Origin of the sequence: Streptomyces sp. NPDC007863 (genome assembly GCF_040633895.1) — a bacterium.
Classification (GTDB): domain Bacteria; phylum Actinomycetota; class Actinomycetes; order Streptomycetales; family Streptomycetaceae; genus Streptomyces.
In genome coordinates this window covers 169,921-226,958 of record NZ_JBEYEI010000004.1, presented here as the reverse complement: position 1 = coordinate 226,958, position 57,038 = coordinate 169,921, and the positions used below count along the sequence as shown (strand labels likewise).

Genomic DNA, 57,038 nt, shown 5'->3' with positions numbered 1-57,038 from the left:
GCCCCCTCTCCGTCCCCGGCGCCCTGCTCGCCGCGGCCGCCGCCACCGGCCTCCTGCTGCTCCTCGCCGCCGTCAGCGGCCTCAGCCTCCCCGTCGTCTACGGGCTCCGCGAGGGCAGGCTGCTGCTCGTCACCGCCAACGCCTGTCTCCTCGCCGCCGTCTGCGCCGCCTCCCGGCGCCCCGGCCTCGCCGCCCTCCCGCTCGCCGCCGCGATCGTCGCCGAGGCGCTGCGCGCCCACCCCGAGACCGCCGGCTTCGGCGTCGGCACCGGACTCACCGTCGTCCACCTCACCGCCGCCTCGCTCTGGACCGGGACCCTGCTGTACGTCCTGCGGGTCCTGCGGCCGCGCGGCGAGGGCGGCCGCGCGGTGCTCCTGCGGTACGCCCGGATGGCGGCGTGCGTCTACGCGGCCCTGGCCGTCACCGGCACCGTCTCCACCCTCCGCCGCCTCCCCCTGGAGGCCGCGCTCACCACCGCGTACGGCAGGGTCCTGCTGGTGAAGCTCGCCCTCTTCGGCGGTGCCAGCCTGCTGGCCCTGGCGGCCCGCTCCCGGCTGCGCTCCGGCGCCGACGCGAGCCCCCCGGCCCGCGTGGAACTCGCCGTCCTCGCCGTGATCGTGGCCCTCTCGGCGCTCCTCACGGTGGTCCCGGACCCGCACTGGCAGCGGTTCTGAGGGCCGGGCCCCGGCGGCGGAATCCGGCCGTTCCCGGGGTTTCCGGACATCCGCGCCGGGATTGGCCTAGACCTATTGCCCTGTAGGGGGTGCGCCGATACGTTTCGTCCCGGCTGCGCAGCCGTCAGGAACCGCACGAGACCCACACGCACCACATCGCATCGTTCATTTCAGGAGGACATGCCATGTACCGTCGCGTCGCAGCCGCGCTCGCCACCGCGGCCACCGCGGGAGCCCTCGCCCTCGGCACGGCCGGCTCGGCCGAGGCTGCCGGCCCGGGCTTCTACCCGCGCAGCCACCACTCCTCGTACGCCGAGTGCCAGGCCGCCGGCCAGGCCGGCTACACGATCTGGGGGCCGATCTTCCTCTGCGAGCCCTTCACCTCCACCCGCCCGGACGTCATCGTCCTCTGGGTCCGCTACTGACCGAACGCGAGACGGCCGGTCCCGTGGGGGCGGGACCGGCCGTCTCGGCGTGGAAGCGGTGCGGGGCCGCTCAGGAGGCCTCCCGCCCCTCCCCGAGGGGCGCCGCCGCGGGGCGTGGCCCGGAGGAGCCGAGGAACCCCGCGTACAGCAGGATCTGGACGGCCAGGCCGAGGACCGTCGCGGCCTCGGCCCAGGACAGCGCCAGCAGCGCTCCGCCGTTCCCCTCCTTGCTCCAGAAGAACGCCAGTCCGCCGAGCGGCACGAGACAGAAGGTGGCGACGTCCACCAGGCACTGGAGCTTCTTCCGTGACGTCCGGCGGGCGTCCGAGCGGTGCGCCGTCTCCCAGCCGAAGAGTTCCGGAGCGCCGGACCCCCCGTCCACGCGGGCGGCCAGAGCGGGGCGCAGGGTGGAGCGGACGTAGCCGCCTATGGCCGAGATCTTCTCGTCGTTGACCACGTAGGTCCACCCGAGCACCACGCACACCGGGGGCAGGGCCAGCAGCAGGGTCGCCGACCGCGTCTGTGCGGCGGCGGCGATGACGGCGGTGACGGCGGCCAGGGTCACGTAGAGCAGGTTGTCGCGGAAACCGATCCGGGCCCGCTGCTCCTCCTTGATCGCCTGGTACTCCGCCAGCATGAGGTCCACCACGGTCCGGGTCTCTCCCGAGCCGGACGGACGGTCGGTGCTCATTCTCATCCCACCCCTTCAACACGGTTATTCTGGCCCAGAGTTGGACTTACACTACGTCCATGGTGGACGCACTGCCGCTTGCCGTGGTTCTGACCGCGCTGCCTGTCGAGTATCAAGCCGTCAGAGCTCTGGTCACCGATACCGAGGACCTCTCCCATCCGAGCGGCACCCGTGTGGAACGCGGGCTCCTGTCCGGCACCCGATGGCGCGTCGCACTGGTCGAGACCGGGGTGGGCGCCGGGGTGACGGCCGTGCTCACCGAACGGCTTGTCCAGTGGCTGAGTCCCCGGGCCGTCTTCTTCGTGGGTGTGGCCGGCGGGCTCAAGGACGACATCGCCCTCGGCGACGTCGTCGTGGCGACCAAGGTGTACGCCATCCACGGGGGCAAGTACGCGCAGGGGGGCTTCCAGGTCCGGCCGCAGGCGTGGTCGGCCTCCCACCGCCTGGAGCAGGCCGCCCGGGCCGCTCTGCGCGGCAGCCCGGGCGTGCACTTCAAACCGATCGCCTCGGGAGACGTCGTGATGGCCGACGAGCTCTCCGAAGTCGCGGCCCTGCTCCGGTCCCACTACAACGACGCGGCCGCCCTGGAGATGGAGGGCGCCGGCCTGGTGGAGGCCGCGCACCTCACGGGCGGGCTGGACGCCCTGGTCGTCCGGGGCATCAGCGACAAGGCCGACCGGAACAAGTCCCTCGTGGACGCGGAGGGATCGCACGAGCGGGCGGCCGGCCGGGCCGCCGGCGCCCTGGCCCGGATCGTCGCCCTGCTCGAACCGGCCCCCGGCTCCCCGGCGCCGCCGGAGCCGCCGCCCTCCCCACCGTCGCAGCTCTTCCCCGGCCTCGAAGGGTGGAGCCTCTCCGACGACCACTACGAGGCCCTGGAAGCGGTGGCCAAGCAGGCCGGGCACGCGCCCGACGGCCGACTGGAGCCGGCCGCCGTCGTCCGGGCCGTCACCCAGGCCCTTCCCCGTCTGCAGGAGGAACGGAGGCAGGAGGTTCTGCGGTCGCTCGTCGAACGTCGATTACTGAGCGTGAGTCCGAGCGGCCGCGTCGAAGTCTCACCGCACGGCATGCAGGCCCTCGTCAGGAAGAGGAAGACGCAATGACGCAGTCGGACCGCACGTTCAGCATCTCCCGCGTCTCGCAGGAGGCGGGTGAAGGGGTCCTCGACATCCCCAGCCTGTCCGTGCTCCGCTACAAGTCCCCGACCGCGCTCATCGCCGAGTTCCAGGCGACCTGGGGCGTGGAGCCCAAGGCGGTGGCGCTTCCCGTGGCGGAGGCCGACGGCTTCCTGTACGAGGTCGAGGGGCTGCGCGGTGTCCCGATGTCCAGCTACGCCCAGCCCACCCAGAACCTCCGGGCCTTCGAGGACGTCGTCAAGGTCTTCCTCGGGCTGGGGAAGAACATCATCCTGACCCTCTGCCCCACCATGGGCTACATCCCCGGCGAGGGGCTGCAGCTCCGGGACATCAGCGGCGCGAGCTCCCCCCAGCTGTGCCTCGCCAACCCCCGTTCCTCCGAGGTCCTCGGGGCGATCCTCGGCACCGGGATCGACATCGTGCGGCGCGTGTCCTCCAAGACGGCCGGCCTCGGCCTCCAGGGAGTCGCCATCGACGTCACGGACCTGTGGGGCATGAGCGGCGAGCTCGGCAGGGTCGAGGCGACCTGCTTCTGCACCACCTGCACCCAGCACTTCACGGACACCGCCCCGGACCTGCTGAAGCACTTCAGGACCTTCCCCAACCCGTGGAGCCTGCTGCTGAGGCCCACGGACACCGGGATCGACTACGTGAGCGAGGTGCCCCCGGGGACCTCGCCCGAGGAGGTCGTCGGGATCGCCCGCCAGCGGAGGTACGTGGAGCAGTTCCCGAACGCGGACCAGAGCGAACTGCTCGAACACGCCAACCTCCTCCTCCGCTACATGCGGAGCCGGCACGCCCTGACCATCGGCGCGATCGGCGCCCTCCTCGACTACGCCACCGAGGGCCTCGACGAGACGTACACCCGCATCCTGATCATGGAGGGGGAGACCTACGGCTGGACGTCCGGCCTGTGGATCGAGGAACTCGACACCGAGTTCGACGACGAGGGGAACCGGAGCTACGACGAGATCTGGTTCAACGTGACGCCCGGCTACCTCCCGCAGACCGTTCCCTACCGCGCCTACATGTGGCGCCGGAGCCGCTACACGATCAACAACTTCTTCGATCTGGCGGGAAGCCTCTCCAACGCCTCGATGCGGGTGAACACCATGCTCAGCCAGAGGAGCATCGAGGAGTGCAGGCGCATGGTGGCGGACCACTGGCAGCGGGTGCACGGCAGCGCGCTGAGCTCCCAGGCGGCCCTGGTGATGCTGCCGAAGGACTCCGAGAGGGCGCTGGAGAAGAAGATCCGGCGGGGTTTCGTGGGAGTCGGCCTCGACCGTGAGTTCGGCGACCGCTTCAGCGATCAGCTGGCGATCCTGCCCGGCCGGGCGGACACCGCGGCCCGCGCGGTGCCGGACATCGACCTCGCCTCGATCCTCTACCGGCTCCGGGAGGGCCAGGCGTGATCCGCCCGGAGAGCGGACGGGGCGGCCGGTGGTCCCGGCCGCCCCGTCCCGCCGCCTCCGGCGTCAGCACTCGATGATGTTCACCGCGAGACCGCCGCGCGCGGTCTCCTTGTACTTGACGCTCATGTCGGCGCCGGTCTCCTTCATGGTCTTGATGACCTTGTCGAGGGAGACCAGGTGGCTGCCGTCGCCGCGCATCGACATCTTCGCCGCCGTGACGGCCTTGACCGCCGCCATGCCGTTGCGCTCGATGCAGGGGATCTGGACCAGGCCGCCGACCGGGTCGCAGGTGAGGCCCAGGTTGTGCTCCATGCCGATCTCGGCCGCGTTCTCCACCTGCTCCGGGGAGCCGCCGAGGACCTCGGCGAGGGCGCCGGCCGCCATCGAGCAGGCCGAGCCGACCTCGCCCTGGCAGCCGACCTCGGCGCCGGAGATCGAGGCGTTCTCCTTGAAGAGCATGCCGACCGCGCCGGCCGCGAGGAGGAAGCGGACGATGCCGTCCTCGTCGGCACCCGGGACGAAGTTCATGTAGTAGTGCAGGACCGCCGGGATGATGCCGGCCGCGCCGTTCGTCGGGGCGGTGACCACCCGGCCGCCCGCCGCGTTCTCCTCGTTCACCGCCATCGCGTAGAGGGTGATCCACTCCATCGCGTGCATGGCCGGGTCGCCCTCGGAGCGCAGCTTGCGGGCCAGGGTCGAGGCGCGGCGGCGGACCTTCAGGCCGCCGGGGAGGATGCCCTCGCGGGCCATGCCGCGCGAGACGCAGGCCTGCATGACCCGCCAGATCTCCAGGAGGCCGGCCCGGATCTCGTCCTCGGTGCGCCAGGCCTTCTCGTTCTCCAGCATCAGGGAGGAGATCGACAGGCCGGTCTCCTTGGTGAGGCGGAGCAGCTCGTCACCGGTGCGGAAGGGGTACTTCAGGACGGTGTCGTCGGGGATGATCGGGTTCTCGCCCGCCACCGCGTCCTCGTCGACGACGAAGCCGCCGCCGACCGAGTAGTACGTCTTCTCCAGGACGAGCCCGCCCTCGGCGTCGTACGCGAAGACCGTCATGCCGTTGGCGTGGTACGGCAGCGCCTTGCGGCGGTGCAGGATCAGGTCGTCGTCGAAGGAGAACGGGATCTCGTGGGCGCCGAGCAGGTTGATCCGCCCGCTCGCCTTGATCCGCTCGAACTCCTCGTCGGCGTGCTCCACGTCGACCGTGCGGGGCGAGTTGCCCTCCAGGCCCAGGAGGACCGCCTTCGGGGTGCCGTGGCCGTGGCCGGTGGCGCCCAGCGAGCCGTACAGCTCGGCCCGGACCTGCGCCGTGTGGGCGAGCAGGCCCTCGTTCTTCAGGCGGCGGGCGAACATCCGGGCCGCGCGCATCGGGCCCACCGTGTGGGAGCTGGACGGGCCGATGCCGATCGAGAACAGGTCGAAGACCGAGATGGCCACGGGAGGACTCCTTGTGGGGGCTAGACGCCGTTGTCTGCCGGGGTGGAGCAGAAAAGCGCGGAAGGCGGGGTGGAGACATGGGGCGGGGCACCACGCTCACTGTCCAGTGTGCGCGGTGCCCCGGAGCTTTCGTACCAATAAAAGCGTACGAAATTACTTCAGGCCGGGGTACAGCGGGTGCTTGTCGGCCAGCGCGGTCACGCGGGCCTTCAGCGCCTCGGCCTTCTCGCCGTCGAAGCCGGGCTTCAGCGTCTCGGCGATGACGTCGGCGACCTCGCGGAAGTCCTCGGCCTGGAAGCCGCGGGTGGCGAGGGCCGGCGTGCCGATGCGCAGACCGGAGGTGACCATCGGCGGGCGCGGGTCGTTCGGAACGGCGTTCCGGTTGACCGTGATGCCGACCTCGTGGAGCCGGTCCTCGGCCTGCTGGCCGTCGAGCTCGGAGTCGCGCAGGTCCACCAGGACCAGGTGCACGTCCGTGCCGCCGGAGAGGACCGAGACGCCGTGCGCCGTGACGTCGTCCTGGACCAGGCGCTCGGCCAGGATCCGGGCGCCGTCCAGGGTGCGCTGCTGGCGCTCCTTGAACTCCTCCGAGGCCGCGACCTTGAAGGAGACGGCCTTGGCCGCGATCACGTGCTCCAGGGGACCGCCCTGGAAGCCCGGGAAGACGGAGGAGTTCAGCTTCTTCGCGAACTCCTTCTTCGCCAGGATGATGCCGCCGCGCGGGCCGCCGAGCGTCTTGTGCGTGGTGGAGGTCACCACGTCCGCGTACTCGACCGGGTTCGGGTGCAGACCGGCCGCGACCAGGCCCGCGAAGTGGGCCATGTCGACCCACAGGTACGCCTCGACCTCGTCGGCGATCCGGCGGAACTCCGCGAAGTCCAGCTGACGCGGGTACGCCGACCAGCCGGCGATGATCACCTTCGGGCGGTGCTCCTTGGCGAGGCGCTCGACCTCGGCCATGTCGACCAGGCCGGCCTCGTCCACGTGGTACGCGACCACGTTGAACTGCTTGCCCGAGAAGTTCAGGCGCATGCCGTGGGTGAGGTGGCCGCCGTGCGCCAGGTCGAGACCCAGGATCGTGTCGCCCGGCTGGGCGATCGCGAAGAGCGCGGCCTGGTTGGCGGAGGCGCCGGAGTGCGGCTGCACGTTGGCGTACTCGGCGCCGAACAGGTCCTTGATCCGGTCGATCGCGATCTGCTCGGCCACGTCGACGTGCTCGCAACCGCCGTAGTAGCGGCGGCCCGGGTAGCCCTCGGCGTACTTGTTGGTGAGGACGGAGCCCTGGGCCTCCATGACCGCGACCGGAGCGAAGTTCTCCGAGGCGATCATCTCGAGGGTGGACTGCTGGCGGCGGAGCTCGGCGTCGACGGCGGCGGCGACGTCCGGGTCCAGCTCGTGGAGGGGAGTGTTCAGAAGCGACATGAAGCGATCCCTAGGGGGTCTCGGTCAGCCTGCGGTGAAGGCGGTGTACTCGTCGGCGGAGAGCAGGTCGTCCTGCTCGGCCGTGAGGCGCACCTTGAACAGCCAGCCGCCCTCGAACGGAGCGGAGTTCACCAGCGACGGGTCGTCCACGACGTCCTGGTTCGCCTCGACGACCTCACCGGTCACCGGGGAGTACAGCTCGCTCACGGACTTGGTCGACTCCAGCTCGCCGCACTCCTCGGTCGCGGTCACGGTGGAGCCGACCTCGGGGAGCTGGACGAACACGATGTCACCGAGGGCGTTGGCCGCGTGCTCCGTGATGCCGATCGTGGCGACGCCGTCCTCGACGGCCGACAGCCACTCGTGCTCCTTGCTGTAGCGAAGCTGCTGGGGGTTGCTCATGTCCTGATTCTCCTGTACCGGGGGAGTGCGGATGTACGGGGGTCTTGCGGGGTGAGACGGGATCCGGGACGACCGCGTCACTTCTGGCGCTTGTAGAACGGCAGCGCCACGACCTTGTACGGCTCGTGCGTGCCGCGGATGTCCACCCCTACACCCTCGGTGCCGGGGGCCGCGTGCGCCGCGTCGACGTACGCCATCGCGATCGGCTCGCCGAGCGTGGGGGAGGGGGCGCCCGAGGTGATCTCGCCGACGACCTCGCCGCCGAGGACCACCCGCATGCCGGCGCGCGGGACGCGGCGGCCCTCGGCGACCAGGCCGACGAGCTTGCGCGGCGGGGCGGTCTCGGCGCGCTCGGCGGCGGCCTCCAGCGCCTTGCGGCCGACGAAGTCGCCCGGCTTCTCGAACTTCACGACCCGGCCCAGACCGGCGTCGAAGGGGGTGAGCGAGGTGGTCAGCTCGTGCCCGTACAGCGGCATGCCCGCCTCCAGGCGCAGCGTGTCGCGGCAGGACAGGCCGCACGGGATGAGGCCGACGCCCGCGCCCGCCTCGGTCAGCGCCTTCCACACGCCCTCGGCGTGCTCCGGCTTCAGGAAGAGCTCGAAGCCGTCCTCGCCGGTGTAGCCGGTGCGGGCGATCAGCGCCGGGACGCCGGCGACGGTGCCGGGGAGGCCGGCGTAGTACTTCAGGCCGTCCAGGTCGGCGTCGGTGAGCTGCCCCAGGATGCCGGGGGACTCGGGGCCCTGCACGGCGAGCAGCGCGTAGGCGTCGCGGTCGTCGCGGACCTCGGCGTCGAAGCCGCCGGAGCGGGCGACCAGGGCGTCCAGGACGATCTGGGCGTTGGAGGCGTTGGCGACGACCATGTATTCGGTCTCGCCGAGGCGGTAGACGATCAGGTCGTCGAGGATGCCGCCGTCCTCCTGGCAGATCATCGTGTAGCGCGCGCGGCCGGGGCCGATGGTGGACATGTTCCCCACCAGGGCGTAGTCGAGCAGGTCGACGGCCTGCGGGCCGGTGACGGTGATCTCGCCCATGTGGGAGAGGTCGAAGAGGCCGGCCCTGGTGCGGACGGCGTTGTGCTCGTCGCGCTCGCTGGCGTACCGCAGCGGCATGTCCCAGCCGGCGAAGTCGGTCATGGTCGCGCCCAGCGAACGATGCAGGGCATCGAGGGCGGTCAGACGGGGGGTGGTGCTCATGGTGGACGTGGCTCCCGGTTCCCGAAGGCGGAAAACATGACAGGCAAGGACGTTCCTCCCCATCTGTCATGGAACCTGAGAGGTTCACCGGGGGCATCCCCGGCTTGCACCTTGGGTGGGGACACGACGCGTGTCCCGCTTTTCAGATCTGCCTCATCCACGCGGTACGGGGCCTGAGAGATTCAAGGGAGGGTCTTGCTCCTTCGGCGCCCGGGCGGCCCAGGGGCCGGTCCGGAACTCTCCCGCGCGGATTCGAGCGGCCGGTATGCGGTTGTAGGGCGCTGCGCGCGCCTGGCGCGCACATCCTCGCATACGGTGTCGGCGCCGCAAATCGCTTGTCTCGGATTACCGTTTCTTTACACTTCGTGGGCAAGGGTCTCCGTAGGTCTCCCGACACGTCCCCCGGGGGCCCGACAGGGGGAGCAGCGATGAGGATCCAGCACACCGGCGTCTTCGCGAGCGACGCCGCCATACCGGCCCAGCGGGCCCGCGCCAGGACCCGGCGGCGCGGGCGCGTGGTGCGGGACCTGCGCGACCGGGGCGGCCGCGGCCCGCGCGTCCTCGCCTTCGCCGCCGGTGACGTCGTGGTCGTCTCCGGGCTGCCCGGCAGCGGCAAGTCCACCCTGCTGCGGCGGGCCGCCGCGGGCCTCCGCATCGACTCCCAGGACGCCCGCGAGCGCTGGGAGGCCCGGATGCCCGCCTTCCTGCCGTACGCGCTCTACCGTCCGCTGGTCCGGATCGCGCACTACGCCGGGCTCCACCGGGCCCTGCGCTCCGGCGCCGGGGTCGTCGTCCACGACTGCGGCACCCAGTCCTGGGTCCGCGGCTGGCTCGCCCGCTCGGCCGCCCGCCGCGGCCGCGCCCTCCACCTGGTCCTCCTCGACGTCGACCCGGCCACCGCCAGGGACGGCCAGCGGGAGCGGGGCCGGGGGGTGTCCGCGTACGCCTTCGCCCGGCACCGCAGGGCGGTGGGCCGGCTCGTCGCCGCCGTCGAGGCGGGCCGCCCGCCGCGCGGCTGCGCCTCCGCCACCCTCCTCGACCGGGACGCGGCGGCCGCGCTGCGCCGGATCGGCTTCCGCGCCCCGGTGTGAGGCCCGCGCGCCGGGTTCTGGTCACAGCCGGGGCGGGGCGGCGTTAGGGTGCTGCGGGACGGCCGGGACCAGGGCCGTACGAGAAGGGGACGGAACCACCGTGGACGTGACGTGGCCGGGCAACGAGCTGGAGGAGGCGCTCGTCGCCGCGCTCGGGGAGCCCGCGGCCGGAGGCCGGCTCATCGAGGTGCTCGGCCGCAGTCAGGTGTGGGTCCCGCTGCCCAACGGCGGCGGTCCGGACAGCCCCGACCTGGACCTCGCCACGATGGAGATCGGCGGCGGCGCCTTCGTCCCCGTCTTCAGCTCCCAGGAGCAGTTCCTCGCCTGCGTCGGCGACCACATGTCCTTCACCGTCGCGCCCGCCCGTGACTTCGCCCGCGGCCTGCCCCCGCAGCTCGGGATCGCGGTGAACCCCGGCGGCACCGTCGGCGTCCCGCTGCCCCCGCCCGCCGTCGCCGAGCTCTGCCGGGTCGGCCGCACCGCCCTCGACGGGCCCGCGTCCGGCGGCCGGGTCCGGCTCTTCGAGCCCGACTGGCAGGACGACCCGGTCGACTTCCTCGCCGCCGCCTCCGCCGAGTTCGAGGCCACCGGAGTCGTCGCCTCGGCCCGCCGCACCCTCGCCAGCGTCGAGGGCACCGAACCGGCCCTCTTCATCGGCGTCCAGCTCCTGGGCTGGGACGGCGTCGACCGCAACGCCCCGCTGGACGCGCTGGGCCGCGCCCTCGGCCGCGTGGAGGTCGCCTGGCCGGTGAACCTGATCCTCCTCGACATGGCGGCCGACCCCGTCGGAGACTGGATGCTGGAGCGGGTGCGCCCCTTCTACCAGCGCGCGGTCCACTGATCCACCGATCCACCGAACACGAGCCGTACGAGACAGACAGAGGGGCGGGACCCAGGGTGAGCGCGTCAGGCAGCGCCGCGACCGGAGAGGTCGAGCAGATGCTGCGCCAGGTGGCGCCCGGACGCTACGACGCGTACGAGGGCCTGCTGCACGCCCTGGCCGACGGCGAGTTGTACATGCTGCTCTGGCAGGGCTCCCCGGGCTCGGCCGAGGCCCAGTACGGCAACATGGAGGTCGACGGGCACGGTTACGCGCCCTGCGTCACCTCGCCCGGCGAGCTCGCCGCCTCCGGCTGGCACCGCGCCCACGAGCGGGTCACCGGCCGAGAGATCGCCCGCTCGCTCTACCCGGAGCGCTGGGGCGTCTGGCTCAACCCGCACGCCCCCGGCGGCGGCGTCGGCATCCCCTGGGCGGACCTCCGCCGGATCGCCACCGGCCTCGACCGGATGCCCGCCGGGCCGCTGCGGGTCTCCGAACCCGCGCTGGAGATCCCGCAGTTCTACGCCCAGCTCACCCAGAACGCGCACCGGACCCCGGCCGTCCGCTCGCTGCGGCGCGGCTGGGTGCAGCCCGCGCTCGGGACTCCGTACCTGGTCATCGGCCTCGACCTGTACGACGGTTCGGCCGCGGCCGTCGACGAGGTGCGGGCGATGATGCGCCAGTCGATCGGCGCCGTGCCCGAGGGGCTGCCCGTCTCGACGGTCGCGCTCTCCGACGCGTACGACCCGGTGGCGCTCTGGCTGAAGGCGCACGCCCGGCCCTTCTACGACCGCGACGCGCACGGAGCCCCGTCTCAGCATGCGGGATCCCATGGTCCGGGATACGGCTACCCGCCCGCGCGGCATCGCTGACGCGTTCTGCTCCACTCCTGCCCCGTTCTGGCCGAAATTGCTTGCCAGGGCGGGGTTTTGCGTCCACTTTGAGACCGCTCAGACCGGCGATGTCCGGCATCGGACCGTTTTGGTGAGTGTCCGGGTCTCAGGTTGGTATCACCGCTATGCGGACTGTTCTCTGCCGCGTCACTCGCCAGTAGCGTTCGGCCGGTCAAGACCACAACAGGGCGAGCCAGGGGTGGACCCATGCGCATACTCAATTCCCGGTCGACCCGGGCTCTGACGGCGGCCATCGCGGTCGGCCTCATCGCCACGGGCTGTGCGAGCGAGCGGAAGGAGGGGGACAAGGGCGGAGCCAAGGACACCTTCGTGTTCGGCGCTCCGGGCGACCCGGCCTCCCTCGACCCGGCCCTCGCGAGCGACGGCGAGACCTTCCGCGTCACCCGCCAGGCCTTCGAGGCGCTCCTGGAGCACGAGCCCGGAGGCAGCAAGCTCGTCGGCGGGCTCGCCGAGAAGTGGTCGAGCAACCCCGAGGGCACCGTCTGGACCTTCAACCTCCGCAAGGGCGTGAAGTTCCACGACGGCGAGGCCTTCGACGCGAAGGCGGTCTGCGCCAACTACGACTACTGGTTCAACTGGAAGGGCACCTACCAGTCGAGCGCGGTCTCGTACTACTGGCAGACCATCATGGGCGGCTTCAAGGCCAACGCGGACAAGGAGACGCCCAAGGCGAACTACAAGTCCTGCACGGTCAAGGACGACGCCACCGCCGTCATCGAGGTCTTCGAGCCCTCCGCCAACCTGCCCGGCGGCTTCTCCCTGAACGCCCTCGCGATCCACTCGCCGAAGGCCCTCCAGGAGTACGGGAAGCAGCAGATCAGCGAGGCCGGCGACGCCATCACGTACCCCAAGTACAGCCAGGAGGCCGGCGCGGTCGCCGGCACCGGCCCGTACAAGATCACGAAGTGGAACAAGGGCAACAAGGAAGTCTCCTTGGAGCGCTTCGACGACTACTGGGGCGAGAAGGCCAAGGTGAAGAACCTGGTCTTCCGTACGATCGACACCGAGGAGGGCCGCCGCCAGGCGCTCCAGGCCGGTGACATCGACGGCTACGACCTCGTCGCGCCCGCCGACATCAAGACCCTCGAGGGCGAGGGCTTCCAGGTCCCGACCCGTGACGTCTTCAACCTGCTCTACCTCGGCATGACGCAGGGGGCCAACCCGGCGCTGAAGAAGCCCGAGGTCCGCCAGGCCATCGCGCACGCCGTCGACCGCGAGAACATCGTCAAGACCCAGCTGCCCGAGGGCGGCAAGGTCGCGACCCAGTTCATGCCGCACACCATCGCCGGCTACTCGGACAAGGTGAAGCAGTACCCGTTCGACACGGCCAAGGCCAAGTCGCTCCTCGCCGGCGCCGGCGCGAGCGGCCTGTCGATCGACTTCTGCTACCCGACCGAGGTCACCCGCCCGTACATGCCCGCTCCGCAGGACATCTTCGAGCTGATCAAGGCCGACCTGGAGAAGGCCGGCATCAAGGTCAACCCGAAGCCGAAGAAGTGGAACCCGGACTACGTCGACGCGGTGGAGAGCGGCGACTGCGCCCTCCACATCTTCGGCTGGACCGGTGACTTCAACGACGGCTACAACTTCATCGGCACCTGGTTCGCCGGCCCCGGCAAGCAGTGGGGCTTCGACGACAAGAAGGTCTTCGACGCGGTGAAGGCCGGCTCGCTCCAGGGCGACCCGACCAAGCGCACGGACCTCTACAAGGCCGCCAACGAGACGATCATGGAGTACCTCCCGGGCGTCCCGCTGACCTCCTCCCCGCCGGCCATCGCGTTCGGCAAGAACGTGGTCCCGCCGAAGGTCTCCCCGCTGACGCAGGAGAACTTCGCCGAGGTCTCCTTCAAGTAACACACCCGTAAGCGCTCCGCCCGGTCACGCGCTCCTGCCGTGACCGGGCGTCCGCGCATCCACCCTCCACACGCAAGAAAGGGGCACGCGGGGTGTTGCGACTCGTCGTACGACGACTTCTCCAGCTCATACCCACCCTGCTCGGCCTGTCGGTTCTGCTCTTCATCTGGCTGAACCGGCTGCCCGGCGGACCCGCCTCAGCGATCCTGGGCGAGCGGGCGACCGAGGCCGACGTGGCGCGCATCAACCGCGCGCTGGGACTCGACCAGCCGATCTACGTCCAGTACGGACGCTTCCTCAAGCGCCTCCTCGACCTCGACCTCGGCACCTCGGTGCAGACCGGACAGCCCGTCTGGGACGAGTTCGTGCTGCGCTTCCCCGCCACCGTCGAACTCAGCCTCGCGGCCATGCTCATCGCCACCGTCGTGGGCATCCCGCTCGGCTACCTCGCCGCCCGCAAGCGCGGCGGCTGGCTCGACGTGGCCTCCGTCTCCGGCTCCCTCGTCGGCATCTGCATCCCGGTCTTCTTCCTGGCGCAGCTCCTCAAGGGCGCCTTCGGCGACGTCTTCGGCACCTTCGGCCGTCAGTCCACCGGTATCGACGCCACCAGCGTCACCGGCTTCGCCGTCCTCGACGGCGTGCTCACCGGCGAGTTCGACGCCGCCTGGGACGCCCTGATGCACCTGGTGCTGCCCGGCATCGCCCTCGCCACCATCCCGCTCGCGGTCATCGTCCGCATGACCCGCGCCAGCGTCCTGGAGGTCCTCGGCGAGGACTACATCCGCACCGCCGAGTCCAAGGGTCTGGAGCGCCGGGTCGTCCGCGGCCGGCACGTCCTGCGCAACGCGATGCTCCCCGTCGTCACCGCCGTCGGCCTGCTCACCGGCAGCCTGCTCTCCGGCGCGGTGCTCACCGAGTCCGTCTTCACCTTCGGCGGCATCGGCTCCTTCATCCGGACCGCCATCGACGCCCGCGACTACCCGGTGCTGGTCGGCTTCATCCTGTTCATCGCGATGATCTACGTGGTGATCAACATGCTCGTCGACCTCGCCTACAGCGTCATCGACCCGAGGGTGCGGGTGCACTGATGAGTCTCACCACCACTGCTTCCAAGATCGACCGGCTCGCCCAGCTCACGGCGAAGACCGAGACCGCCAGCGGCGCCAGCCTCTGGCGCGAGGCCATGCGCCGCATGCGGGGCAGCAAGATGGCGATCATCGGCGCCGTGATCATCGCCGGCTTCGTCCTGCTCGCGATCGTCGGCCCCTGGGTCGCCCCGTACGGCCCCGCAGAACAGACCTGGCGCGGCGAGGTCTTCTCCAACCGGGGCCAGTTCGTCGGCGCCCGCGCCGAGAACTGGTTCGGCCTCGACCACCTCGGCCGCGACCTCTTCTCCCGGATGCTGGTGGGCGCCCGCCAGACCCTGCTCGTCGGCGTCGTCTCCATGCTCATCGGCCTGCTGATCGGCGCCTTCGTCGGCATCCTGTCCGGCGCGGCGGCCACCCTCGGCGGGAAGGCCGGACGGCGGATCGACGACGCCGTCATGCGCGTCACCGACATCCTCCTCGCGCTGCCCTCGCTGCTCCTCGCCGTCTCCGTCGCCGCCGTGATGGGCCAGTCGCTCACCACCGTGATGATCGCCGTCGGCGTCGTGCAGATCCCGGTCTTCGCCCGGCTGCTCCGCGGCTCGATGCTCGCCCAGGGCGGCAGCGACTACGTGCTCGCCGCCCGCTCGCTCGGCATCCGCAAGCGGCGGATCGTCTTCACCCAGATCCTGCCGAACTCGCTGAGCCCGGTGATCGTCCAGGCGACGCTCAGCCTCGCCACCGCCATCATCGAGGCCGCCGCCCTCTCCTACCTCGGACTCGGCAACCCCGACCCCGCGGTGCCGGAGTGGGGCGTCATGCTCTCCGCGGCCCAGCGCTTCTTCGACAACGAGCCGATGATGTCCATGTACCCGGCGGTCGGCATCATCATCACCGCCCTCGGCTTCACCCTGCTCGGCGAGGCCATGCGCGAAGCCCTCGACCCGAAGCTGCGAGGCTGACATGGCACTGCTCACCGTGGACGAACTGACCGTCACCTTCGGCGGCCGCGGCCGCAAGGACGTCCGGGCGGTCAACGGCGTCTCGTTCAGCGTCGACCAGGGCCAGGTCGTCGGCCTCGTCGGCGAGTCCGGCTGCGGCAAGTCCGTGACCTCGCTCGCCCTCATGGGCCTGCTGCCCGCCAAGGGCGTCACCCTCGGCGGCCGCGCCGACCTCGACGGCACCGACCTGCTGAAGCTCGCCCCCTCGAAACTGCGCGACCTGCGCGGCCGCGAGATGGCGATGATCTTCCAGGACCCGCTGTCCTCGCTGAACCCGGTCGTCCCCATCGGCGTCCAGGTCACCGAGATCCTCCAGCGCCACCGCGGCCTGAAGGGCGAGGCCGCCCGCAAGGAGGCCGCCCACCTGCTCGACCGGGTCGGCATCCCCGACCCGGACCGGCGCCTCAAGGAGTACCCGCACCAGCTCTCCGGCGGCATGCGGCAGCGCGCGCTCATCGCCATGGCGGTCGCCTGCGCCCCCCGCCTGCTCATCGCCGACGAGCCGACCACGGCGCTCGACGTCACCATCCAGGCCCAGATCCTCGAACTCCTCAAGGAACTGGTCGACCAGGAGGGCACCGCGCTGCTGATGATCACCCACGACCTGGGTGTCGTCGCCGGCCTCTGCGACCAGGTGAACGTCCTCTACGCCGGCAAGGTCGTCGAGTCGGCCGCCCGGCGCGAGCTCTTCGCCCACCCGACGCACCCGTACACCCACGGCCTGCTCGGCTCCATCCCCCGGCTCGACGCCCCGCGCGGCGAACCGCTCCACCCGATCCGCGGGTCCATCAACGACCAGATCGCCTGGGCCGACGGCTGCGCCTTCGCCCCGCGCTGCGACCGGTACGAGATGGAGTGCCTCACCGGCACGCCCGAACTGACCGAACCGCGCGCGGCCGGCCACCGCGCCCGCTGCGCGAACCCGGTCCTCGCCACGACGGAGGTACCGGCATGAGCCTGCTCGAACTCGACGGCGTGAAGGTCCACTTCCCCGTCAAGAAGGGCATCCTCTTCGACCGCACCGTCGGCCACGTCTACGCCGTGGACGGCATCTCCCTCAAGGTCGAGGCGGGCCAGACGTACGGCCTCGTCGGCGAGTCCGGCTGCGGCAAGACCACCCTCGGGCGGGCCGTGCTGCGGCTCGTGGACGTCACCGACGGCTCCGTCGTCCTCGACGGCACCGACGTGGCGAAGCTGCCGGAGAAGGAGCTGCGCTCCTTCCGCCGCCGGCTCCAGATGGTCTTCCAGGACCCGCTGGGCAGCCTCAACCCGCGCCAGAACATCGAGTCGATCCTCAGCGAGGGCATGGCCGCGCACGGGATCGGCGCGAACCAGGACGAGCGGCGGGAGAGGATCCGGGAGATCCTCGCCAAGGTGGGCCTGCCCGCCAACAGCCTCTCCCGCTACCCGCACGAGTTCTCCGGCGGCCAGCGCCAGCGCATCGGCATCGCCCGCGCGCTGGTCCTGGAGCCCGACCTCATCATCTGCGACGAGCCGGTCTCCGCCCTCGACGTCTCCATCCAGGCGCAGGTCATCAACCTGCTCGAAGAGCTCCAGGAGTCGCTGGGCCTGACCTACCTGGTCATCGCCCACGACCTCGCCGTCGTCCGGCACATCTCGGACGTCATCGGCGTGATGTACCTCGGCTCCCTGGTCGAGGAGGCGCCGAGCGACGCGCTGTACGAGGAGCCGCTGCACCCGTACACGCGGGCGCTCATGTCGGCCGTGCCCGTCCCCGACCCGGAGGTCGAGGAGCGGCGCGAGCGGATCCTCCTCACCGGCGACCTGCCCTCCCCGGCGAACCCGCCGGCCGGCTGCCGCTTCCACACCCGCTGCCCGTGGGCCCAGCCGAAGTGCTCCCAGGAGCGCCCGGAGCTCACCGACGCGGGCGACGGCCACAAGGTGGCCTGCCACTTCACGCAGGAGATCCGGTCGGGCGAGCTCCCCATGGCGGGCGCCACCGCCACCGCCACGCCCGCGATCCCGGCCCAGTCCACGAAGGAGCCCGAGCCGGCTCCGGAGGAGCCCGCGCAGGCCTCCGAGGAGGCCGCGGCGGCCTCGGAGGAGCCCGAGGCGGCTTCCGGGCAGAAGTAGCCCGACCCGGAGAGGGCCCGGTCGCCGTGGTGCGGCCGGGCCCTTTCCGTACGCACGGCACAATTGCTCGGTGCTCCACGATCTGTTCAGCCCGTCGGTCCAACACACGCTCGACCTCATCGGCATCTTCGTCTTCGCCATCTCCGGCGCCCTCCTCGGCGTCCGGAAGAACTTCGACGTCTTCGGCATGGCCGTGCTCGCCGAGGTCACCGCGCTCGGCGGCGGCCTCCTGCGCGACCTCATCATCGGAGCCGTACCCCCGGCCGCCTTCACCGACCTCGGCTACTTCCTCATGCCGCTGGTCGCCACCGCGCTCGTCTTCTTCCTCCACCCCGAGGTGGAGCGCACGCAGACCGCCGTGAACGTCTTCGACGCGGCCGGCCTCGGCCTCTTCTGCGTGACCGGGACGACGAAGGCGTACGACTACGGGCTCGGCCTCACCTCCTCCGCGGCGCTCGGCCTCGCCACGGCCGTCGGCGGCGGCGTGCTGCGCGACGTCCTCGCCAACGAGGTGCCGTCCCTGCTCCGCTGGGACCGCGACCTCTACGCCGTGCCCGCGATCGTCGGCGCGGCCATGGTCGTCCTCTGCATCCGCTTCGAGGTCCTGAACGCCTACACCAGCGGTGCCGCCGTGCTCACCGCCTTCCTCCTGCGGCTGCTCGCGATGCGCTACCACTGGCGCGCGCCGCGCGCCTGGAACCGCCGCTCGTCCGCCCGCGAGGAGCCCGAAAAAGCTACCGCTCAGTAGTTTCCTGCTGTACCGTCGGCCGCATGAGCACGAGCACCGAGACGAGCCCCGCCGCCGAGACCGCGGCGCCCAGCGAGTTCGACCGGGACACCGCCGTCGCCCTGCGCGAGCCCGGTGTCTACGACGCCGAGCTCTCGGCCGGCTGGACGATCATCCAGGCCGTCAACGGCGGCTACCTCCTCGCCCTGCTCGGCCGCGCCCTCGGCGACCACCTGCCGCACCCCGACCCGTTCACCATCTCGGCGCACTACCTCACGCCGTCGGTGCCGGGCCCCGCGGTCATCCGCACCGAGACCGTCCGCACCGGCCGCACCCTCTCGACCGGCACCGCCTCCCTCTACCAGTACGCCGAGGACGGCACCGAGGTCGAGCGGATCCGCGTCCTCGCCTCCTACGGCGACCTCGACGCCCTCACCGACGAGGTCCGCACCAGCGCGGTCCCGCCCGCCCTCGCCCCGATCGACCGGTGCTTCAGCGCCGCCGACGGCCCGGCCCCGCCGATCCCCGGCTCCTCCGCCATCACCGACCGGCTCGACCTGCGCCTCGACCCCTCCTGCGTCGGCTGGGCCGTCGGCGCCCCCTCCGGCAAGGGCGAGATGCGCGCCTGGTTCGGCCTCGCCGACGGCCGCGAGCCCGACGCGCTCTCCCTGCTCCTCGCCGTCGACGCCCTGCCGCCGACCTCCTTCGAGCTGGGCCTCAAGGGCTGGACGCCCACCGTGGAGCTCACCACCCACGTCCGCTGCCGCCCCGCCCCCGGCCCGCTGCGGGTCTCCATCACCACCCGCAACCTCGCCGGCGGCTTCCTGGAGGAGGACGCCGAGGTCTGGGACAGCGCCGGCCGCCTCGTCGCCCAGTCCCGACAGCTGGCCCGCGCCCCGCGCGGCTGAGCCCGTACGGCGCCCCACGAGCCCGGTGCGGCGGGGAGCCCCGCACCCGGGCTCGTAGAATCGACCCACCATGGCTTACCTCGACCACGCCGCGACCACGCCCATGCTCCCCGAGGCGATCGAGGCGATGACCGCCCAGCTCGCCGTCACGGGCAACGCCTCCTCCCTGCACGCCGCCGGGCGGCGCGCCCGGCGGACCGTCGAGGAGGGCCGCGAGACGCTCGCCGCCGCGCTCGGCGCCCGCCCCAGCGAGGTGGTGTTCACCTCCGGCGGCACCGAGGCCGACAACCTCGCCGTGAAGGGCCTCTACTGGTCCCGCCGCGCCGCCGACCCGCGCCGCACCCGCGTCCTCGCCAGCCCCGTCGAGCACCACGCCGTCCTCGACGCCGTCGACTGGCTCGCCGGCCACGAGGGCGCCGACGTCGAGTACCTGCCGGTCGACGCCCACGGCAGGGTCCACCCCGAGGCGCTGCGCGAGGCGATCGCCCGCGACCCGGAGTCCGTCGCCCTCGCCACCGTGATGTGGGCCAACAACGAGATCGGCACCGTCATGCCGGTCCGCGCCCTCGCCGACACCGCCGCCGAGTTCGGCGTCCCGCTGCACGCCGACGCCGTCCAGGCCGTCGGCCAGCTCCCGGTCGACTTCGCCGCCTCCGGGCTCGCCGCCATGACCGTCTCCGGCCACAAGATCGGCGGCCCCTACGGCATCGGCGCCCTGCTCCTCGGCCGCGAGCACACCCCCGTCCCCGTGCTGCACGGCGGCGGACAGGAGCGGCACGTCCGCTCCGGCACCCTCGACGTCCCCGCCGTCGCCGCCTTCGCCACCGCCGCCCGCCTCGCCACCGAGGGGCAGGAGGCCTTCGCCCGCGAGATCGGCGCCCTGCGCGACGCGCTCGTCACCGCCGTCCGTACGGCCGTCCCCGACGCGCTCCTCGGCGGCGACCCGGCCGACCGGCTCCCCGCCAACGCCCACTTCACCTTCCCCGGCTGCGAGGGCGACTCCCTGCTCCTCCTCCTCGACGCCGCCGGCATCGCCTGCTCCACCGGCTCCGCCTGCACCGCCGGCATCGCCCAGCCCAGCCACGTCCTGCTCGCCACCGGCACCGACCCCGACCTGGCCCGCGGCACCCTCCGCTTCTCCCTCGGCCACACCTCCACCGAGGAGGACGTGAAGGCCGTCGCCGACGCCATCGGCCCCGCCGTGGAACGCGCCAGGACCGCCGGCCTCAGCTAGGGACCCGGGCCCCGGCCCGGGGCTCCGTCGCGGAGGACTTCGTGAGCTCCCGCCGCACCAGCTCCAGATACCGGTCCCAGTCCCAGTGCGGGCCGGGATCGGTGTGGTCGGTGCCCTCGACCTCGACGTGCCCGATGATGTGCTCCCGGTCCGCCGGGATGGCGTACCGCCGGCAGATGTCCGCCGTCAGCCGCGCCGAGCCCGCGTACATCTCCGGCGTGAAGTCCCGCGGCCGGTCCACGAAGCCCTCGTGCTCGATGCCGATGCTCCGCTCGTTCATGTCCCGGTTCCCGGCGTGGAAGGCCACGTCGAGCTCCCGGATCATCTGCGCCACGTGCCCGTCCTTGCGGACCACGTAGTGCGTGGCCGCCCCGTGCAGCGGATTGCGGAAGACCTTCAGCGCCGTCGCGTACGAGCCCTGCACCACGTGGATCACCACCCGGTCGATCACGTAGTCGTCCGGCCGGTCCGCCCGCCGCCAGTTCGCCTGGTGCGCGGCCGTCCACTCCGCCGCCTTGTGGTCGAGCGCCCCGTCCGTGCGCGGCTTCTCCATCCCCGGCAGCCGCCACCAGGCCCGCGCCAGCTCCTCGCGCGCCAGGACCGCCGTGCCCGCCACCGCGACGCCGCCGCCGAGCAGCACGGTGCGGCGCCGGACCCCCCGCCTCTTTCCGGCCTTCTTCGCGCCGTTCTCGCTCCCCATGCCTACCGGAACGCTCGGTCACGGCCGGACGGTTCCCGCCGCCCCGTACCCTGGTAGGGCTATGACTGAGACTCCGCGCCCCCTTCGCGTCCTCGCCGCCATGTCCGGCGGAGTGGACTCCGCCGTCGCCGCCGCCCGAGCCGTCGAGGCCGGCCACGACGTCACCGGCGTGCACCTCGCGCTCTCCGCGAACCCGCAGTCCTTCCGCACCGGAGCCCGCGGCTGCTGCACCATCGAGGACTCGCGCGACGCGCGCCGGGCCGCCGACGTCATCGGCATCCCCTTCTACGTGTGGGACCTCGCCGAACGCTTCCGCGAGGACGTCGTGGCGGACTTCGTCGCCGAGTACGAGGCGGGCCGCACGCCCAATCCGTGCCTGCGCTGCAACGAGAAGATCAAGTTCGCCGCGCTCCTCGACAAGGCGCTCGCGCTCGGCTTCGACGCCGTCTGCACCGGCCACTACGCCACCGTCGTCCTGAACGAGGACGGCACCCGCGAGCTGCACCGCGCCTCCGACATGGCCAAGGACCAGTCGTACGTGCTCGGTGTCCTCGACGAGAAGCAGCTCGCGCACGCCCTGTTCCCGCTCGGCGACACCCTCACCACCAAGGACGAGATCCGCGCGGAGGCGGAGCGGCGCGGCCTCGCGGTGGCCAAGAAGCCCGACAGCCACGACATCTGCTTCATCGCCGACGGCGACACCCAGGGCTTCCTCGCCTCCCACCTGGGCACGGCGGAGGGCGACATCGTCGACGAGTCCGGCGCGAAGCTCGGCACCCACGAGGGCGCGTACGGCTTCACCATCGGCCAGCGCAAGGGCCTGCGCATCGGCCACCCGGCCGCCGACGGCAAGCCCCGCTACGTCCTCGACATCTCGCCCGTGAACAACACGGTCACCGTCGGCCCCGCCGAGGCCCTCGACGTCACCGCCCTCACCGCGATCAAGCCCCGCTGGTGCGGCACCGCCCCCGACGGCCCCGGCCGCTACACCGCCCAGCTCCGCGCCCACGGCGGCGAGACCGAGGTGAGCGCGGCCCTGGAGGACGGCGAGCTGAGGGTCACCTTCGACGAGCCCGTCCGGGGCGTCGCCCCGGGCCAGGCCATCGTCCTCTACGCCGGCACGCGCGTCGTGGGCTCGGCGACGATCGCGACGACGGTACGGCGCACGGCCGCCGCCCCCGCGTAGCGGCGGGGACGGTCCGGCTCAGGCGACGTCGGCCGACTGCGCGACGTCCGCCACGAAGTCCATGAGGACCGGCGCCAGCACATGGGGCGCCACCTCGTGCGTCTGCCCGGTCAGCGTCCGGTGCCGGGCGCGCGGCAGCCGCGCCGACAGCTCCCGGGCCGCCCGCCGGACCGGCGCGGGGCTCGCGCCCCCGTCGACCACCAGCACGCGCGCGTGGACCTCGGGCACGGGCCGCCGCCCGTCGTACGGCGGCTCGAAGACCGAGACGGCCCCCACCGGCACGCCCGCCGCCGCGGCCGCGAGCGCGAGCACGCCGCCCGTCCCGGTGCCGTGCACCGCCGCGCCGGGGCCCGCCGCCGCCAGGACCGCCGCCAGGTCCTCGAACTCCCGCTCCAGCGCGTAGCCGCTCCCGCCGGGCCCCCGGCGGTCGTACACGTACACCGGGTGGCTCCGGGCCAGCAGCCGGGCGAGCGGCACCCCGTCCGCACCCGTCCCCGGCTCCCCGCTCACCAGCACCACCGCGGGCCGGTCCACGGCCCCCGCCCCGTACCGCGCGTACGCGATCGGCGTCCCGTCCCGTGACACGACCCTCTTCACCTCGTCCATGGCAGGGCAGACCGAAGGACGCGCCGGAACTCATCGCCGCCGCCCGGGAATTCCCGAAGAATCTTGGAACCCGCAGGTCAGGACCGTGAGGAAAACACGACCGTGGAGAACGGAGGCGTGTCCTACGGTGGCGGCATGAACATCTGCGTCTTCCTCTCCGCCGCCGACCTCGACGAGCGCTACACCGGACCCGCCCGCGACTTCGCCCGCCTCCTCGGCAAGGCCGGCCACACCCTCGTCTGGGGCGGCTCCGACACCGGACTCATGAAGGTCGTCGCGGACGGCGTCCAGGAGGCCGGCGGCCGCCTCGTCGGCGTCTCCGTCGACTTCCTCGCCGCCAAGGCCCGCCCCGGAGCCGACGAGATGACCATCACCAAGGACCTCGCCGAGCGGAAGGCGCTCCTCCTCGCCAAGTCCGACGCGATCGTCGTCATGGCCGGCGGCACCGGCACCCTCGACGAGGCCACCGAGATCCTGGAACTGAAGAAGCACGGCAAGCACGCCAAGCCCGTCGTCTTCCTCAACACCGCCGGCTTCTACGACGGCCTCAAGATCCAGTTCCGGCGCATGGAGGACGAGGGCTTCCTCCCGCGCCCCCTCGCCGACCTCGCCTTCTTCGCCGAGGACGGCCCGGCGGCACTGGCGCACCTGGAGCGACAGCTGAGCTGACCAACAGTCCGCTTCGCGATTGCGTACTCGTGGGCGAGCTCCGCTAGTGTCGTCGGGCGCATACGGCAGGCATCGGGGATCGGGGGATCGTGAGCCCTTCACAGCGTTGGCAGGACATGTTCGGGACGGTCGAGGACGGCACCCGGATGAACCTCGCCTCCACGGATCCAGGCGCCGGCCCGGGCGCGTCCGGATCAGGCAACCTCAAGCACAGCGACGGCCCCTGGACCAGCGCCTCCGGCACGGCGGGCGCCGTGCGGACCAGCACCGAGACGAGCCGCTCCGCTCTCGGCCCCGGCCACGAGGGCGTGTCGTCCGGCGCCGCCGGCCTCTCGGCGCTCGCCGCGCTCACCGCCGTACGCCGGTCGTGGGAGGACCGCCTCGCGTCCGTACGTGACGAATGCGAGGCGCTCCAGGGGACGCTGCTCGCGGTCGCGAAGGAGATGGGCGAGACCGACGCCTCGGTCAAGAGCTCCCTCGCCTCGATCGACGCCAAGCCCGGGGAGGAGAAGCGATGACCGCTCTCACCTGGCAGCAGCTGCGCGACCTCAAGACCTCCGAGCTCACCGAGGCGGGCGACTCCTGGCACCAGGTGTCGAACCGCTCGGACGCCGACCGGACCCGGGTCGATCGGGCCATGTCAGCAAAGCTCCGCGAGACGCAGGAGAGCCAGTCGGCAGAGGCGGCCCTCGGCCGGCTCAAGCGTCTCAGCCGCAACTTCCACTACTTGCACAGCGAGTGCGGCCTCGTCCGGACGACGCTCAACGGCCTCGCCGCCGACCTCGCCGAGCCGCAGACGCAGTTGAAGAACGCCCTCGCCGACGCCTCCGCCCAGGGACTCACCGTCCACGAGGACGGCTCCGTGAGCTACCCGGCCGCCGAGGTCACCGACCTGGCCGGCACCGCGAAGCAGGCCCCCGGCGGCACCGTCCGGGGCAGCGCCCGTCTCCTGCTGGAGGCACCGCCGCTCGGAAGCCCCCAAGGCGGCGGCTTCCCGGGGTTCCTGCCGCTCAACCCGAACCAGGCGAAGGCCCAGTCCGTCGCCGACCGCATCGCCCGCGCCCTGCGATCAGCCGGCGAGGTCGACGCCCGGTACGCCAAGACCCTTTCCGGCCTGAAGGCGGAGAAGGGCCTCGACGTCACCGAGGCCACCCTGAAGGACGTCCGCCAGGACACCGCGGACGTGCGCGGCACGGCCGGCATGTACCTCGGCGAGGACGTGCCGACCGACAAGAGCCCCGCCGAGCGGAAGAAGTGGTGGGACGGCCTGACGGACGAGCAGCGCGAGGAGTACCTGGAGGTCGCCCCGGACCTGGTCGGCGGCCTCGACGGCATCCCGGCCACCGCCCGCGACGAGGCCAACCGCACGTACCTGCCGATCCTCATGGACGAGCTGGCCCGGGAGGGCGGCGACGACGCGAAGACGAAGCTGGACGCCCTGCGCGGCATCCAGGAGAAGCTGAACGCGCCGAGCGACCCGCCGATGTTCCTCCTCGGCATCGGCGACGAGGGCAACGGCCGCGCGATCGTCGCGTACGGCAACCCGGACACGTCGAGGAACGTCTCGGCGTACGTGCCCGGTCTGGGGACGAAGCTGAACCAGGAGTTCGTCGACGACACGATGAAGCGGGCCCAGGACACGGCCGTCGGGGCCCGCGACGTGGACCCCTCCAGCGCCGCGATCATCTGGCTCGGCTACGACGCCCCGCAGCACGTGGACGTCATGACGAGGGGCGACGCTCAGCGGGGCGCCCCGGCGTACAACGAGTTCATGGCGGGGCTCTCGGCGACCAATCAGAACGCGGATCCCCATGTGACGGCGATCGGCCATTCCTACGGTTCGCTCACTGTGGGAACGGCCGCGCAGCAGTCCGGCGGCATCCCGGGCGCGGACGACATCATCCTCCTCGGCAGCCCCGGAGTGGACGCGCAGAAGGCCGAGGAACTCGGGGTCGGCAAGGACCACGTCTTCGTCGGCGCCGCCGACAACGACCCGGTCACCCACCTCCCGACCAAGGGCGAGGCGGCCATGGGCTGGTTGACGTCGGGGCCGCTGGGCGTGCTGGTCTCCCGTGACCTCTTCGACATCGGCGATGACGACGTGTACTTCGGCAAGGACCCGGCGAGCGAGGCGTTCGACGCCCGCCGCTTCAAGGTCGACGACGGGCCCGCGATGTTCCGGGAGCTCGGCGGCTTCGATGCCCACTCCCAGTACTTCACGCCGGATCTCGACCGGCAGTCCGCGGAGAACATCGCCCTGATCGTCGGCGGGCGATCCGAGGCGATCACGACAGAGGAGCACCGATGAACGTACTGGGGAGGATCACGCGCGTGGCCGCCGCCGTGATCATGACGGGCGCGGTGCTCGCGGGGTGTGCGGGTCAGGATGGCAACGGACGGGCGAGGAGCAATATGAACATGCAGGAAGCGGCGGACCGCGCGGACGCCATCCTGGACGGGACGCTGAAGGCCGTCGAACCCGAGGTCCAGTGGACGCACCACACCTGGACCAGCGGAAGCTGTACGGTCACGCGGCGGCGGAAGGTGATGACGATCATCTCCGAGGAACGGCGGGGCAACTTCCTGGGCGTCATCGAGCGTCACTGGAAGCAGAGCGGCTACGAGATCTCCGGTGTGAATGCCAGCAGGGAGATGCCGGCGATCTTCGCCAAGACCTCCGACGGCTTCCAGGTTTCCTTGAGCGTCAAGTACAAGGGGCAGGCGGTCTTCACGGTCGACACCCCGTGCGTCGAGAAGTCCGACGTCGCCGAGCCGACCACCGAACCAAACGGCCCCGCCTACCCCTACGGCAAGATCCCCACCCCCAACGTCCGCTCCGACTTCTGGTCCGGCACCACGCCCGCCCCCGCCCCCTCCTCCTGAGCGCAGGTGGGACCATGGCCCCATGGCTACTCATGTGATCACCGGGGCCGGTTCCGGCATCGGCGCGGCCGTCGCGCGGCGGCTGCACGCGCGCGGGGACGAGCTCGTGCTGCACGCGCGCGACGCGGGGCGGGCGAAGGAGCTGGCGGCGGAGTTCCCCGGCGCCCGGACGCTCGTCGGGGACCTGGCGGACCCGGACCGGCTCTCCTGGGCGTTCTCGCACCAGAGCCTGCCCGACCGGGTCGACTCGCTGCTGCACATCGCCGGCGTCGTCGACCTCGGCGGGGTCGGGGAGCTGACGCCCAAGGCCTGGCACCACCAGCTGAACGTCAACCTGGTCGCCCCCGCCGAGCTGACCCGGCACTTCCTGCCGCAGCTCCGCCTCTCCCAGGGGCACGTCCTCTTCGTGAACTCCGGCGCCGGGCTCAACGCGCACGCCGAGTGGGGCGCGTACGCCGCCTCCAAGCACGGCCTGAAGGCGCTCGCCGACTCGCTGCGCCACGAGGAGCACGGCAACGGCGTCCGCGTCACCTCCGTCTACCCCGGCCGCACCGCCAGCCCCATGCAGGCCAAGGTGCACCAGCAGGAGGGCAAGGAGTACGACCCCGCGCGGTGGATCGACCCCGAGTCCGTGGCGACCACCATCGTGATGGCCCTCGACCTCCCGCGCGACGCCGAGGTCAACGACCTGACGGTCCGTCCGGGACGGTAGCGGCGCCATGAACGACATCGCACAGTGGGGCCCCGCCACCGGCGTCGGGTCCCTGCCCGGCGGCGACGCCCGCGAGGCCGCCAAGACCGTCACCGGCTCCTTCGAGGACTTCCCCTTCCTCGCCGAACTGCCCGCCCGGGGCCCCGGCGCCGACATGATCGGCCGCACCCTCGGCATGCTCGTCGACCTGTACGCGCACGTGGAGCCCAGCGGCTGGCGGATCAGCGACCGGCCCGGCCGCGACACCCGCCGCGCCCGCTCCTGGCTCGGCGAGGACCTCGACGCCCTGGAGGAGTTCACCCAGGGGTACGAGGGCCCGCTCAAGGTCCAGGCCGTCGGCCCGTGGACGCTCGCCGCCGCCCTGGAACTCCGCGGCGGAGAGGCCGCCCTGGGCGACGCCGGTGCCTGCCGCGACCTCGCCGCCTCCCTCGCCGAGGGCCTGCGCGAGCACCTCGCCGACGTCGCCAAGCGCGTCCCCGGGGCCAGGATCGTGCTCCAGCTCGACGAGCCCTCGCTGACCGCCGTGCTCCTCGGCCAGGTCCGTACGGCCTCCGGCTACCGCACCCACCGGGCCGTCGACCGGCAGGTCGTCGAATCCGCCCTGCGGGACGTGATCGCCGCCCACGACGGGCCCGTCACCGTCCACTCCTGCGCCCCCGGCGTGCCCTTCGGGCTGCTGCGCCGGGCCGGGGCCGCCGGCGTCTCGTTCGACTTCGGCCTGCTCACCGAACGTGACGAGGAGCCGATCGGCGAGGCCGTCGAGGCCGGCACGAAGCTCTTCGCCGGTGTGGTGCCGTCCACCGACACGGCATTGTCCGACCCGGGAGGTAGCGTCATGGGTGTCAGGACGCTGTGGCGCAGGCTGGGGCTGAATCCGGGGACTCTCGCCGAGTCCGTGGTCGTCACCCCCACGTGCGGGCTCGCGGGCGCCTCGCCCGCGTACGCCCGGGCGGCGCTCGCCCACTGCGCCCGGGCGGCGAGATCGCTCGCGGACAACCCAGAGTGACCGGGTTCTGAAGGCACGGGAGGACGGACGAAGGTGGCAGTCGAACAGGGGGCCCTGCCCGGCGGAGAGGCGGTCGTGCCCGCGGAGGCACGCGAGAAGCACGCCGAGCTCGCCGAGCAGGTCGAGGAGCACCGCTTCCGGTACTACGTGAAGGACCAGCCGGTCGTCAGCGACGCGGAGTTCGACACGCTCCTGCGCGCCCTGGAGGCGCTGGAGGAGGAGTACCCGGAGCTGCGCACGCCCGACTCGCCGACCCAGAAGGTGGCGGGGCAGTACGAGACCGACTTCGCCTCCGTCGAGCACCGCGAGCGCATGCTCTCGCTGGACAACGCCTTCGACGACGAGGAGCTGGCGACCTGGGCGGAGCGCGTCGCCCGGGACGTCGGCACCCCCGACTTCCACTTCCTGTGCGAACTCAAGGTCGACGGCCTCGCCGTCAACCTCACCTACGAGCACGGCCGGCTCACCCGCGCCGCCACCCGCGGCGACGGCCGTGCCGGCGAGGACATCACGCCCAACGTGCGGACGATCGCCGACATCCCCGAGCGCCTCCAGGGCGACCGGATCCCAGAGCTCGTAGAGGTCCGCGGCGAGGTCTACTTCCCGATGGAGGCCTTCGAGGCGCTCAACGCCCGCCTGGTGGAGGCCGGCGACAAGCCCTTCGCCAACCCGCGCAACGCGGCCGCCGGCTCGCTGCGCCAGAAGGACCCCAAGGTCACCGCCACCCGCCCGCTCCACATGGTCGTGCACGGCATCGGCGCCCGCGACGGCTTCGAGATCACCCGGCTCTCGGAGGCGTACGGGCTCCTGCACGAGTGGGGCCTGCCCACCTCCACGCACAACAAGGTCGTCGCCGGTCTCCCCGAGGTGCGCGAGTTCATCGCGTACTACGGGGAGAACCGCCACTCCGTCGCCCACGAGATCGACGGCGTCGTCGTCAAGCTCGACGAGATCCCGCTCCAGGGCCGGCTCGGCTCCACCGCGCGCGCCCCGCGCTGGGCCATCGCCTGGAAGTACGCCCCGGAGGAGGTCAACACCAGGCTCGTCGACATCAAGGTCGGCGTCGGCCGCACCGGCCGCGTCACCCCGTACGCCCAGGTCGAGCCGGTCACCGTGGCCGGCTCCGAGGTCGAGTTCGCCACCCTCCACAACCAGGAGGTGGTGAAGGCCAAGGGCGTCCTCATCGGCGACACCGTGGTGCTCCGCAAGGCCGGCGACGTCATCCCGGAGATCCTCGGCCCGGTCGTCGACCTGCGGGACGGCACCGAGCGGGAGTTCGTGATGCCGGCCGACTGCCCCGAGTGCGGCACCGCGCTGAAGCCGATGAAGGAGGGCGACATCGACCTCCGCTGTCCGAACGCCCGGACCTGCCCGGCCCAGCTGCGCGAGCGGGTCGAGTTCCTCGCCGGCCGCCAGTGCCTGGACATCGAGAACTTCGGCGCGGTGGCCGCCGCCGCCCTCACCCGGCCCCTGGAGCCCGCCGAGCCGCCGCTGACCGACGAGGGCGACCTCTTCGACCTCACCATCGAGCAGCTGCTGCCGGTCAAGGCGTACGTCCTCGACGCCGACTCGGGGCTGCCCAAGCGGGACCCGAAGACCGGCGAGGAGAAGATCGTCACCGTCTTCGCCAACCAGAAGGGCGAGCCGAAGAAGAACGCCCTCGCGATGCTGGCGCACATCGAGGCCGCCAAGACCCGCCCGCTCGCCCGCTTCATCAACGGCCTCTCCATCCGCCACGTCGGCCCCGTCGCCGCCGAGGCGCTCGCCCGCGAGTTCCGCTCCCTGGAGCGGATCGAGCAGGCCACCGAGGAGGAGCTGGCCGCGGTCGACGGGGTCGGCGGCATCATCGCCGCCGCCGTGAAGCAGTGGTTCGCCGAGGAGTGGCACCGCGAGATCGTGCGGAAGTGGCGCGCCGCCGGCGTCACCCTGGAGGACGAGGGCGCCGGGGAGGACGAGGGGCCGCGTCCGCTGGAGGGTCTGACGGTCGTCGTGACCGGCACCCTGGAGCAGTTCACCCGGGATGGCGCAAAAGAATCGCTCCAGAGCCGCGGAGCCAAGGTCACCGGTTCCGTTTCCAAGAAGACGAGCTTCGTCGTGGTGGGGGAGAACCCGGGCTCCAAGTACGACAAGGCGATGCAGCTGAAGGTTCCGGTTCTGGACGAGGAAGGCTTCAAGATCCTGCTCGAACAGGGTCCCGAGGCCGCTCGCGAGGTCGCACAGCCGGTCGAGGAGTAGCCCTCGGAAGCCCCTTCCCGCCCCAAGAAGCTCACCCGTTCGGCGCATACCAGATCGTTACGGGTGGCCAGGTCGCATTCGGGCAAGAGAGGGAGAGCGCTGCCCCTCGGCGCCCTCGGCGGCCTAGTGTGGTGACCGTGCGTCTCGTCCCGCACCGCCGCGCGAGGGCTCGCGCGGCCGTGCGACAGGACGAACGGCCCCGCTCGTACGCCCCGCCCCGAAGCCGGCGGGGCGTACGAGCGGCGGCCGGACGCCACCACGGCCGCCTCGCCGCGGCCCATCGGACAGCGACGGCACCGCCGCCTGTGAGAGGGACGGGAATGGAACCGACCGAGAGTGCCGCACCGGTGTCACGGCCGCGTGGCCGGGTGCTCCCCGCAGGCTTCACCGGCCTGCCGGCCGCCGTGCTGGGCACGGCCGCCGCCGTGCTCGTCACCGGCCTCCAGCGGGCCCTGACCTCCGGCCACCCGCTCTTCCCCGGCGGCGTCGCCGGCTGGTCCCTCGCCCTCCTCACCGGGCTCATCGTCGGCCACCTCGTCGCCCTCGGCCGCGAGCGCTGGTGGGGCGGCACCGGCTCCGGCGCCGCCCTCACCCTCGCCGTCCTGCTCCTGTACGGCTGGGTCCCCGCCGGACTCGTCTCGCTCACCGTCGTCGTCCTCGTCAGCGCCGCCCGCCGGCACCGCTGGCGACAGGGCCTGCTGCACGGCGCCGCCGACATCCTCGGCGTCGGCGCCGCCGCCCTCGTCCTCGCCCTCTTCGACGACGTCCCCAGCGTCGACAGCCCCTGGCAGCCGCTCGACTGGGGGATCGCCGACGCCCCGGAGATCGTCCTCGCGGCCGGCGCCTACCTCCTCGCGACCCGGCTGCTGCTGTGGTACACCCTCGCCCCGCCCGGCCGCGGCCTGCCCACCGTCGCCCGCACCGCGCTCCTGCGCCAGGGGCTCGTCGCCGTCGCCCTGCTCGGCATCGCCCCGCTGATCTGCGTCGTCGCCGCCGCCCGCCCGGTCCTCCTGCCGCTCTTCGCGATCCCGCTGATCGCCCTCGACTCCACCCTCTGGATCGCCCGCGCCCGCGCCGAGGAACAGCTCAAGGACCCGCTCACCGGCCTCCCCAACCGCCAGTGGCTCCTGGAGCGCACCTGGACGGCCCTGGAGGACGCCGAGGAGGAGGCCCGCGCCGCCCTCGTCCTCATCGACCTGGACCGCTTCCGCTCCGTCAACGACACCCTCGGCCACCTCGCCGGCGACCGGCTCCTCCTCCAGATCGCCGACCGGCTCCGCCTCGCCCTGCCGCGCGGCGCCGAGGCCGCCCGGCTCGGCGGCGACGAGTTCGCCGTCCTGCTGCCCGTCGCCGACTCCACCACCAGCGCCCAGCGGGTCGCCCGCCACCTCGTCGCCGAGCTCTCCTCCCCGCTCGACCTCGACGGCCTCGTCCTCGTCCTGGAGGCCAGCGCCGGCGTCGCCGTCTACCCCGACCACGCCCGCGACGCCGAGGGCCTGCTGCGCCGCGCCGACGTCGCCATGTACCAGGCCAAGCGCGACCGCACCGGCGTCGAGGTGTACGAGTCCAAGCGCGACTCCAACACCCCCGACCGCCTCGGCCTCCTCGGCGACCTGCGCCGCGCCCTGGACGCCGGCGAGGTCGAGCTCCACTACCAGCCGAAGGTCCGCTTCGACGGCCAGGTCGCCGGCCTGGAGGCCCTCGTCCGCTGGGTCCACCCGGAGCGAGGAAAGGTTCCACCGGACGAGTTCATCGCCATCGCCGAGTCCTCCGGCCTGATGCCGCACCTCACCGAGTACGTCCTGGAGACCGCCCTCGCCCAGGTCGCCCGCTGGCGCGCCCAGGGCCTGGAGGTGCCCGTCGCCGTCAACGTCTCGCCGCGCGACGTCCACACCCCCGGCTTCGCCGGCGCCGTCGCCGCCCGCCTCGCCCGCCACGGCGTCCCGGCCGGCTCCCTGCAGCTGGAGATAACGGAACACGTCCTCCTCGAGGACCCGCAGCGCGCTGCCGACACCCTCAACGGCCTCACCGGCCACGGCGTCAAGATGTCCCTGGACGACTTCGGCACCGGCTACTCCTCCCTCGTCCACCTGCGCCGGCTCCCGGTCAGCGAGCTGAAGATCGACCGCTCCTTCGTCGCCCGGCTGGCCGTCGACACCGAGGACGCCGAGATCGTCCGCTGCACCGTCGACCTCGCCCACTCCCTCGGCCTGCTCGTCGTCGCCGAGGGCGTCGAGGACGACGAGACCTGGGAGCGGCTGCGCGACCTGGGCTGCGACGCCGTCCAGGGCTGGCTGGTCTCGGCCGCCATGCCGCCCGCCGAGACCACCGCCTGGCTGCTCGCCCGCGGCGAGCACGGCTGGCGCCGGGCGGTCGACATCGCCCCCGTGACCGAGCAGGCCCCGGCCCCCGGACACGTCGTGCAGTGATCAGGAGGCCCCCTGGGGCCCCCTCGCCGCCCGGGCGAGGGGGCCGTCCGGGCGGACCGTTTCACGGGGAGGGGCGCGGGCCCCATAGGATTGGGCCCCACACCATCAGACTCACCCCAGAGGATCGCTGCATGCCTGGCATCACGCGCGAGGAGGTCGCACACCTCGCTCGGCTGGCGCGTCTGGAACTCGCCGAAGAGGAACTCGACCACTTCGCCGGTCAGCTCGACGACATCATCGGCGCGGTCGCCCGCGTCTCCGAGGTCGCCGAGCAGGACGTCCCGCCGACCTCCCACCCGCTGCCGCTGACGAACGTCATGCGCGCGGACGAGGTCCGCCCTTCGCTCACCCCCGCGCAGGCGCTCTCCGGCGCCCCCGCCCAGGAACAGCAGCGTTTCAAGGTGCCGCAGATCCTGGGGGAGGACTGATCATGACGGACATCATCAAGCTCACCGCCGCCGAGACCGCCGCGAAGATCGCTTCCGGCGAGCTGACCGCGGTCGAGGTCACCGAGGCCCACCTGGCCCGCATCGACGCCGTCGACGAGAAGGTCCACGCCTTCCTGTACGTCGACCGCGAGGGCGCCCTCGCGCAGGCCCGCGCCGTCGACGAGAAGCGCGCCCGCGGCGAGAAGCTCGGCCCGCTGGCCGGCGTCCCGCTGGCCCTCAAGGACATCTTCACGACCCAGGGCGTGCCCACCACGGTCGGCTCGAAGATGCTGGAGGGCTGGATCCCGCCGTACGACGCCACGCTGGTCAAGCGCCTCAAGGCCGCCGACGTCGTCATCCTCGGCAAGACCAACATGGACGAGTTCGCCATGGGCTCCTCCACCGAGAACAGCGCCTACGGCCCGACCGGCAACCCCTGGGACCTCACCCGGATCCCCGGCGGCTCCGGCGGCGGCTCCTCGGCCGCGCTCGCGGCCTTCCAGGCCCCGCTGGCCATCGGCACGGACACCGGCGGCTCGATCCGCCAGCCCGCCGCCGTCACCGGCACCGTCGGCGTCAAGCCGACCTACGGCTCGGTCTCCCGCTACGGCATGGTGGCCTTCTCCTCCTCCCTCGACCAGGGCGGCCCCTGCGCCCGCACGGTCCTGGACGCGGCCCTGCTGCACGAGGCGATCGCCGGCCACGACCCGCTGGACTCCACCTCCATCGACCTGCCGGTCCCGCCGGTGGTCGAGGCCGCCCGCAACGGCTCGGTGGCCGGGATGCGCGTCGGCGTCGTCAAGCAGTTCCGCGGCGAGGGCTACCAGGCCGGCGTCATGCAGCGCTTCGACGAGTCCGTCGAGCTGCTGAAGGAGCTGGGCGCCGAGGTCGTCGAGCTGGACTGCCCGACCTTCGACCTGGCGCTCTCGGCGTACTACCTGATCGCGCCGTCCGAGTGCTCGTCCAACCTGGCCCGCTTCGACGGCCTGCGCTACGGCCTGCGGGCCGGCGACGACGGCACCCGCTCCGCCGAGGACGTCACCGCCCTGACCCGCGAGGCCGGCTTCGGCCCCGAGGTGAAGCGCCGCATCATCCTCGGCACGTACGCGCTCAGCTCCGGCTACTACGACGCGTGGTTCGGCTCGGCCCAGAAGGTCCGCACCCTCATCACCCGCGAGTTCGAGAAGGCCTTCGAGCAGGTCGACGTGATCGTCTCCCCGACGACCCCGACCACCGCCTTCCCGATCGGCGAGCGCGCCGACGACCCGATGGCGATGTACCTCGCGGACCTGTGCACCATCCCGACCAACCTCGCCGGCAACGCCGCCATGTCGCTGCCCTGCGGCCTGGCGCCGGAGGACGGTCTCCCGGTCGGGCTGCAGATCATCGCCCCCGCCATGCAGGACGACCGGCTCTACAAGGTCGGTGCCGCCGTCGAGGCCGCTTTCGTGGAAAAGTGGGGTCACCCGCTGATCGAGGAGGCTCCGTCGCTGTGAGTACCAGTGCACTGCAGAAGGCCAAGGGCTTCAAGAAGTCCAAGACCGGTACGTACCTGTCCATGGGCACCACCGCTTTCGGCGCCGTCGCCGTGACGAAGCAGATCAAGAAGGCCCGCGCCGAGCACGACACGCTGAAGCTCGTCGACGCCGTCGTGTCCGCCGCCGCCATCGTCACCGGCCTCGCGATCCTGTACCGCGAGCTGAAGCGCCTCGGCGACGACGACGTCCTGCTGGGCTGAGAGGGAAAGTTCCACCGTGACTGTCACTGAACTGCTGTCGTACGAGGCGGCACTGGCCTCGTTCGACCCCGTCATGGGCCTGGAGGTCCATGTCGAGCTCGGCACGAAGACCAAGATGTTCTGCGGCTGCTCGACCGAGCTGGGCGCCGAGCCCAACGCGCAGACCTGCCCGACCTGCCTCGGCCTGCCCGGCGCGCTGCCGGTCGTGAACGAGATCGGCGTCGAGTCCGCCATCAAGATCGGCCTCGCGCTGCACTGCGAGATCGCCGAGTGGTGCCGCTTCGCCCGGAAGAACTACTTCTATCCGGACATGCCGAAGAACTTCCAGACCTCCCAGTACGACGAGCCCATCGCCTTCGACGGCTACCTGGACGTCCAGCTGGAGGACGGCGAGGTCTTCCGCGTGGAGATCGAGCGCGCCCACATGGAGGAGGACACCGGCAAGTCCACCCACATCGGTGGCGCGACCGGCCGCATCCACGGCGCCTCGCACTCGCTGCTCGACTACAACCGGGCCGGCATCCCGCTGATCGAGATCGTCACCAAGCCGATCGTCGGCGCCGGCGAGCGGGCCCCCGAGGTCGCCAAGGCGTACGTGGCCGAGCTGCGCGAGCTGATCCGCGCCCTGGGCGTCTCCGAGGCGCGCATGGACCAGGGCCAGATGCGCTGCGACGTCAACCTGTCGCTGATGCCGAAGGGTTCCGAGACCTTCGGCACCCGCTCGGAGACGAAGAACGTCAACTCGCTCCGTTCGGTGGAGCGGGCGGCGCGCTTCGAGATCCAGCGCCACGCGGCGGTCCTGGAGTCCGGCGGCACGATCGTGCAGGAGACCCGTCACTTCCACGAGGACGACGGCTCCACCACCTCCGGCCGCATCAAGGACAACGCCGAGGACTACCGCTACTTCCCCGAGCCGGACCTGGTCCCGGTCGCCCCGGCCCGCGAGTGGGTCGAGGAGCTGCGCAAGGGCCTCCCGGAGCTGCCGCGGGTGCGCCGCAACCGGCTGCGCGAGGAGTGGGGCGTCTCCGAGCAGGAGATGCAGTCCATCCTCAACGCGGGCGCGGTCGACCCGATCGTCGCCACGATCGAGGCGGGCGCGGACGCGGCCTCGGCCCGCAAGTGGTGGATGGGCGAGCTGGCCCGCAACGCCAACGAGAAGGGCGTCTCCCTGGAGGAGCTGCCCATCACGCCGGCGGACGTGGCCCGGGTCTCGGCCCTGGTCACCGGCGGCGACCTCAACGACAAGCTGGCCCGCCAGGTCATCGAGGGCGTCCTCGCCGGCGAGGGCACCCCGGACGAGGTCGTCGAGAAGCGCGGTCTGAAGGTCGTCTCCGACGACGGCGCGCTCGGCGCGGCCGTCGACGAGGCCATCGCGGGCAACGCGGCCATCGCCGACAAGATCCGGGGCGGCAAGGTCGCGGCGGTCGGCGCGCTGGTCGGCGCGGTCATGAAGGCCACCCGTGGCCAGGCCGACGCGGCGAAGGTCAAGGACCTGATCCTGGAGAAGCTGGGCGTCAGCGAGGGCTGACCCTCTGCCCGTCCGCGCATGAGAGCGGCCCCGCACCGGAGTTGTCCGGTGCGGGGCCGCTCTTCCGTGCGCGGACGGGCTACCGCTTCAGCATCGGGGCGGCGATGACGCCGTTGCCCGAGTCGGTGCAGGTCGCCTCGACCTTGAGCCGCAGCCGCAGGGCGCCCTCGACCTTCAGGGAGGCGTCGATGGGCTTGCCGAGGTCCACGGTCTCGTTGAAGAGGGCGGGCTTGTCGTCGATGGAGACGATGATCCGCGCGGTCTCGATGCTGGAGCCGTCGTCGACGCCGGCCGTGAAGGTGAAGGTCTTCCACTCCCGGTTGAGGTCGTACTCGACGTAGGCACCGCTGTAGCAGTCGCCGATCAGGGCGGCCCCGTACTCCTTCGTGTTGATCTTGGCGCTGCCGATCTCGAAGTCGTCGGGGTCGCTGACGGAGGCGAGGGTGGTGAGGTCGGCCTCGGTCGCGTCCGGCACCTGGCCGGGGTCGACGGTCGGGCTGCCGCTCTCGGTCGGCGCCTCGGTGCTCGGTTCCGCGGTCGGGGACTCGGTCGTCGGCTCCGCGGTGGGCGCCTCGGTGGTCGGCTCCTCCGTGGGGGCCTCGGTGGTCGCCGAGGTCGAGGTGGTGGTGCTCGGGCCGGCCTGGTCGTTCTTGGCGTCCTTAGCGTCGCGGTCGCCGAGCAGCCGGATGCCGACCACGGCGAGGACGGCGACCAGGAGGACGCCGGCGACGGCACCGATCAGCGGTCCCTTGCGACGCCTGCGCGGCTCCGGAGACCGCTGCGGCAGGGATCCGGTCGGTCCGCCGGGCCCGCCGACGGTGGGCATACCGGCCGTCGGAGGCCCGAACCCCTGGCCGCCGTAGCCGGGCCCGCCGTACGCGGGGACGCCGGCGGTCGGCGGACCGTACGCGCCCTGCCCGGCGTCGTACCCGACGGGCGCGGCCGGAGCGGGCGCGGGAGCGGGCGCCGACGCGGAGACCTGCGGCCGGACCGGCTGGGCGGGCGGGGGAGTGGGTGCCGTTTCCTGGACCGGCGGGGCCGCCGCGGCCGGCTGGGCGGGGGGCTCGGCCGGCGGGGGGCCCACGGGCGGGGCGACCGGGAGCGGAGGCACGGCCGGCGCGTCGGCCGGACGCGGCGGGACGGCGTCCTGAGGGGCCGCGTCCTGAGGGGCCGCGTCCTGCGGCGTGGCGTCCTTCGGCGGTGCGTCCTGCGGGGTCGCCGGGCGGGAGGTCGTCGTCGTGGAGACGACCCCGTGCCGGACCTCCTTGACCCACGCCGACAGCGACAGCGGCCGCCTGTCCGCGTCGGCCGCCGCGATGGCCAGCACCTTCCGGCGCTGCTCCTCGGAGAGCCCGGCGATCTGCGGCACCGTGCCGAAGGCGGCCGCCAGCTGCTCGGGCGTGGCCGGCGGGGACTGGCCGCTCAGCAGGAAGTAGGCGATGGCCCCGAAGGCGTACCGGTCGGTGGCCGGCGTCCGCTTGCCCTCGAAGATCTCCGGCGCCGCGTAGCCCGGCGTGAACCACACCTCGGCGGTCTGGTGGTCGGCGGTCAGCTTGCTGAGGCCGAAGTCGACGAGGGTGGCCTGGCCGTGCTCGTCGACCATCACGTTGCCCGGCGAGAGGTCGCCGTGGACGACGGTCCGGCCGGACGGCGTGGCCTTCCCGGAGTGCAGCCAGTCGAGGACGTCCGCGAGCTGTTCGAGCGTCCGCATGACCTCGCGCCGCTCGGCGTGGGTGGTCAGGGTCCGCTCGGCGCGCCAGTCGCGCAGGTCGAGGCCGTCGACGTGGTTCATGACGAGGACGAGGGCCCGGCCGGTGAGGGTGCCGGACTCGCCGGCCGCGTGGATGGGCGGTCCCTGGAAGTGCTCGCGCACGCCGACGACCCCGGGCCGGCTGACGAACCGCAGCAGCTCGGCCTGCTCGTTCCACTTGCGGCTGACCCGCTCGAAGATCTCGGGCGTGATCGTCGTCTTCGAGTCGAGGACCTTGACGACGACGGGCTCGGTGCCACCCGCGAGCTCGATCTCCGCGAGATAGAGCACGGCCTCGCCGCCGCGTCCGATGGAGCGGAGCAACCGGTAGCGGTCCGGCGCGGAATCGGGTCCGATGTGGTGTGCCGACTTGCTCAACATTCCCCCAGGGCACAGTGAATGACAGGAGATCAGCTTGCCGTTCGGGGGAGTCGGGGGTCAACCGAGGTGCGTGACGGCGCCCCGCGCCGGCGGAGACGGCGCCGACCGGGCGCGACCATGCTCCCTTCGCATGCGCGTACGCACCGGTGCCCTCCTCCGGGCCGCTGTGACATGGCCATGTTGCTAGTGTGAAGCGAGGGGCTCGCGCGCGTGAGGTCCGCGGGCCGGTCACAGGGGCCGACGAGGGGGAGCAGGATGTCCTGGGACGAGTGGGAACAGCTCAAGACCGACCACGCGCAGAACCCGCCGGGCGGGACGCGGCTGAACGGACTTGACGGAAACGCGGGCGCGACGGCCGGGTCCGGGGACCTCGTGGTGAACCGCGACGACCTCGGGGCGATCGGCCACGAGGCGTACCTGCTGTACGGCCGGCTCTCCCGGGACGGCGACCACGCCAGGCCCTCGACCTTCGACGCGTCGATCGCCCTCACGAACGGCAACTTCACCAGCGGATCGGAGCTGCTGAAGGTGCACGACCGGTGGAACAGCCAGCTGCGGACGCTCCTGGACGCCTGCGCCCGGATCTCCAACCACCTCGACTACACGAAGTCCACGCACGCCAAGGACGACGTGGACATCGCGGGCGACCTGCTCTCCACGTCCAAGATCGACGAGTACTTCAAGTAGAGGACCCGGGGGAACCGCCGTGCTGACTTTCGAAGACGTCGTCAACGCGCCCGTCGCCAAGCTGAAGCAGGCGGCGGACGACTGGTCGGAGATGACGACCAGGCTGAAGACGCTCGCCACCGACGCCCGCGAGGGCATGAAGGCCAAGACCGACAAGGCCCAGTGGCAGGGCGTCAACTCCGACGTCACCCGGCCGTTCATCGACAAGACGGCCAAGGAGTTCGGGGACGCCGAGGCACAGGCGAAGGGCATACAGCTGCTGCTCGCCGACGCCCACACCTCGTTCCTCACGGCCAGGGACGCCCTCGTCCGGATCAGGGACGAGGAGGGCCCGGCGGCCGGCGTCCACGTCGACGCGAAGGGCAAGGTCACGCCGCGGCACGACCTGGAGAAGGACGTGACGGCGCGCCACGACCCGGACCAGGCGGGCTACGCCGAGGCCGTGCGGAAGCAGAAGGCGGCCGTGGTCTCCTGGCAGGCGAGGATCGACCGCATCGTCGAGGACTGCGCCGACGCCGACGACTCGCTGCGGCGCGCGCTCGCGGCGAACGTGAAGGACGACCACAACTTCACCGCGCCCACGTACCAGAGCCTCGACGAGGAGCAGATCGCCCGGGCCGCGGACCTGCTGAAGAAGGTCACCGGCGAGGGCGGCACGGCACGGAACGTCGCCGAGCTGAAGGAACTCGAAGACCTCCTGGACGACAACCGGAACGACCCCGAGTTCGCGACCGGCTTCTACCGGTGGGTGGGCGCCGAGGGCACGCTCGACGCCTACGCGAAGATGTCGCTGAACGCGACCTCCCTCGGCCCGGCCGGCCAGGACCGCGTCGACATGGTCCGCAACATCCAGTCCGACATGGGCGCCATGCTCGGCCTCGCCACCCAGCGGACGACCCCGAACCACCTCGACGTCGCCTGGACCGAGGGACTCCTGAAGGCCGGCCGCAAGGAGCTCGACGTCCCCGGCGTCGGCTTCTCGAAGATCTACGGCTACCAGGCCCTGAGCGGCCTCCTCCGGGACGGCACGTACGACAAGGACTTCCTGGTGTCCGTCGGCCGCGACATGGTCGCCATGGACCGCGAGGACCCGGGCCGCTGGGGCCACTCCCTGCCCACGAACATGGACGTGCGCATCAACCTCGACGAGAAGGGCGGCAAGGGCTTCAACCCCCTCACCGGCCTCATGGAGGCCATGGCCAACAACCCGGCGGCCTCCGCGGCCTTCTTCGACGAACAGCTCCGCGGCGACACGAACAAGGACGGCATCGTCACCCTCGCGGACGAGGAGCTCACGGGCAAGGACGCGAAGAGCGTCGTGGACCACATGCTCGACAGGAAGCCCACGGACGACTACTACGACACGGTCTCCGGCGGCGGCGAGCAGAACCCCGGCCAGACGGCCACGGGCAACGCCCTGGAGGCGGCGGTCACCGGCCGCGTCCCCGGCGACGAGAACGCCAAGCCCGTGGAACACACCAAGACCATGGCGAGCGTCATGGAGAAGGTCGTCGAGAAGATCGGCAACGCGCCGGAGCTCGTGACGGACGAAGGCCCCCTCGGCGGTCTCTCCCCGAACTTCGGCAACATGGCGGCGGAGTACATGCCCGACCTCCAGGCCGCGGCGGAGAACGGCGCCCATCAGGCCAGGCCGTTCGGCGAGATGGCGAAATTCGCGAAGGACGACATGGCCGGCTTCCTCGGCGCGGTCGGCCAGGACCCCGACGCGTACGGTGCGATCACCAACGCCCAGCAGGCGTACACGACCATGCTGGTGGCCGATGTCTTCCAGCACCCAGAGAAGCACGGCGACACCAGCGACGCCCTGAAGAACGCTGTCACCCCCGGGGGTCAGATCGCGGGCATCATGACGGAGGCGAGGGCTCAGGCCGTCCATGACGCCAAGGCGCATGAGGCGGAGGAGTACAACAAGGGCACGGAAGAGAACGCGAAATGGACCAACCGCATCATCGACATGGTCGGCGGGAAATACATCGAGATGATCCCCGTCGGTGGTGACGTCATCACCTGGATCAAGGAGGACGTCACCGAATCCGCAGTGGAAAGCGCGAAGCAGGACAAGACGGCTGAGGGCAGCAGGGAAACGGCGCAGGCTTACGCGGAAGCCGAGACGGCCGTGAAGGAGGCGGCCGGCAGGGCCGTCGAAGCGGCTGCGCGAGGAACCGATCTCACTCCCGAGCAGATCAAGGAATACCGGGGCGTCGCGTCCGTCGATGCCGGTACCGCCCACTCTGTCGGGCGCGATCTGGTTTCCAGTGCGAAGGGGTAAGGCGATGACGCGAGTGCGGCGGCTCAGGAATCCGACCATGGCCGTAGTGGCCGGTGTGGTGACGCCGGTGCTTCTGGCAGGCTGCTCGGAGGGCAAGCCGAAGGCGGTTCCGGAATTGCCCGCACGCGTCTGCTGGGGCGCCTTCTCCGGCAGCGAGGTCACCCCCTTTCTGCCTGCCGGGGAGAAGGTATCCGTCAGCGACGGAGACTTCAGGCTGGAGGAAAGCCTGGACTCGGAGACCTGCAGTGTCGACGTCGACGGGATCACCCGGTTCATGGCCCACGCCACGTTCCGGGAGTTCGAGGACGAGATCGAGTGGTCCTCCTGGGACTCGCACCATCCTCGCCCTCTCGACGTGGGCAAGGGGGGCATCATCTGGGACGGTGGCGCCGCCACGCACGTCGTCTGCGAGGCGTCGGCCTCCCCGTCCGACCCAGGCAAGTACATCGCCCTGTACGTCGACACCCTCGGCGAGGTCGACACGGAGAAGACCCAGAGCGCGGTGCCGGGGCTCCTGGAGAAGTTCATGACCTTCGCCCAGCGCGAGCTGAAGTGCCCCGGAGCGTGACCCGCGTGCCCCATCGCGGAAGCGCGGCCGTCGTCCTGGCCCTGGCCGGCCTTCTGGCCGGCTGCTCGCAGGGCGAGCCGAAGGCGGCGCCGGAGCTGCCCGAGCGCGTCTGCTGGGGCGGGGCGTTCGCGGGAAGCGACGTGACCCCGCTCCTGCCGGCGGGCGGCAGGGCGGAATTCTCGCCGCAGGCGGACCGGGCCCTGGCTCTGGCCGAGGAACGCGACACCGCGATCTGCACCCTCTACATCGACGGGAAAATGAGGTTCCAGGCGAGCGTCACCCGCTGGAAGTCCGCGGAATCCATCGACTGGACGGCGCGGGCCTCGGCCCGTCCCGAGCCGCTCGACGTGGGGGAGAAGGGCATTCTTTGGAAAGGTGGCGCCTCTTCCGCTTTCGCCTGTGAATCCGCCAGGAATCCAAAGTCGCCGGGGAAGTACATCGAGTTGAGGATCTCCGCGGAGTACGCCCCCGACAAGCACCGGCTGCGGACCGACCTGCCGGAGCTGATGAAGAAGCTCATGGCCTTCGCCCGGAGCGAGCTCCGATGTCCCGGGGAGTGAGGCCCGTGTCCCGCTTCAGGAGCGCGGTCGTCGTCGTGGCCGTGGCCGGCCTTCTGGCCGGCTGCTCGCAGGGCGAGCCGAAGGCGGCGCCGGAGCTGCCCGAGCGCGTCTGCTGGGGAGCCTTCTCGGGGCCGGAGGTGAACAGGCTCCTGGCCCCGGCCGAGAAGGTCGGCCATACGGCGAGGCACTTCGCGCCGGCCGACGCGGGGGACGAGACGTCATGCGCGGTCTATGCCGACAGGGCCACCTCGTTCATGGCCGGGGCCGAGCTCCTGGGGTCCGAGGGGGATGCCGAACGGGAGCTGTGGAGGTACCCGGACGCGCTCCCCCTCGACGTGGGCAGGGGCGGATCCGTCCGGAACGGTGGTGCCACCACGTACTTCGCCTGCCGGCCCGCCGCGTCCCTCACCGGTTCGGGAAGGTACGTCGCCCTGGACATCGACTTCACCGGGGTGCCCGACGAGGCGAAGGCGCAGGACGCCCTGCCGGGGCTGCTGAAGGACTTCATGGCCTTCGCGGAGCGGGAGCTCGACTGCGCCTGACGGCGGTGTCGCCGACGGCTCCGCACGATCTGTGAGGATCGACACGAAACGGGCAAACGATCACGTTTGGCTGCGAGAGTGGGCCGCGAGCACCGATCCAGGCAGGGAGCACGTCCTTTGGCAGCCATCGCACGGTGGTTCATCCGGCACCGCCTCGTCGCCGTCCTCCTGTGGGTCCTCGCCCTCGTCGGGATCGGCGGCGCCGCCGCCTTCGCCGGCAGCGCGTACTCCAACGACTACGAGGTGCCCGGCACCGAGTCCGGGCGGGCCACCGCCCTGCTCGACCGGGGCTTCCAGGGGCTCGGCGGCGACACCGACACCATCGTCTGGCACACCGAGCGCGGCAGCGTCCGCGCCGACGCCGTGCAGGAGCGGATCGGGCCGATGCTGGCGGAGGTCGCGGACCTTCCCGGCGTCGCGGCCGTCGCCTCCCCGTACGGGACCGGCGCCGCTCCCGGGCAGGTCAGCGAGGACGGGCGTACCGCCTACGCCACCGTGACCTTCCGCGAGCAGGCCGACGACATCCCCGTCGAGCAGGCGCGGGCCCTCGTCGACACCGCGAAGGCCGCCGGCACGGACGCGCTCCAGGTGGAGCTCGGCGGCAGCGCCGTGGCCCTCACCGAGGCGCCCGGCGGGCACATCGCCGAGGCCGTCGGCGTGGCCGTCGCCGCCGTCGTCCTCTTCCTCGCCTTCGGCTCCCTCGCCGCCTCCCTGCTCCCGATCGCCACCGCCCTGGTCAGCGTCGGCATCGCGTACTCCGGGATCGTGCTCCTCGGGCACGTGATGACCGTCGCCGACTTCGCGCCCATGCTCGGCATGCTCATCGGCCTCGGCGTCGGCATCGACTACGCCCTCTTCATCGTCACCCGGCACCGCAAGGGCCTGAAACGCGGCCTGAGCGTCGCCGAGGCCGCGGAGACCGCCGTGGCCACCACCGGCAGGGCCGTCGTCTTCGCCGGCGCCACCGTCTGCATCGCCCTCCTCGGCATGCTCATCCTCCGGCTGGGCTTCCTCAACGGCGTCGCGATCGCCGCCTCGCTCACCGTCGTCCTCACCGTCGCCGCCTCCGTCACCCTGCTGCCCGCGCTGCTCTCCCTCATCGGGATGCGCGCCCTCTCCCGGCGCGAGCGGCGGGCGCTCGCCGAGCACGGCCCGCAGCCCGAGCTGCCCACCGGCTTCGCCGCCCGCTGGTCCGCCTTCGTCGAGCGCCACCCCAAGCTCCTCGGGGCCGTCGCCGCCGTCGTCATGGCCGTCCTCGCGCTGCCGACGTTCTCGCTCCACCTCGGCACCTCCGACCAGGGCAACAATCCGGCCACCGCCACCACCCGGCAGGCGTACGACCTCCTCGCCGACGGCTTCGGGCCGGGCGTCAACGGCCCGCTCACCCTCGTCGCGAGCCTCGACGGCGCCGACGACCGGGTCGCCCTCGACCAGCTGCCGGACGCGCTCGCCGCCACCAAGGGCGTCGCCTCGGTCTCCCCGGTGACCTACAACGGCTCCGGCGACACCGCCGTCCTCACCGTCGTCCCCGACTCCTCGCCGCAGTCCAAGGCCACCAGCGATCTCGTCGACCGGCTCCGCCAGGACGTCGTCCCGGCCGCCGGGACCGGCACCTCCCTCGACGTCCACGTCGGCGGCATCACCGCCTCGTACGACGACTTCGCCGAGATCATCGTCGGCAAGCTGCCGCTCTTCGTCGGCGCGGTCGTCGCCCTCGGCTGTCTGCTCCTGCTGCTGGCCTTCCGGTCCATCGGCATCCCGCTGAAGGCCGCCGCCATGAACATCGCCGCCGTCGCCGCCGCCTTCGGCATCGTCGTCGCGATCTTCCAGTGGGGCTGGGGCGGCGAGCTCCTCGGCCTCGGCAGCTCCGGCCCGATCGAGCCCTTCCTCCCCGTGATCATGGTCTCGGTCCTCTTCGGCCTGTCCATGGACTACCAGGTCTTCCTGGTCAGCCGGATGTACGAGGAGTGGCTGGAGACCGGCGACAACCGGCGGGCGGTCCGGGTCGGCCTCGCCGAGACCAGCCGCGTGATCAACTCCGCCGCGGTCATCATGATCTCGGTCTTCCTCGCCTTCGTCCTCTCCGGCGACCGGGTCATCGCGATGTTCGGCATCGCCCTCGCCGCCGCCGTCGCCCTCGACGCCTTCGTCCTGCGCACCCTCCTCGTCCCCGCCCTCATGCACATGCTCGGCGGAGCCAACTGGTGGCTGCCCCGCGGCCTCGACCGGATCCTGCCCCGGATCAGCATCGAGCCCCCGGAATGCCGGGTCGCCGCCGACGCCCGCGCCGCCATACCCGCCCAGCGCGAGACCGGGAGCGAGACCGGGAAGGAAGCCGGGAAGGACGGCGTGCGGATCCCCGAGGACACCGCCTAAGGCACCCCCGGGACCCTCCCTAAGGACCCCCGGGACCCCCCTAAGGACCCCCGCACCGCGAACATGCGGCACTCGCCCGATGCCCCGGCACCGGCTGGGCGAGGAAGGTGGAGGCATCGCAAGGAGCGATACCGAGACCGAAGCCCAGGGAGCACCCCATGTTCGCGTACGAACTCCACCGCGCCGCCCACGCCGAGCTGGTCCGCGAGGCCGCCGCCCAGCGCCTCGGCCGCGAGGCCGCCCGTGCCGCCAAGGCCGCCCGCCGGACCGGCCGCCACGAACCCGAGGGGCGGGTGAGCACCGGCAAGGACCGCTACGCCCAGGTCGCGTGACCCCCGTATGAGCGACCGGCAGGGCGCCTGTGCGATGCTCGGCGCCGTGGAGACCAGGTCCGTCAGCCCCGTCTTCGTCGGCCGCGCCGGCGAACTCACCGCCCTCACCGAGGCGCTCTCCCGCGCGACCGCGGGAGAGCCCCAGGCGCTGCTCGTCGCCGGCGAGGCGGGCGTCGGCAAGACCCGGCTCGTCGAGGAGTTCCGCGACGCGGCCTGCGCCGCCGGCGCCGTCGTCGCCCTCGGCGGCTGTGTGGAGCTCGGCGCCGACGGACTCCCCTTCGCCCCCTTCTCCACCGCCCTGCGCACCCTGCGCCGCCGCCTCCCCGAGGAGCTCACCGCCGCCGCCGACGGCCACGAGGGCGAGCTGGCCCGTCTCCTCCCCGAGCTCGGCGACCCCGGCGCCGCGGACGCCGGCGACGAGGACGCCACCGCCCGCCTCTTCGAGCTCACCGTCCGCCTCCTGGAGCGGCTCGCCGCCGACCGCACCCTCGTCCTCGTCCTCGAAGACCTCCACTGGGCCGACACCTCCACCCGCCACCTCCTCACCTACCTGCTGCGCACCCTGCGCCGCGGCCGGATCGTGGTCGTCGCCACCTACCGCGCCGACGACATCCACCGCCGCCACCCGCTGCGCCCCCTGCTCGCCGAACTCGACCGGATGCGCACCATCCGCCGCATCGAGCTCTCCCGCTTCACCCGCGCCGAGGTGCACCGCCAGCTCACCGGCATCCTCGCCGCCGAGCCCGCCCCCGTCCTCGTCGACGAGATCTTCGACCGCTCCGACGGCAACGCCTTCTTCGTCGAGGAACTCGTCGCCTCCCGCTCCTGCGGCGACGGCGCCCACCCGCTCAGCGACTCCCTCCGCGACCTCCTCCTGGTCCGCGTCGAGGCCCTCCCCGAAGCCGCCCAGCGGGTCGCCCGGATCATCGCCGAGGGCGGCTCCACCGTGGAGCACGGCCTCCTCGCCGCCGTCGCCCGCCTCACCGAGGACGAACTCATCGAGGCCCTGCGCGCCGCCGTCGGCGCCAACCTCCTCCTCGCCGTCCCCGACGGCGACGGCTACCGCTTCCGCCACTCCCTGGTCCGCGAGGCCGTCAGCGACGACCTGCTGCCCGGCGAACGCTCCCGCCTCAACCGCCGCTACGCCGAGGCCCTGGAGGCCGACCCCGGCCTCGTCCGCCCCGACGAGCGGGCCACCCGGCTCGCCACGTACTGGTACCACGCCCACGACCCGGCCAAGGCGCTCCCCGCCGTCCTCGACGCCTCCGTCGCCACCCGCAAGCGGCACGCCTACGCGGAACAGCTCGGCCTCCTCGAACGGGCCATGGAACTCTGGGACGAGGCCCCCGCGGAGATCCGCGCGGGCCTGCGTCCCATCGACTACGCCGAGTCGTACCCCGCCTGTGGCTGCGACCCCGAGACCACCCCGCTGCGCCACCTCGACCTGCTCGCCGAGGCCGCCGTCGCCGCCCGCCTCTGCGGCGAACGCGAACGCGCCCTGAAGATCGGCAGGATGGCGCTGCGCCTCCTCGACGGCGACGACGAGCACGACCCCCTGCGCGCCGCCTGGTTCTGGGCCGAGCAGGCCCGGCTCCAGTCCAACCTCGGCCGCGGCGACGGCTGGACCGAGATCTCCCGCGCCCAGGAACTCGTCAAGGGCCTGCCGCCGTCCGCCGTCCACGCCACCGTCCTGGCCGGCGCCGCCGGCTGGGGCATGCTCCGCAAGCCGGGACCCGAGGCGCTCGCCGCCGCCGAACGCGCCGTCGAATACGCCCGCCTGGTCAAGGCCGAGGCGACCGAACTCAACGCCCGCCTCACCCTCGGCACCATCATGGTCGCCGCCGGCGACCGCGACGCCGGTCTCGCCGAGATGCACGCGGTACGCGAACGGACCACCGCCCTCGGCCAGTTCCACGAGACGGCCCGCGCCCACATCAACATCGTCTCCGCCCTGGAGTCCCTCGGCCGCTCCGCCGAGGCCGTCGAACTCGCCGACGCCGGACTCGAACTGACCCGCGCCCGCGGCCTGGTCGAGGCCGCCGGCTGGATCCGCGGCAACAGGGCCGAGTCCCTCTTCTCCCTCGGCCGCTGGGAGGAGGCCCGCACCGAGGCCGAACGGCTCCTCGCCTCCGTCACCAGCACCAAGCCCCGCGCCTCCGCGCACCTCCGGCTCGCCCAGATCGCCGTCGCCCGCGGCGAGACCGCCACCGCCCTCCACCACCTCGACGAGGCCCGCGCCGTCTACGGCGGCCGCGACCCGATCCCGCAGTACCTCCTCCCGCTGGCCGGCGTCGACGTGGCCGCGGCCGCCGCCGAGGGACGGCTCGCCGACGTCCGGGCCCAGCTCGCCGCCGTCGCCGAGGCCGGTTTCCCGCCCGGGACCCACCGCTACGGCTGGCCCCTCGTCCTCGTCGCCGTCACCGCCGAGGCCGACAGCCGCGGCCTGCCCGCCGCCGAGCAGGGCCGCGCCGAGGCGCTGGCCGCCATCCGCCGCTGCGTCCGGGCGCTCGCCGCCCCCGCCCCCGTCTGGACCGCCCACTCGGCGCAGGTCGGCGAGGAGCTGGCCCGCGCCGAGGGCCGCGAGACCGCCGCCCGCTGGACCGAGGTCGTCGAGGCGTGGACCCCGCTAGGCCTGCCCCACCCGCTGGCCCGCGCCCGCCACCGGCTCGCCGACGTCCTCCTCGCCGGGGGAGGCCGGCGCGACGAGGCCACGGCCCTGCTCCGGCAGGCCCACGCCACCGCCGTCGCCCTCGGCGCCCACCCGCTGCGCGAGGACGTCGAACTGCTCGCGGCCCGCGCCCGGATCTCCCTGACGGACGCCCCCGGCCCCGCCGCCCCGGACGCGGAGCCCGAGGCCGACGCCTTCGGCCTGACCCCCCGGGAGCAGGACGTCCTGCGCCTGGTCGCGGCCGGCCGCACCAACCGGCAGATCGCCGAGGAGCTGTTCATCTCACCCAAGACCGCGAGCGTCCACGTCTCCAACATCCTCGCCAAGCTCGGCGTCTCCGGCCGCGGCGAGGCCGCCGCGATGGCCCACCGCCTCCACCTCCTCGGCACCCCCCGCTGATCCCGCGCCCTGCCCCGGAACCCGTATCGTCACCCGCCCCGAGGCCAGGTCTATCGGCCCCCGGGCCGGATCGGCGTCCCCCGGCTCCTCCCGGGTCAGGGCGAGGCGCCGCCGCTCCTCCTCCGCGTGCCGCCGCCCCGGGGCGAAGAACGCGTCGAGCCCGCCGAACGCGCCCACCCTCAGCCCACCTCCAGACGCAGGATCCGGTCGTCCCCGGCCTCGGGGGTGCCCCGGCCGTCGGTCTCGCTCGTCACCAGCCACAGCCGCCCGCCGCCGTCCGCGAGGACCGTCCGCAGCCGCCCGTACTCCCCGGTCAGGAACGCCTCCGGCTCCCCGGAGAGCTCCGTGCCCGACAGCCCGATCCGCCACAGCCGCTCGCCCCGCAGACCGGCCATCCACACCGCGCCCCGGGCGTACGCGATCCCGCTCGGCGAGGCCTCCGAGGTCGGCCACTGGGCCACCGGGTCCACGAACCCGTCCTTGCCCGCCCGCCCCTCGACCTCCGGCCAGCCGTAGTTCCGGCCGGGCTCGACGAGGTTCAGCTCGTCCCAGGTGTTCTGCCCGAACTCGGCCGCCCACAGCCGCCCTTCGGCGTCCCAGGCGAGCCCCTGGACGTTCCGGTGGCCGTACGAGTACACCACCGAGTCCGCGAAGGGGTTGCCCGGCGCGGGCTCGCCCTCCGGGGTCATCCGCAGGATCTTCCCGCCCAGCGACCCCCGGTCCTGCGCGAGCCCCGTCTCTCCCGTCTCGCCGGTCCCCGCGTACAGCATCCCGTCCGGCCCGAAGGCGATCCGCCCGCCGTCGTGGACGGTGCCCTTGGGGATGCCGGTGAGCACCGGCTCGGGCGTGCCGAGGCGGTCGCCGGCGCCGCCGCCGTACCGCATCCGCACGATCCGGTTGTCCGACTCGGCGGTCAGGTACGCGTACACCCACCCGTCCCGCACGGCCAGGCCCATCAGCCCGCCCTCGCCGCCCGGCACCACGCCTGGCACCTCGCCCAGCGAGGTCCGCGCGCCGCTGCGGCCGTCCACCCGGGTGATCGTCCGTTCGTCCCGCGAGGAGACCAGCAGGTCGCCGCCGGGCAGCGCGGCCAGTCCCCAGGGCGAGCGCAGCCCCTCGGTGAGCGTCCCCGCCACCGTCACCCGCCCCGCGCCGGCCGGCGCGCCGGACGACGGCACGGCGGAGGACGAGGCGGCGGGCGGCGCGGAGGTGCTCCGGGCACCGGAGTCACCGGGGTCGCCGGCCGAGGAGCAGCCGGCCACGAGCACCAGCGCGGCGGCGCCCCACAGGGCCTTCGGAACGGCGGGACGTCTCATGATCCGATCCCCTTCGGCAGGACGGGCGTACGAGCGGCGGCCTTCCCTCCTTGATACACCGCCGATCCCCCGCCCGCCCCGGTCGCGGGCCGTCTCCGGCCGGATTCTCAGTCCCAGGACTCCCGCGCGTCGGGCAGCGCGGCGAGTTCCGCCAGGTCGCCGGCGGTGAGCCGCAGCCCCGCCGCCCCGGCGTTCTCCACCGCCCACCGCTCCCGTTTCGTCCCGGGCACCGGCACCACGTGCCGCCCCTGCGCGAGCACCCATGCCAGTGCCACCTGCGCCGGGGTCACCCCGTCGCCGTGCCGCTCCGCCACCCGGCGAAGACCCGCCACCAGCGGCTGGTTCGCCGCCATCATCTCGGAGGTGAAGCGGGGGTGCCTGGCCCGCGGGTCGTCCGGCTCGAAGCCGCCGCCCGGCGTCAGCGTCCCGGTCAGGAACCCGCTGCCCAGCGGCATCGCCGCGAGGAGCCCGACCCCGCGGTCCGCGCACCAGGGCAGCAGCCGCGCCAGCGCCTCCGGCGCCCACAGGGACAGCTCGGCCTGGACCGCCGCCACCGGGAACACCTGCTGCACCCGGGTCAGTTGCCGAATCGTTCCCTCGTGCAGATCGCCGGTACGCGAACGCCGGGTCCGCCGCACCCCGACCGCGCTCAGGCCGAGCGCCCGCACCTTGCCCGCCGTCACCAGGCCCGCCATCGCCCCCCAGGTCTCCTCCACCGGGACCTCGGGGTCCGCGCGGTGCAGCAGGTACAGGTCGAGGACGTCCGTCTGGAGCCGCCGCAGGGAGGCGTCGCAGGCCCGGCGCACGTACTCCGGCCGGCCGTTGGCCACCACGTGCCCGTCGCCGACGAGGAGTCCGCACTTCGTCGACACGAAGACGTCCGAACGGCGCTCCTTGAGCACCCGCCCGAGCAGCAGCTCATTGGTGAACGGCCCGTACATGTCGGCCGTGTCCAGCAGGCTCACCCCGGCGTCCAGGGCCGCGTGCACGGCCCGCAGCGAGCGGTCGCCGCGCTGCTGCGACCGGCTGTAGCCCCAGTTCATCGGCATGCAGCCGAGGCCGATGGCCCCCACGCCGAGCGCCGTCGCCCCGATAGTCCTGCGCTCCACGTGCCGCTACCCCTCCCTGTGCCGCCCCCCAAAGTAACCAATGGCGCACGGGATTCTTCGCATAGCCTCCCGGTCATGACACTCGCACCCACCGCCGCCGACGTGTGGCTTCCGATCCCCGCCGACGAGATCGACGGGCTGCCCGACCCGGGCGCGTCGGGGCTGAACTACCGCTTCTGGGACGGCGGAGCCGACTTCCCGGCCGATCCGGCCGACTGCGGCTTCTACGTCGTCCCGTACATGAAGGGCTCCGCGGTCGCGGTCCGGCCGCTCGCCGCGATGACCTCGCTGCGCGTCGTGCAGACCCTCTCGGCCGGCATCGACCACGTCGTCCCCGGGCTCGGCTCCCTCCGCCCCGGCGTCTCGGTCTGCAACGCCAAGGGCGTCCACGAGGCCAGCACCGCCGAACTCACCCTCGCCCTGATACTCGCCTCCCTGCGCGGCATCCCGCGCTTCGTGCGCGGCCAGGACGCCGAGGAGTGGCGGGACGGCTTCTACCCGGCGCTCGCCGACAAGTCCGTGCTGATCGTCGGGTACGGATCGATCGGCGCGGCGATCGAGGACCGGCTCGCGCCCTTCGAGTGCGCGCGGGTGGCGCGGGTGGCGCGCTCCGCGCGCACCACGGCGCGCGGTCCGGTGCACCCCTTGGTCGATCTCCCCGCGCTGCTCCCCGAGGCGGACGTGGTGGTGCTGTCCACCCCGCTCACGCCGGAGACCCGGCACCTGGCCGACGCGGGCTTCCTCGGCCGGATGAAGGACGGGGCGCTGCTCGTCAACGTCGCGCGCGGCCCGGTGGTGGACACGAGCGCCCTGCTCAAGGAGGTGGAGAGCGGGCGGATCACGGCGGCGCTCGACGTCACGGACCCGGAACCGCTGCCGGCCGGGCACCCGCTCTGGCACGCTCCCGGGGTGCTCGTGACGCCCCATGTCGGCGGTTCCACCTCGGCGTTCATGCCGCGGGCGAAGCGGCTGATCGCGGCGCAGGTCGGGCGGTACGCGGCGGGGGAGGAGCTCGCGAACGTCCTCCGCACCACCTGAGGACCACCTTCCCGGGGGGTCCGGGGGCTCGTACGCCCGAGTGCGCCCCGTGGCGCGCCGCCCGCAAGCCCCCTCGCCGTCACGGAGAGTACTGCAGCCCTGTCCCTGAGTGACGGTCCTGGTGTATCGTCCCGGATCGGGGGACATGCGTCTGTACGGGCTGACGCTGGGGAGCGAAGTGACGGGTCATCAGATTCCGAGGGGGGTGACGGGTGAAGCGCGGCCGACGGACCGACGGTCCGGCGCGGCGACGCCGCCGCCGGGGCATCTCCCGCTCCTCCCTGCCGACCTCGCGCGTTCGGTGCCGGACCAGGCCGCGCCACACCGCGCGGAGCGCCTGGACGGCGCGGCGCGCGCCGACGCCCCGGGCCTGCCGCGGGTCCCGGGTCCCGGGGCCGAACCGGCCGTCCCGGAGGCGCACGCCCCCGGCTCCGGCACACCCGGCTCCGGCGTACCCGGCCCGGCCCCCGCGGCGGGGCGCGACGTGCCCGCCCAGCGCGGCGGCGAGGGCGGCGGCTCCGGGCACGGCGCGGGGTGGGGGAGCGCGGTGAACGGCACCGGAGCCACCGCGCTGATGCGCCGCGGGCCCGCCCCCGCGGGGCCGGCCGGACCCGAGCACCCCGCCCCCGGCCCCGAGTGCCGGGCCGCCTGGGCCGGCTCGCTCCTCGCGCAGATCACCCTCGGCCTCGTCTGCGCCGGCTACACCACCGGCGCCGCCCTCGGCTGGGGCTCGCCCCGACTCGCCCTGTTCATGGGCGACTTCGGGCTGAGCGCCGCCGCCTTCACCGCCGCCGTCTCCTGCTTCCTCTACGCCAGGACCGAGCCCGGCGGCACCCGCCCCGCCTGGCTCCTCTTCGCCTTCTCGTCCTTCATGGCCGGCGCCGGGAACGGCGTCTGGGGCTGGTACGAGGTCGTGCTCGGCCAGGACGTCCCCGAGTCCTCCGTCGCCGACCTGTTCTTCTTACTCTTCGCCCCGCCCGCCATCGTCGGCCTCCTCGTCCTCGCCAAGAAGCCCGTCACCCGGGCCGGCTGGGTCTGCCTGGGGCTCGACGCCTGGCTCATCGCCGGATCGCTGCTGACCCTCTCCTGGAGCCTCGCCCTCGCCCACACCGCCCACTTCCAGGGCGAGTCCGTGGCCCAGGCCGCGCTGTCCCTCGCGTACCCGCTGCTCGACATCGTGCTCGTCAGCATGGTCCTCGCCCTGCACTTCCGGCGCTCCCCGGCCAACCGCTCGGCGGTCAACACCGCCATCGCCGCGCTCGCCCTCACCGTGCTCTGCGACGCCCTCTTCACCTCGCCGCTGCTGCGCGCCAACTACGTCTCGGGCCAGCTGCTCGACGCCGGCTGGTTCGCCGGCTCCCTGCTGCTCGCCTACGCCCCCTGGGGAGTCCACCGCCCGTCGGAGGCGCCGGCGGTCCGCGCCCCCGGGCCCGCCAGCCGGCCCATCGCCGGCTCGCTCGCCGCCCTCACCCCGTACCTCGCCGCCGCCGTCTGCACCCTCGGCATCCTGTACAACGTCGTCGAGGGGCGCCGGGTCGACCGCGTCGTCGTCCTCACCGGCTGCGCCGTCGTCCTCGCCCTCGTCGTCCGCCAGGGCATCATGCTGATCGACAACATCGCCCTCACCCACGAACTGGCCCAGAAGGAGAACCACTTCAGGTCGCTCGTGCAGAGCTCCAGCGACGTCATCATGATCGCCGCGCCCAACGGCGTGCTGCGGTACGTCAGCCCCGCCGCCACCGGCGTGTACGGCCGGGACGCCGAGGAGCTCGTCGGCTCGGAACTGGCCGCGCTCATCCACCCCGACGACCTCGGCGCCGTCGTCCACGAGGTCCGCCGCTTCCTCGCCGCCTCGCCCGCCGAGGAGCCCACCACCCGGATCGAGTGCCGCTTCCGCTCCGGCCACCCGGGCCCCTCCCGCCCCGGAGAGGCCGAGGGCGGGGTCGAGTGGCTCAACGTCGAGTCCACCGTCAACCGCCACCAGGGCGGGCTGATCTTCAACAGCCGCGACGTCACCGAACGGGTCCGGCTCCAGGCCCAGTTGCAGCACAACGCCGAGCACGACCCGCTCACCGACCTGCCCAACCGCGCGCTCTTCACCCGCCGCGTCGGACAGGCCCTCGGCGGCCGCCGCTCCTCCGACCCCGGCACCGCCGTGCTCTTCATCGACCTCGACGGCTTCAAGGGGGTCAACGACCGGCTCGGCCACCAGGCCGGGGACGACCTCCTGATCCAGGCCGCCCGCCGCCTCCAGGAGGCCGTACGCGCCGGGGACACCGCCGCCCGGCTCGGCGGCGACGAGTTCGCCGCCCTCATCCTCGGCGACGGACTGCGCGACCGCGCCGCCCGCGAGACCCAGGTCCAGGAGATCGCCGACCGGCTCCGGCTCACCCTCTCCCGCCCCTACCGCGTCGACGGCGGCACCGAGGTCCGGGTCGCCGCCTCCATCGGCGTCGCCTTCGCCGAGCCCGGCATCGGCGCCGGCGACCTGCTGCGCAACGCCGACCTCGCCATGTACCGCGCCAAGGCCGGCGGCAAGGACCGGGTCGAGCTGTACGTCCCCCAGATGCAGGCCGAGGTCGTCCGGCGCACCGAGCTCGCCGCCCGGCTGCGCAGCGCGCTCCACGACGGCGAGTTCGCCCTGCTCCACCAGCCCGTCGTGGAGCTGGCCACCGGCCGGGTCTCCGCCGTCAGCGCGCAGGCCCGCTGGCGCTCCGCCCAGGGCATCCTCTTCACCCCCGCCGAGTACCTGCGGGTCACCGACGACGGCGAGCGCACCGCCGAGCTCGGCCGCTGGCTCCTGGAGGAGGCCGTCGAGCAGGCCGCCGAACGGGCCGGCGCCGGCCACCGCACCCCGGTCTCCGTCCGGGTCTCCGCCCGCCGCCTGCTCGACCGCTCGCTGCCCCTCGGCTCCGTCGAGGCCCTGCTCGCCCGGCACGGGCTGCCGTCCGGCTCCCTCGTCGTCGAGCTGGCCGACACCGGCGAGCGGACCCCCCTGGACGAGCTGGAGCAGCGTCTGGTCGCCCTGCGCCGCCTCGGCGTCCGCATCGCCCTCGACGGATTCGGCAGCGGACACGTCGCCGTTCACGCCCTCAGACGCCTCCCGGTCGACATACTGAAACTGGACAGGGCCCTCGTCGAAGGAGTGGTCGAATCCGCCCGGCTCCGCAAGATCACCAGCGGTGTGCTCCGCATCGCCGGCGAGCTGGGCCTGCAGACCGTCGCCGAGGGCGTCGACGTCCCCGAGCAGGTGCTCGCCCTGCGGTCCATGGGCTGCCGGCACGCCCAGGGCATGGCCTTCTCGGGCCCGCTCGACGAGTACCGGCTGCGGCGCGCCCTCGTCCGGGGCGACTACCCGCTGCCCGGAGCCGTCTCCGTACCGGCCGGCAAGGGGTCCGAGGAGCGGCGGAATCCCTCCCCCGAACAGCTCACATGATGAGACGCGCGTCCCACCCACTTGACAGTGGTGTGGCCCGAGAGGGAGGGTCAATGCCATGCGCACCCGAATTCTCGTACTTGGAAAGCGCGTCGGCTGAAGCCGGGCCCCTGAAGGCCGGCTGAGAACCACCCGACGCGCTCCCCTCGCTTGCCTTCCGGCACGAGGGGTTTTTTGTTGCACCGGTTCTCCCGGAAGTCGACGCCAAACCCCGTAAAACCCCCGCAAAAAACCCTCTGCTTCGAGAAGAGATGCTGATGACCGAGCAGGCCACCGGGCACCATCCGCAGCCGCGGCCCCGCAGCGGCGCGACGCCCGCCCCCACCGTCGAGCACGTCACGGGCGCGCAGTCCCTCATCCGCTCTCTCGAAGAGGTGGGCGCGGACACCGTCTTCGGCATTCCGGGCGGCGCCATCCTCCCGGCGTACGACCCGATGATGGATTCCCGGCGCGTCCGCCACGTCCTCGTCCGCCACGAGCAGGGCGCGGGCCACGCGGCCACCGGCTACGCCCAGGCCACCGGCAAGGTCGGCGTCTGCATGGCGACCTCGGGCCCCGGTGCCACCAACCTCGTCACCCCGATCGCCGACGCCCACATGGACTCCGTCCCCATGGTCGCGATCACCGGCCAGGTCTCCTCCAAGGCCATCGGCACGGACGCCTTCCAGGAGGCGGACATCTGCGGCATCACCATGCCGATCACCAAGCACAACTTCCTGGTCACCAAGGCCGAGGACATCCCGCGGACCATCGCCGAGGCCTTCCACATCGCCTCCACCGGCCGCCCCGGCCCGGTCCTGGTCGACATCGCCAAGGACGCCCTCCAGGCCAAGACCACCTTCTCCTGGCCGCCGCAGACCGACCTGCCCGGCTACCGCCCGGTGACCAAGCCGCACGCCAAGCAGATCCGCGAGGCCGCCAAGCTGATCACCGCCGCCAAGCGCCCGGT

Annotated in this window: 50 protein-coding genes and 1 riboswitch (2 of these 51 only partly in view); of the genes, 39 read left to right on the top strand and 11 right to left on the bottom strand. The window is 72.6% G+C overall.

The window, feature by feature from the left end; translation table 11 throughout:
• Both ABZ621_RS08325 and ABZ621_RS08320 read left to right on the top strand, forming a co-directional pair.
• Window positions 1–674, top strand: the 3' portion of a protein-coding gene (locus ABZ621_RS08325; RefSeq protein WP_360601965.1) for a CopD family protein. The gene continues 244 nt to the left of window position 1, outside the view; the window shows 674 of its 918 coding nt (coding positions 245–918); its start codon lies beyond the left edge, outside the window; the stop codon is at window positions 672–674.
• A gap of 185 nt (window positions 675–859) precedes the next feature.
• Complete coding sequence (locus ABZ621_RS08320; protein ID WP_360601963.1) at window positions 860–1,099, top strand: hypothetical protein; 240 nt, start codon at window positions 860–862, stop codon at window positions 1,097–1,099.
• Between the two features lie 70 nt (window positions 1,100–1,169).
• On the opposite strand, the gene ABZ621_RS08315 is transcribed toward ABZ621_RS08320, so the two are convergent.
• Window positions 1,170–1,790, bottom strand: a complete 621-nt coding sequence (locus ABZ621_RS08315; RefSeq protein ID WP_360601961.1) for a hypothetical protein — start codon at window positions 1,788–1,790, stop codon at window positions 1,170–1,172.
• A gap of 59 nt (window positions 1,791–1,849) precedes the next feature.
• On the opposite strand from ABZ621_RS08315, the gene ABZ621_RS08310 reads away from it, so the two are divergent.
• Window positions 1,850–2,893: a 5'-methylthioadenosine/S-adenosylhomocysteine nucleosidase gene (locus tag ABZ621_RS08310; protein ID WP_360601959.1), complete on the top strand. Its 1,044-nt coding sequence runs from the start codon at window positions 1,850–1,852 to the stop codon at window positions 2,891–2,893.
• Window positions 2,890–4,338, top strand: coding sequence for a hypothetical protein (locus ABZ621_RS08305; protein WP_360601957.1), 1,449 nt, complete (start codon window positions 2,890–2,892; stop codon window positions 4,336–4,338). The genes ABZ621_RS08310 and ABZ621_RS08305 overlap by 4 nt, the downstream gene beginning before the upstream one ends.
• 63 nt (window positions 4,339–4,401) lie before the next feature.
• Here the strand turns inward: ABZ621_RS08305 and ABZ621_RS08300 are convergent, their stop codons facing one another.
• The 4 genes from ABZ621_RS08300 to gcvT form a co-directional block, all read right to left on the bottom strand.
• Window positions 4,402–5,772, bottom strand: coding sequence for an L-serine ammonia-lyase (locus ABZ621_RS08300; RefSeq protein WP_360601955.1), 1,371 nt, complete (start codon window positions 5,770–5,772; stop codon window positions 4,402–4,404).
• Window positions 5,773–5,925: 153 nt separating this feature from the next.
• Window positions 5,926–7,194, bottom strand: a complete 1,269-nt coding sequence (glyA, locus tag ABZ621_RS08295; protein WP_360601953.1) for a serine hydroxymethyltransferase — start codon at window positions 7,192–7,194, stop codon at window positions 5,926–5,928.
• 24 nt (window positions 7,195–7,218) lie between these two features.
• Complete coding sequence (gcvH, locus tag ABZ621_RS08290) at window positions 7,219–7,596, bottom strand: glycine cleavage system protein GcvH (RefSeq protein WP_360601951.1); 378 nt, start codon at window positions 7,594–7,596, stop codon at window positions 7,219–7,221.
• A gap of 77 nt (window positions 7,597–7,673) precedes the next feature.
• Window positions 7,674–8,789 carry a glycine cleavage system aminomethyltransferase GcvT gene (gcvT, locus tag ABZ621_RS08285; protein WP_360601949.1) on the bottom strand — a complete coding sequence of 372 codons (1,116 nt, stop codon included), beginning with the start codon at window positions 8,787–8,789 and terminating at the stop codon, window positions 7,674–7,676.
• A 152-nt stretch (window positions 8,790–8,941) separates the two neighbouring features.
• Window positions 8,942–9,044, bottom strand: a riboswitch (glycine riboswitch).
• Window positions 9,045–9,217: 173 nt separating this feature from the next.
• Here gcvT and ABZ621_RS08280 point away from each other — a divergent pair.
• The 11 genes from ABZ621_RS08280 (at window position 9,218) to ABZ621_RS08230 (ending at window position 20,517) form a co-directional block, all read left to right on the top strand.
• Window positions 9,218–9,880, top strand: coding sequence for an AAA family ATPase (locus tag ABZ621_RS08280; RefSeq protein ID WP_360601947.1), 663 nt, complete (start codon window positions 9,218–9,220; stop codon window positions 9,878–9,880).
• 100 nt (window positions 9,881–9,980) lie between these two features.
• Complete coding sequence (locus ABZ621_RS08275; protein ID WP_360601945.1) at window positions 9,981–10,721, top strand: enhanced serine sensitivity protein SseB; 741 nt, start codon at window positions 9,981–9,983, stop codon at window positions 10,719–10,721.
• 56 nt (window positions 10,722–10,777) lie between these two features.
• On the top strand, window positions 10,778–11,572 hold the full coding sequence (locus ABZ621_RS08270) for an enhanced serine sensitivity protein SseB C-terminal domain-containing protein (RefSeq protein WP_360601943.1): 795 nt from the start codon (window positions 10,778–10,780) through the stop codon (window positions 11,570–11,572).
• Between the two features lie 228 nt (window positions 11,573–11,800).
• Complete coding sequence (locus ABZ621_RS08265; protein ID WP_360601941.1) at window positions 11,801–13,468, top strand: ABC transporter substrate-binding protein; 1,668 nt, start codon at window positions 11,801–11,803, stop codon at window positions 13,466–13,468.
• A 92-nt stretch (window positions 13,469–13,560) separates the two neighbouring features.
• Window positions 13,561–14,556, top strand: a complete 996-nt coding sequence (locus ABZ621_RS08260) for an ABC transporter permease (RefSeq protein ID WP_360601939.1) — start codon at window positions 13,561–13,563, stop codon at window positions 14,554–14,556.
• On the top strand, window positions 14,556–15,515 hold the full coding sequence (locus ABZ621_RS08255) for an ABC transporter permease (RefSeq protein WP_360601937.1): 960 nt from the start codon (window positions 14,556–14,558) through the stop codon (window positions 15,513–15,515). The genes ABZ621_RS08260 and ABZ621_RS08255 overlap by 1 nt, the downstream gene beginning before the upstream one ends.
• 1 nt (window position 15,516) lies before the next feature.
• Window positions 15,517–16,509 carry an ABC transporter ATP-binding protein gene (locus tag ABZ621_RS08250; protein ID WP_360601935.1) on the top strand — a complete coding sequence of 331 codons (993 nt, stop codon included), beginning with the start codon at window positions 15,517–15,519 and terminating at the stop codon, window positions 16,507–16,509.
• On the top strand, window positions 16,506–17,648 hold the full coding sequence (locus ABZ621_RS08245) for an oligopeptide/dipeptide ABC transporter ATP-binding protein (protein WP_360601933.1): 1,143 nt from the start codon (window positions 16,506–16,508) through the stop codon (window positions 17,646–17,648). The genes ABZ621_RS08250 and ABZ621_RS08245 overlap by 4 nt, the downstream gene beginning before the upstream one ends.
• A gap of 70 nt (window positions 17,649–17,718) precedes the next feature.
• Window positions 17,719–18,396 (top strand): trimeric intracellular cation channel family protein, encoded by a 678-nt coding sequence (locus ABZ621_RS08240; protein ID WP_360601931.1) that lies wholly within the window; start codon window positions 17,719–17,721, stop codon window positions 18,394–18,396.
• A gap of 23 nt (window positions 18,397–18,419) precedes the next feature.
• A complete protein-coding gene (locus tag ABZ621_RS08235; RefSeq protein WP_360601929.1) occupies window positions 18,420–19,283 on the top strand; it encodes a thioesterase family protein in 864 nt (287 codons plus the stop codon).
• A 70-nt stretch (window positions 19,284–19,353) separates the two neighbouring features.
• A complete protein-coding gene (locus tag ABZ621_RS08230) occupies window positions 19,354–20,517 on the top strand; it encodes a cysteine desulfurase family protein (protein WP_360601927.1) in 1,164 nt (387 codons plus the stop codon).
• Here the strand turns inward: ABZ621_RS08230 and ABZ621_RS08225 are convergent.
• Window positions 20,510–21,217, bottom strand: a complete 708-nt coding sequence (locus ABZ621_RS08225; RefSeq protein WP_360601925.1) for an N-acetylmuramoyl-L-alanine amidase — start codon at window positions 21,215–21,217, stop codon at window positions 20,510–20,512. The two genes, ABZ621_RS08230 and ABZ621_RS08225, sit on opposite strands and share 8 nt — an antisense overlap.
• A gap of 61 nt (window positions 21,218–21,278) precedes the next feature.
• On the opposite strand from ABZ621_RS08225, the gene mnmA reads away from it, so the two are divergent.
• A complete protein-coding gene (gene mnmA / locus ABZ621_RS08220) occupies window positions 21,279–22,403 on the top strand; it encodes a tRNA 2-thiouridine(34) synthase MnmA (protein WP_360601924.1) in 1,125 nt (374 codons plus the stop codon).
• An 18-nt stretch (window positions 22,404–22,421) separates the two neighbouring features.
• Here mnmA and ABZ621_RS08215 read toward each other — a convergent pair whose 3' ends face one another.
• The gene (locus ABZ621_RS08215; protein ID WP_360601922.1) at window positions 22,422–23,009 is read right to left on the bottom strand and encodes an alpha/beta fold hydrolase; all 588 of its coding nucleotides are present in this window, start codon (window positions 23,007–23,009) and stop codon (window positions 22,422–22,424) included.
• Between the two features lie 135 nt (window positions 23,010–23,144).
• On the opposite strand from ABZ621_RS08215, the gene ABZ621_RS08210 reads away from it, so the two are divergent.
• The 12 genes from ABZ621_RS08210 to gatB all read left to right on the top strand — a co-directional run bounded on the left by ABZ621_RS08210 (window position 23,145) and on the right by gatB (window position 36,637).
• Entirely contained in the window at window positions 23,145–23,678 is a 534-nt protein-coding gene (locus tag ABZ621_RS08210) for a TIGR00730 family Rossman fold protein (RefSeq protein ID WP_360601920.1), read from the top strand.
• 89 nt (window positions 23,679–23,767) lie between these two features.
• Window positions 23,768–24,196 (top strand): hypothetical protein, encoded by a 429-nt coding sequence (locus ABZ621_RS08205; RefSeq protein ID WP_360601918.1) that lies wholly within the window; start codon window positions 23,768–23,770, stop codon window positions 24,194–24,196.
• Window positions 24,193–25,986 (top strand): alpha/beta hydrolase, encoded by a 1,794-nt coding sequence (locus ABZ621_RS08200; protein WP_360601916.1) that lies wholly within the window; start codon window positions 24,193–24,195, stop codon window positions 25,984–25,986. The genes ABZ621_RS08205 and ABZ621_RS08200 overlap by 4 nt, the downstream gene beginning before the upstream one ends.
• A 104-nt stretch (window positions 25,987–26,090) precedes the next feature.
• Window positions 26,091–26,561, top strand: coding sequence for a hypothetical protein (locus tag ABZ621_RS08195; RefSeq protein WP_360601914.1), 471 nt, complete (start codon window positions 26,091–26,093; stop codon window positions 26,559–26,561).
• A 22-nt stretch (window positions 26,562–26,583) separates the two neighbouring features.
• Window positions 26,584–27,273 carry an SDR family oxidoreductase gene (locus tag ABZ621_RS08190; protein ID WP_360601912.1) on the top strand — a complete coding sequence of 230 codons (690 nt, stop codon included), beginning with the start codon at window positions 26,584–26,586 and terminating at the stop codon, window positions 27,271–27,273.
• A gap of 7 nt (window positions 27,274–27,280) precedes the next feature.
• The gene (locus ABZ621_RS08185) at window positions 27,281–28,279 is read left to right on the top strand and encodes a methionine synthase (RefSeq protein WP_360601910.1); all 999 of its coding nucleotides are present in this window, start codon (window positions 27,281–27,283) and stop codon (window positions 28,277–28,279) included.
• Between the two features lie 33 nt (window positions 28,280–28,312).
• Window positions 28,313–30,514, top strand: coding sequence for an NAD-dependent DNA ligase LigA (gene ligA / locus ABZ621_RS08180; RefSeq protein ID WP_360601908.1), 2,202 nt, complete (start codon window positions 28,313–28,315; stop codon window positions 30,512–30,514).
• 320 nt (window positions 30,515–30,834) lie between these two features.
• Entirely contained in the window at window positions 30,835–32,943 is a 2,109-nt protein-coding gene (locus tag ABZ621_RS08175) for a bifunctional diguanylate cyclase/phosphodiesterase (RefSeq protein WP_360601906.1), read from the top strand.
• 131 nt (window positions 32,944–33,074) lie between these two features.
• The gene (gene gatC / locus ABZ621_RS08170; protein ID WP_030750846.1) at window positions 33,075–33,371 is read left to right on the top strand and encodes an Asp-tRNA(Asn)/Glu-tRNA(Gln) amidotransferase subunit GatC; all 297 of its coding nucleotides are present in this window, start codon (window positions 33,075–33,077) and stop codon (window positions 33,369–33,371) included.
• A 2-nt stretch (window positions 33,372–33,373) separates the two neighbouring features.
• Window positions 33,374–34,867, top strand: coding sequence for an Asp-tRNA(Asn)/Glu-tRNA(Gln) amidotransferase subunit GatA (gene gatA / locus ABZ621_RS08165; protein ID WP_360601904.1), 1,494 nt, complete (start codon window positions 33,374–33,376; stop codon window positions 34,865–34,867).
• Entirely contained in the window at window positions 34,864–35,109 is a 246-nt protein-coding gene (locus ABZ621_RS08160; protein WP_356722984.1) for a hypothetical protein, read from the top strand. Before gatA ends, ABZ621_RS08160 begins: the two co-directional genes overlap by 4 nt.
• A 16-nt stretch (window positions 35,110–35,125) precedes the next feature.
• The gene (gatB, locus tag ABZ621_RS08155; protein ID WP_360601901.1) at window positions 35,126–36,637 is read left to right on the top strand and encodes an Asp-tRNA(Asn)/Glu-tRNA(Gln) amidotransferase subunit GatB; all 1,512 of its coding nucleotides are present in this window, start codon (window positions 35,126–35,128) and stop codon (window positions 36,635–36,637) included.
• A 79-nt stretch (window positions 36,638–36,716) separates the two neighbouring features.
• Here the strand turns inward: gatB and ABZ621_RS08150 are convergent, their stop codons facing one another.
• On the bottom strand, window positions 36,717–38,768 hold the full coding sequence (locus tag ABZ621_RS08150) for a protein kinase (protein ID WP_360601899.1): 2,052 nt from the start codon (window positions 38,766–38,768) through the stop codon (window positions 36,717–36,719).
• Between the two features lie 255 nt (window positions 38,769–39,023).
• On the opposite strand from ABZ621_RS08150, the gene ABZ621_RS08145 reads away from it, so the two are divergent.
• From ABZ621_RS08145 to ABZ621_RS08110, 8 genes are all read left to right on the top strand, one after another.
• Window positions 39,024–39,455, top strand: coding sequence for a hypothetical protein (locus ABZ621_RS08145; protein ID WP_360601897.1), 432 nt, complete (start codon window positions 39,024–39,026; stop codon window positions 39,453–39,455).
• Window positions 39,456–39,474: 19 nt separating this feature from the next.
• Complete coding sequence (locus tag ABZ621_RS08140) at window positions 39,475–41,745, top strand: hypothetical protein (protein ID WP_360601895.1); 2,271 nt, start codon at window positions 39,475–39,477, stop codon at window positions 41,743–41,745.
• Window positions 41,746–41,782: 37 nt separating this feature from the next.
• Window positions 41,783–42,313, top strand: coding sequence for a hypothetical protein (locus ABZ621_RS08135; RefSeq protein WP_360601893.1), 531 nt, complete (start codon window positions 41,783–41,785; stop codon window positions 42,311–42,313).
• Between the two features lie 5 nt (window positions 42,314–42,318).
• Complete coding sequence (locus ABZ621_RS08130) at window positions 42,319–42,873, top strand: hypothetical protein (RefSeq protein ID WP_360601891.1); 555 nt, start codon at window positions 42,319–42,321, stop codon at window positions 42,871–42,873.
• A gap of 5 nt (window positions 42,874–42,878) precedes the next feature.
• A complete protein-coding gene (locus ABZ621_RS08125) occupies window positions 42,879–43,415 on the top strand; it encodes a hypothetical protein (protein WP_360601889.1) in 537 nt (178 codons plus the stop codon).
• A 117-nt stretch (window positions 43,416–43,532) separates the two neighbouring features.
• Window positions 43,533–45,791: an MMPL family transporter gene (locus tag ABZ621_RS08120; RefSeq protein WP_360601887.1), complete on the top strand. Its 2,259-nt coding sequence runs from the start codon at window positions 43,533–43,535 to the stop codon at window positions 45,789–45,791.
• Between the two features lie 158 nt (window positions 45,792–45,949).
• Window positions 45,950–46,123, top strand: a complete 174-nt coding sequence (locus tag ABZ621_RS08115; RefSeq protein WP_360601885.1) for a hypothetical protein — start codon at window positions 45,950–45,952, stop codon at window positions 46,121–46,123.
• 7 nt (window positions 46,124–46,130) lie between these two features.
• Window positions 46,131–49,190, top strand: a complete 3,060-nt coding sequence (locus ABZ621_RS08110; RefSeq protein ID WP_360601883.1) for an AAA family ATPase — start codon at window positions 46,131–46,133, stop codon at window positions 49,188–49,190.
• Here the strand turns inward: ABZ621_RS08110 and ABZ621_RS08105 are convergent.
• From ABZ621_RS08105 to ABZ621_RS08095, 3 genes are all read right to left on the bottom strand, one after another.
• Complete coding sequence (locus ABZ621_RS08105) at window positions 49,074–49,367, bottom strand: DUF6191 domain-containing protein (protein ID WP_360601881.1); 294 nt, start codon at window positions 49,365–49,367, stop codon at window positions 49,074–49,076. The genes ABZ621_RS08110 and ABZ621_RS08105 overlap by 117 nt on opposite strands.
• Window positions 49,368–49,369: 2 nt before the next feature.
• The gene (locus tag ABZ621_RS08100; protein WP_360601879.1) at window positions 49,370–50,506 is read right to left on the bottom strand and encodes a PQQ-dependent sugar dehydrogenase; all 1,137 of its coding nucleotides are present in this window, start codon (window positions 50,504–50,506) and stop codon (window positions 49,370–49,372) included.
• Window positions 50,507–50,613: 107 nt separating this feature from the next.
• A complete protein-coding gene (locus ABZ621_RS08095; protein ID WP_360601877.1) occupies window positions 50,614–51,615 on the bottom strand; it encodes an aldo/keto reductase in 1,002 nt (333 codons plus the stop codon).
• Between the two features lie 75 nt (window positions 51,616–51,690).
• Between ABZ621_RS08095 and ABZ621_RS08090 the strand changes: the two genes are divergently transcribed.
• From ABZ621_RS08090 to ABZ621_RS08080, 3 genes are all read left to right on the top strand, one after another.
• On the top strand, window positions 51,691–52,653 hold the full coding sequence (locus tag ABZ621_RS08090) for a 2-hydroxyacid dehydrogenase (RefSeq protein WP_360601875.1): 963 nt from the start codon (window positions 51,691–51,693) through the stop codon (window positions 52,651–52,653).
• Between the two features lie 301 nt (window positions 52,654–52,954).
• Window positions 52,955–56,089 carry an EAL domain-containing protein gene (locus tag ABZ621_RS08085; RefSeq protein WP_360601873.1) on the top strand — a complete coding sequence of 1,045 codons (3,135 nt, stop codon included), beginning with the start codon at window positions 52,955–52,957 and terminating at the stop codon, window positions 56,087–56,089.
• 257 nt (window positions 56,090–56,346) lie between these two features.
• Window positions 56,347–57,038 carry the 5' end (the start) of an acetolactate synthase large subunit gene (locus tag ABZ621_RS08080; RefSeq protein WP_360601871.1) on the top strand. It continues 1,156 nt past the right edge of the window, so only the first 692 of its 1,848 coding nucleotides appear in the window; the start codon lies at window positions 56,347–56,349; its stop codon lies off the right edge, out of view.

Excerpts from the sequence above, each read along its gene's own strand:
- ABZ621_RS08320 (WP_360601963.1), top strand. The coding sequence starts at position 860 with ATGTACCGTCGCGTCGCAGCCGCGCTCGCCACCGCGGCCACCGCGGGA.
- ABZ621_RS08315 (WP_360601961.1), bottom strand. The coding sequence starts at position 1,790 with ATGAGCACCGACCGTCCGTCCGGCTCGGGAGAGACCCGGACCGTGGTG.
- ABZ621_RS08310 (WP_360601959.1), top strand. The coding sequence starts at position 1,850 with ATGGTGGACGCACTGCCGCTTGCCGTGGTTCTGACCGCGCTGCCTGTC.
- ABZ621_RS08305 (WP_360601957.1), top strand. The coding sequence starts at position 2,890 with ATGACGCAGTCGGACCGCACGTTCAGCATCTCCCGCGTCTCGCAGGAG.
- glyA (WP_360601953.1), bottom strand. The coding sequence starts at position 7,194 with ATGTCGCTTCTGAACACTCCCCTCCACGAGCTGGACCCGGACGTCGCC.
- gcvH (WP_360601951.1), bottom strand. The coding sequence starts at position 7,596 with ATGAGCAACCCCCAGCAGCTTCGCTACAGCAAGGAGCACGAGTGGCTG.
- gcvT (WP_360601949.1), bottom strand. The coding sequence starts at position 8,789 with ATGAGCACCACCCCCCGTCTGACCGCCCTCGATGCCCTGCATCGTTCG.
- ABZ621_RS08280 (WP_360601947.1), top strand. The coding sequence starts at position 9,218 with ATGAGGATCCAGCACACCGGCGTCTTCGCGAGCGACGCCGCCATACCG.
- ABZ621_RS08265 (WP_360601941.1), top strand. The coding sequence starts at position 11,801 with ATGCGCATACTCAATTCCCGGTCGACCCGGGCTCTGACGGCGGCCATC.
- ABZ621_RS08255 (WP_360601937.1), top strand. The coding sequence starts at position 14,556 with ATGAGTCTCACCACCACTGCTTCCAAGATCGACCGGCTCGCCCAGCTC.
- ABZ621_RS08250 (WP_360601935.1), top strand. The coding sequence starts at position 15,517 with ATGGCACTGCTCACCGTGGACGAACTGACCGTCACCTTCGGCGGCCGC.
- ABZ621_RS08245 (WP_360601933.1), top strand. The coding sequence starts at position 16,506 with ATGAGCCTGCTCGAACTCGACGGCGTGAAGGTCCACTTCCCCGTCAAG.
- ABZ621_RS08235 (WP_360601929.1), top strand. The coding sequence starts at position 18,420 with ATGAGCACGAGCACCGAGACGAGCCCCGCCGCCGAGACCGCGGCGCCC.
- ABZ621_RS08230 (WP_360601927.1), top strand. The coding sequence starts at position 19,354 with ATGGCTTACCTCGACCACGCCGCGACCACGCCCATGCTCCCCGAGGCG.
- ABZ621_RS08225 (WP_360601925.1), bottom strand. The coding sequence starts at position 21,217 with ATGGGGAGCGAGAACGGCGCGAAGAAGGCCGGAAAGAGGCGGGGGGTC.
- mnmA (WP_360601924.1), top strand. The coding sequence starts at position 21,279 with ATGACTGAGACTCCGCGCCCCCTTCGCGTCCTCGCCGCCATGTCCGGC.
- ABZ621_RS08215 (WP_360601922.1), bottom strand. The coding sequence starts at position 23,009 with ATGGACGAGGTGAAGAGGGTCGTGTCACGGGACGGGACGCCGATCGCG.
- ABZ621_RS08210 (WP_360601920.1), top strand. The coding sequence starts at position 23,145 with ATGAACATCTGCGTCTTCCTCTCCGCCGCCGACCTCGACGAGCGCTAC.
- ABZ621_RS08200 (WP_360601916.1), top strand. The coding sequence starts at position 24,193 with ATGACCGCTCTCACCTGGCAGCAGCTGCGCGACCTCAAGACCTCCGAG.
- ABZ621_RS08195 (WP_360601914.1), top strand. The coding sequence starts at position 26,091 with ATGAACATGCAGGAAGCGGCGGACCGCGCGGACGCCATCCTGGACGGG.
- ABZ621_RS08190 (WP_360601912.1), top strand. The coding sequence starts at position 26,584 with ATGGCTACTCATGTGATCACCGGGGCCGGTTCCGGCATCGGCGCGGCC.
- ABZ621_RS08185 (WP_360601910.1), top strand. The coding sequence starts at position 27,281 with ATGAACGACATCGCACAGTGGGGCCCCGCCACCGGCGTCGGGTCCCTG.
- ABZ621_RS08175 (WP_360601906.1), top strand. The coding sequence starts at position 30,835 with ATGGAACCGACCGAGAGTGCCGCACCGGTGTCACGGCCGCGTGGCCGG.
- gatC (WP_030750846.1), top strand. The coding sequence starts at position 33,075 with ATGCCTGGCATCACGCGCGAGGAGGTCGCACACCTCGCTCGGCTGGCG.
- gatA (WP_360601904.1), top strand. The coding sequence starts at position 33,374 with ATGACGGACATCATCAAGCTCACCGCCGCCGAGACCGCCGCGAAGATC.
- ABZ621_RS08150 (WP_360601899.1), bottom strand. The coding sequence starts at position 38,768 with ATGTTGAGCAAGTCGGCACACCACATCGGACCCGATTCCGCGCCGGAC.
- ABZ621_RS08145 (WP_360601897.1), top strand. The coding sequence starts at position 39,024 with ATGTCCTGGGACGAGTGGGAACAGCTCAAGACCGACCACGCGCAGAAC.
- ABZ621_RS08135 (WP_360601893.1), top strand. The coding sequence starts at position 41,783 with ATGGCCGTAGTGGCCGGTGTGGTGACGCCGGTGCTTCTGGCAGGCTGC.
- ABZ621_RS08115 (WP_360601885.1), top strand. The coding sequence starts at position 45,950 with ATGTTCGCGTACGAACTCCACCGCGCCGCCCACGCCGAGCTGGTCCGC.
- ABZ621_RS08110 (WP_360601883.1), top strand. The coding sequence starts at position 46,131 with ATGAGCGACCGGCAGGGCGCCTGTGCGATGCTCGGCGCCGTGGAGACC.
- ABZ621_RS08100 (WP_360601879.1), bottom strand. The coding sequence starts at position 50,506 with ATGAGACGTCCCGCCGTTCCGAAGGCCCTGTGGGGCGCCGCCGCGCTG.
- ABZ621_RS08090 (WP_360601875.1), top strand. The coding sequence starts at position 51,691 with ATGACACTCGCACCCACCGCCGCCGACGTGTGGCTTCCGATCCCCGCC.